55 protein-coding genes and 2 pseudogenes (1 of these 57 running past the window's edge) are annotated in these 54,935 nt (G+C 63.4%); 20 read left to right on the top strand and 37 right to left on the bottom strand.

The features are described from left to right. Together HU729_RS00280 and HU729_RS00275 are read left to right on the top strand one after the other, a co-directional pair. Positions 1-1,415, top strand: the 3' portion of a protein-coding gene (locus HU729_RS00280; RefSeq protein WP_186707760.1) for an OsmC domain/YcaO domain-containing protein. 775 nt of this gene lie to the left of the window's left edge; only the last 1,415 of its 2,190 coding nucleotides appear in the window; its start codon lies beyond the left edge, outside the window; the stop codon is at positions 1,413-1,415. Positions 1,416-1,579: 164 nt separating this feature from the next. Further along, on the top strand, positions 1,580-1,978 hold the full coding sequence (locus HU729_RS00275; protein WP_186664088.1) for an NUDIX domain-containing protein: 399 nt from the start codon (positions 1,580-1,582) through the stop codon (positions 1,976-1,978). Positions 1,979-2,020: 42 nt separating this feature from the next. Here the strand turns inward: HU729_RS00275 and HU729_RS00270 are convergent, their stop codons facing one another. Beyond that, the gene (locus HU729_RS00270; RefSeq protein WP_186707758.1) at positions 2,021-2,194 is read right to left on the bottom strand and encodes a DUF2986 domain-containing protein; all 174 of its coding nucleotides are present in this window, start codon (positions 2,192-2,194) and stop codon (positions 2,021-2,023) included. An 88-nt stretch (positions 2,195-2,282) separates the two neighbouring features. Continuing rightward, on the bottom strand, positions 2,283-3,644 hold the full coding sequence (locus tag HU729_RS00265; protein ID WP_346655278.1) for a D-amino acid dehydrogenase: 1,362 nt from the start codon (positions 3,642-3,644) through the stop codon (positions 2,283-2,285). On the opposite strand from HU729_RS00265, the gene HU729_RS00260 reads away from it, so the two are divergent. Next, positions 3,643-4,512 (top strand): LysR family transcriptional regulator, encoded by an 870-nt coding sequence (locus HU729_RS00260; RefSeq protein WP_186707756.1) that lies wholly within the window; start codon positions 3,643-3,645, stop codon positions 4,510-4,512. The genes HU729_RS00265 and HU729_RS00260 overlap by 2 nt on opposite strands. 2 nt (positions 4,513-4,514) lie before the next feature. Here the strand turns inward: HU729_RS00260 and HU729_RS00255 are convergent, their stop codons facing one another. From HU729_RS00255 to HU729_RS00235, 5 genes are all read right to left on the bottom strand, one after another. Then, on the bottom strand, positions 4,515-4,970 hold the full coding sequence (locus HU729_RS00255) for a GNAT family N-acetyltransferase (protein WP_186707754.1): 456 nt from the start codon (positions 4,968-4,970) through the stop codon (positions 4,515-4,517). Positions 4,971-5,039: 69 nt separating this feature from the next. Continuing rightward, positions 5,040-6,314 (bottom strand): PD-(D/E)XK nuclease family protein, encoded by a 1,275-nt coding sequence (locus tag HU729_RS00250; protein ID WP_186707752.1) that lies wholly within the window; start codon positions 6,312-6,314, stop codon positions 5,040-5,042. A gap of 42 nt (positions 6,315-6,356) precedes the next feature. Then, on the bottom strand, positions 6,357-6,959 hold the full coding sequence (locus HU729_RS00245) for a hypothetical protein (protein WP_186707750.1): 603 nt from the start codon (positions 6,957-6,959) through the stop codon (positions 6,357-6,359). A gap of 540 nt (positions 6,960-7,499) precedes the next feature. Then, positions 7,500-8,477: a D-2-hydroxyacid dehydrogenase family protein gene (locus tag HU729_RS00240; RefSeq protein ID WP_186707748.1), complete on the bottom strand. Its 978-nt coding sequence runs from the start codon at positions 8,475-8,477 to the stop codon at positions 7,500-7,502. Between the two features lie 71 nt (positions 8,478-8,548). Then, positions 8,549-8,956 (bottom strand): ACT domain-containing protein, encoded by a 408-nt coding sequence (locus HU729_RS00235; protein ID WP_186664112.1) that lies wholly within the window; start codon positions 8,954-8,956, stop codon positions 8,549-8,551. A gap of 181 nt (positions 8,957-9,137) precedes the next feature. Between HU729_RS00235 and HU729_RS00230 the strand changes: the two genes are divergently transcribed. Beyond that, the gene (locus HU729_RS00230) at positions 9,138-9,593 is read left to right on the top strand and encodes a VOC family protein (RefSeq protein ID WP_186707746.1); all 456 of its coding nucleotides are present in this window, start codon (positions 9,138-9,140) and stop codon (positions 9,591-9,593) included. 21 nt (positions 9,594-9,614) lie between these two features. On the opposite strand, the gene HU729_RS00225 is transcribed toward HU729_RS00230, so the two are convergent. Next, entirely contained in the window at positions 9,615-10,502 is an 888-nt protein-coding gene (locus tag HU729_RS00225) for an NAD(P)/FAD-dependent oxidoreductase (protein ID WP_186664116.1), read from the bottom strand. A gap of 121 nt (positions 10,503-10,623) precedes the next feature. On the opposite strand from HU729_RS00225, the gene HU729_RS00220 reads away from it, so the two are divergent. Next, positions 10,624-11,070, top strand: coding sequence for an Rrf2 family transcriptional regulator (locus HU729_RS00220; protein ID WP_186707744.1), 447 nt, complete (start codon positions 10,624-10,626; stop codon positions 11,068-11,070). A gap of 30 nt (positions 11,071-11,100) precedes the next feature. On the opposite strand, the gene HU729_RS00215 is transcribed toward HU729_RS00220, so the two are convergent. From HU729_RS00215 to HU729_RS00200, 4 genes are all read right to left on the bottom strand, one after another. After that, positions 11,101-12,354 carry an OprD family porin gene (locus tag HU729_RS00215; RefSeq protein WP_186707743.1) on the bottom strand — a complete coding sequence of 418 codons (1,254 nt, stop codon included), beginning with the start codon at positions 12,352-12,354 and terminating at the stop codon, positions 11,101-11,103. Between the two features lie 60 nt (positions 12,355-12,414). Beyond that, positions 12,415-13,719, bottom strand: coding sequence for a citrate:proton symporter (locus tag HU729_RS00210; protein WP_186664122.1), 1,305 nt, complete (start codon positions 13,717-13,719; stop codon positions 12,415-12,417). A 95-nt stretch (positions 13,720-13,814) separates the two neighbouring features. Next, positions 13,815-15,131, bottom strand: a complete 1,317-nt coding sequence (gene dctA, locus HU729_RS00205; protein WP_186707741.1) for a C4-dicarboxylate transporter DctA — start codon at positions 15,129-15,131, stop codon at positions 13,815-13,817. 56 nt (positions 15,132-15,187) lie between these two features. Beyond that, complete coding sequence (locus tag HU729_RS00200) at positions 15,188-16,267, bottom strand: 4-oxalomesaconate tautomerase (protein WP_186707739.1); 1,080 nt, start codon at positions 16,265-16,267, stop codon at positions 15,188-15,190. Positions 16,268-16,414: 147 nt separating this feature from the next. Here HU729_RS00200 and HU729_RS00195 point away from each other — a divergent pair, with 147 nt between their 5' ends. Next, entirely contained in the window at positions 16,415-17,308 is an 894-nt protein-coding gene (locus tag HU729_RS00195; protein WP_186664126.1) for a LysR family transcriptional regulator, read from the top strand. A gap of 36 nt (positions 17,309-17,344) precedes the next feature. Here the strand turns inward: HU729_RS00195 and HU729_RS00190 are convergent, their stop codons facing one another. Both HU729_RS00190 and HU729_RS00185 read right to left on the bottom strand, forming a co-directional pair. Further along, positions 17,345-18,280, bottom strand: a complete 936-nt coding sequence (locus tag HU729_RS00190) for a cyclase family protein (RefSeq protein WP_186664127.1) — start codon at positions 18,278-18,280, stop codon at positions 17,345-17,347. 217 nt (positions 18,281-18,497) lie between these two features. Beyond that, positions 18,498-19,409, bottom strand: a complete 912-nt coding sequence (locus HU729_RS00185) for a LysR family transcriptional regulator (RefSeq protein WP_054895604.1) — start codon at positions 19,407-19,409, stop codon at positions 18,498-18,500. Between the two features lie 213 nt (positions 19,410-19,622). Between HU729_RS00185 and HU729_RS00180 the strand changes: the two genes are divergently transcribed. The 3 genes from HU729_RS00180 to HU729_RS00170 are packed head-to-tail and all read left to right on the top strand — an operon-like array spanning position 19,623 to position 23,218. After that, positions 19,623-20,927, top strand: coding sequence for an MFS transporter (locus tag HU729_RS00180; RefSeq protein ID WP_186707737.1), 1,305 nt, complete (start codon positions 19,623-19,625; stop codon positions 20,925-20,927). Between the two features lie 27 nt (positions 20,928-20,954). Beyond that, positions 20,955-22,196, top strand: coding sequence for a Zn-dependent hydrolase (locus HU729_RS00175; RefSeq protein WP_186707881.1), 1,242 nt, complete (start codon positions 20,955-20,957; stop codon positions 22,194-22,196). Next, the gene (locus HU729_RS00170; RefSeq protein ID WP_186707735.1) at positions 22,196-23,218 is read left to right on the top strand and encodes a histone deacetylase family protein; all 1,023 of its coding nucleotides are present in this window, start codon (positions 22,196-22,198) and stop codon (positions 23,216-23,218) included. Before HU729_RS00175 ends, HU729_RS00170 begins: the two co-directional genes overlap by 1 nt. Positions 23,219-23,318: 100 nt before the next feature. Here HU729_RS00170 and HU729_RS00165 read toward each other — a convergent pair whose 3' ends face one another. From HU729_RS00165 to HU729_RS00140, 6 genes are all read right to left on the bottom strand, one after another. Then, on the bottom strand, positions 23,319-24,974 hold the full coding sequence (locus tag HU729_RS00165) for a GMC family oxidoreductase N-terminal domain-containing protein (protein ID WP_186707733.1): 1,656 nt from the start codon (positions 24,972-24,974) through the stop codon (positions 23,319-23,321). Positions 24,975-25,028: 54 nt separating this feature from the next. Next, positions 25,029-26,246, bottom strand: a complete 1,218-nt coding sequence (locus tag HU729_RS00160; RefSeq protein ID WP_186664132.1) for a mandelate racemase/muconate lactonizing enzyme family protein — start codon at positions 26,244-26,246, stop codon at positions 25,029-25,031. Continuing rightward, positions 26,243-27,535, bottom strand: coding sequence for an MFS transporter (locus HU729_RS00155; RefSeq protein ID WP_186707731.1), 1,293 nt, complete (start codon positions 27,533-27,535; stop codon positions 26,243-26,245). The genes HU729_RS00160 and HU729_RS00155 overlap by 4 nt, the downstream gene beginning before the upstream one ends. Before the next feature lie 82 nt (positions 27,536-27,617). Next, the gene (gene aldA, locus HU729_RS00150; protein WP_186707729.1) at positions 27,618-29,042 is read right to left on the bottom strand and encodes an aldehyde dehydrogenase; all 1,425 of its coding nucleotides are present in this window, start codon (positions 29,040-29,042) and stop codon (positions 27,618-27,620) included. Positions 29,043-29,433: 391 nt separating this feature from the next. Then, on the bottom strand, positions 29,434-30,372 hold the full coding sequence (locus HU729_RS00145) for a LysR substrate-binding domain-containing protein (RefSeq protein ID WP_186664137.1): 939 nt from the start codon (positions 30,370-30,372) through the stop codon (positions 29,434-29,436). A 48-nt stretch (positions 30,373-30,420) separates the two neighbouring features. Next, a complete protein-coding gene (locus tag HU729_RS00140; RefSeq protein ID WP_186707727.1) occupies positions 30,421-31,590 on the bottom strand; it encodes a porin in 1,170 nt (389 codons plus the stop codon). Between the two features lie 214 nt (positions 31,591-31,804). Here HU729_RS00140 and HU729_RS00135 point away from each other — a divergent pair, with 214 nt between their 5' ends. After that, positions 31,805-32,680 (top strand): LysR substrate-binding domain-containing protein, encoded by an 876-nt coding sequence (locus HU729_RS00135; protein ID WP_186664141.1) that lies wholly within the window; start codon positions 31,805-31,807, stop codon positions 32,678-32,680. A 138-nt stretch (positions 32,681-32,818) separates the two neighbouring features. On the opposite strand, the gene HU729_RS00130 is transcribed toward HU729_RS00135, so the two are convergent. The 7 genes from HU729_RS00130 to HU729_RS00100 all read right to left on the bottom strand — a co-directional run bounded on the left by HU729_RS00130 (position 32,819) and on the right by HU729_RS00100 (position 41,564). Further along, positions 32,819-33,778 carry a lysylphosphatidylglycerol synthase domain-containing protein gene (locus tag HU729_RS00130; RefSeq protein WP_186707725.1) on the bottom strand — a complete coding sequence of 320 codons (960 nt, stop codon included), beginning with the start codon at positions 33,776-33,778 and terminating at the stop codon, positions 32,819-32,821. Further along, positions 33,778-34,980 carry a cardiolipin synthase ClsB gene (clsB, locus tag HU729_RS00125; RefSeq protein WP_186707723.1) on the bottom strand — a complete coding sequence of 401 codons (1,203 nt, stop codon included), beginning with the start codon at positions 34,978-34,980 and terminating at the stop codon, positions 33,778-33,780. Before clsB ends, HU729_RS00130 begins: the two co-directional genes overlap by 1 nt. Next, a complete protein-coding gene (locus HU729_RS00120; protein WP_186707721.1) occupies positions 34,977-35,750 on the bottom strand; it encodes an endonuclease/exonuclease/phosphatase family protein in 774 nt (257 codons plus the stop codon). Before HU729_RS00120 ends, clsB begins: the two co-directional genes overlap by 4 nt. Then, the gene (locus tag HU729_RS00115; protein WP_189657653.1) at positions 35,747-36,691 is read right to left on the bottom strand and encodes a DUF72 domain-containing protein; all 945 of its coding nucleotides are present in this window, start codon (positions 36,689-36,691) and stop codon (positions 35,747-35,749) included. Before HU729_RS00115 ends, HU729_RS00120 begins: the two co-directional genes overlap by 4 nt. A 74-nt stretch (positions 36,692-36,765) precedes the next feature. Next, positions 36,766-36,909, bottom strand: a complete 144-nt coding sequence (locus HU729_RS00110) for a hypothetical protein (protein ID WP_186707720.1) — start codon at positions 36,907-36,909, stop codon at positions 36,766-36,768. A gap of 223 nt (positions 36,910-37,132) precedes the next feature. Next, positions 37,133-41,260, bottom strand: a complete 4,128-nt coding sequence (locus HU729_RS00105; RefSeq protein WP_186707718.1) for a CheR family methyltransferase — start codon at positions 41,258-41,260, stop codon at positions 37,133-37,135. A gap of 76 nt (positions 41,261-41,336) precedes the next feature. Further along, positions 41,337-41,564: a hypothetical protein gene (locus tag HU729_RS00100; RefSeq protein WP_186664153.1), complete on the bottom strand. Its 228-nt coding sequence runs from the start codon at positions 41,562-41,564 to the stop codon at positions 41,337-41,339. A gap of 226 nt (positions 41,565-41,790) precedes the next feature. On the opposite strand from HU729_RS00100, the gene HU729_RS00095 reads away from it, so the two are divergent. From HU729_RS00095 to HU729_RS00075, 5 genes are read left to right on the top strand one after another with little or no spacing between them, the layout of a single operon-like run. Then, positions 41,791-42,327, top strand: a complete 537-nt coding sequence (locus tag HU729_RS00095) for a chalcone isomerase family protein (protein WP_186664155.1) — start codon at positions 41,791-41,793, stop codon at positions 42,325-42,327. A 2-nt stretch (positions 42,328-42,329) separates the two neighbouring features. Continuing rightward, positions 42,330-42,866 carry a DUF3833 domain-containing protein gene (locus HU729_RS00090; protein ID WP_186707716.1) on the top strand — a complete coding sequence of 179 codons (537 nt, stop codon included), beginning with the start codon at positions 42,330-42,332 and terminating at the stop codon, positions 42,864-42,866. Then, positions 42,863-43,168, top strand: a complete 306-nt coding sequence (locus tag HU729_RS00085) for a DUF6482 family protein (protein ID WP_186707714.1) — start codon at positions 42,863-42,865, stop codon at positions 43,166-43,168. The genes HU729_RS00090 and HU729_RS00085 overlap by 4 nt, the downstream gene beginning before the upstream one ends. An 8-nt stretch (positions 43,169-43,176) precedes the next feature. Continuing rightward, positions 43,177-44,703, top strand: a complete 1,527-nt coding sequence (locus tag HU729_RS00080; RefSeq protein WP_186664161.1) for a cryptochrome/photolyase family protein — start codon at positions 43,177-43,179, stop codon at positions 44,701-44,703. Beyond that, positions 44,700-44,882 (top strand): DUF2256 domain-containing protein, encoded by a 183-nt coding sequence (locus HU729_RS00075; protein WP_186664163.1) that lies wholly within the window; start codon positions 44,700-44,702, stop codon positions 44,880-44,882. The genes HU729_RS00080 and HU729_RS00075 overlap by 4 nt, the downstream gene beginning before the upstream one ends. Here the strand turns inward: HU729_RS00075 and HU729_RS00070 are convergent. From HU729_RS00070 to HU729_RS00040, 7 genes are all read right to left on the bottom strand, one after another. Continuing rightward, positions 44,820-45,308, bottom strand: a complete 489-nt coding sequence (locus tag HU729_RS00070; RefSeq protein ID WP_186707712.1) for a DUF2878 domain-containing protein — start codon at positions 45,306-45,308, stop codon at positions 44,820-44,822. The genes HU729_RS00075 and HU729_RS00070 overlap by 63 nt on opposite strands. Further along, positions 45,308-46,570 carry a cyclopropane-fatty-acyl-phospholipid synthase family protein gene (locus HU729_RS00065; protein WP_186664167.1) on the bottom strand — a complete coding sequence of 421 codons (1,263 nt, stop codon included), beginning with the start codon at positions 46,568-46,570 and terminating at the stop codon, positions 45,308-45,310. Before HU729_RS00065 ends, HU729_RS00070 begins: the two co-directional genes overlap by 1 nt. Continuing rightward, a complete protein-coding gene (locus tag HU729_RS00060) occupies positions 46,545-47,354 on the bottom strand; it encodes a DUF1365 family protein (RefSeq protein WP_186707710.1) in 810 nt (269 codons plus the stop codon). Before HU729_RS00060 ends, HU729_RS00065 begins: the two co-directional genes overlap by 26 nt. Continuing rightward, the gene (locus HU729_RS00055) at positions 47,351-48,598 is read right to left on the bottom strand and encodes an FAD-dependent oxidoreductase (protein WP_186707708.1); all 1,248 of its coding nucleotides are present in this window, start codon (positions 48,596-48,598) and stop codon (positions 47,351-47,353) included. Before HU729_RS00055 ends, HU729_RS00060 begins: the two co-directional genes overlap by 4 nt. Positions 48,599-48,601: 3 nt before the next feature. Continuing rightward, positions 48,602-49,357 carry an SDR family NAD(P)-dependent oxidoreductase gene (locus HU729_RS00050; RefSeq protein WP_186707706.1) on the bottom strand — a complete coding sequence of 252 codons (756 nt, stop codon included), beginning with the start codon at positions 49,355-49,357 and terminating at the stop codon, positions 48,602-48,604. Continuing rightward, entirely contained in the window at positions 49,354-49,776 is a 423-nt protein-coding gene (locus tag HU729_RS00045) for a nuclear transport factor 2 family protein (RefSeq protein WP_186707704.1), read from the bottom strand. The genes HU729_RS00050 and HU729_RS00045 overlap by 4 nt, the downstream gene beginning before the upstream one ends. Before the next feature lie 100 nt (positions 49,777-49,876). Further along, the gene (locus tag HU729_RS00040) at positions 49,877-50,323 is read right to left on the bottom strand and encodes a PAS domain-containing protein (RefSeq protein ID WP_186707702.1); all 447 of its coding nucleotides are present in this window, start codon (positions 50,321-50,323) and stop codon (positions 49,877-49,879) included. A gap of 153 nt (positions 50,324-50,476) precedes the next feature. On the opposite strand from HU729_RS00040, the gene HU729_RS00035 reads away from it, so the two are divergent. The 3 genes from HU729_RS00035 to HU729_RS00025 all read left to right on the top strand — a co-directional run bounded on the left by HU729_RS00035 (position 50,477) and on the right by HU729_RS00025 (position 52,340). Continuing rightward, positions 50,477-51,364, top strand: coding sequence for a MerR family transcriptional regulator (locus HU729_RS00035; RefSeq protein WP_186707700.1), 888 nt, complete (start codon positions 50,477-50,479; stop codon positions 51,362-51,364). Between the two features lie 118 nt (positions 51,365-51,482). Beyond that, a complete protein-coding gene (locus HU729_RS00030; RefSeq protein ID WP_186707698.1) occupies positions 51,483-51,644 on the top strand; it encodes a hypothetical protein in 162 nt (53 codons plus the stop codon). 171 nt (positions 51,645-51,815) lie between these two features. Continuing rightward, entirely contained in the window at positions 51,816-52,340 is a 525-nt protein-coding gene (locus tag HU729_RS00025; protein ID WP_186664180.1) for a hypothetical protein, read from the top strand. 134 nt (positions 52,341-52,474) lie between these two features. Here HU729_RS00025 and HU729_RS00020 read toward each other — a convergent pair. Beyond that, a pseudogene (locus tag HU729_RS00020) lies at positions 52,475-52,594 on the bottom strand (DJ-1/PfpI family protein); the annotation flags it as partial. A gap of 151 nt (positions 52,595-52,745) precedes the next feature. Here HU729_RS00020 and HU729_RS00015 point away from each other — a divergent pair. Next, a complete protein-coding gene (locus HU729_RS00015; protein ID WP_054894654.1) occupies positions 52,746-52,988 on the top strand; it encodes a hypothetical protein in 243 nt (80 codons plus the stop codon). Beyond that, on the top strand, positions 52,985-53,782 hold the full coding sequence (gene xth, locus HU729_RS00010) for an exodeoxyribonuclease III (RefSeq protein WP_186707696.1): 798 nt from the start codon (positions 52,985-52,987) through the stop codon (positions 53,780-53,782). The genes HU729_RS00015 and xth overlap by 4 nt, the downstream gene beginning before the upstream one ends. 28 nt (positions 53,783-53,810) lie before the next feature. Here the strand turns inward: xth and HU729_RS00005 are convergent, their stop codons facing one another. After that, entirely contained in the window at positions 53,811-54,302 is a 492-nt protein-coding gene (locus tag HU729_RS00005; RefSeq protein ID WP_186707694.1) for a DUF1543 domain-containing protein, read from the bottom strand. A gap of 255 nt (positions 54,303-54,557) precedes the next feature. Further along, positions 54,558-54,716 (bottom strand): annotated as a pseudogene (locus tag HU729_RS25680) (integrase); the annotation flags it as partial. Positions 54,717-54,935: the final 219 nt, after the last annotated feature.

The following is a 54,935-nucleotide window of genomic DNA, read 5'->3' as shown; positions in this document are numbered from 1 at the left end:
ACGCGCTGCCGCAGGAGATCCTCGACGAGTACTGCCTGGAGATCTTCAACCCCGATGGCGAACTGCGCGGCTCGCACCTGTACGACACCAACTCGGGCAACAAGGCCCGGGGCATCTGCTCGCTGCCGTTCGTGCGCCAGTCCGACGGGCAGACGGTGTATTTCCCGTCCAACCTGATCGAAAACCTCTACCTGAGCAACGGCATGAGCGCCGGCAACACCCTGGCCGAAGCCCAGGTGCAGTGCCTGTCGGAAATCTTCGAGCGGGCGGTCAAGCGCGAAATCCTCGAAGGCGAACTGTGCCTGCCGGACGTGCCGCAAGAGGTGCTGGCCAAGTACCCGGGCATCGTCGCCGGTATCCAGGGGCTGGAGCAGCAGGGCTTCCCGGTGCTGGTCAAGGATGCCTCGCTGGGCGGTGAATTCCCGGTGATGTGCGTGACCCTCATGAACCCGCGCACCGGCGGGGTGTTCGCCTCGTTCGGCGCGCATCCAAGCTTTGAAGTGGCGCTGGAGCGCAGCCTCACCGAATTGCTCCAGGGGCGCAGCTTCGAGGGTTTGAACGATCTGCCTCAACCGACTTTCGAAAGCCACGCGTTGACCGAGCCGAACAACTTCGTCGAGCATTTCATCGACTCCAGCGGCGTAGTGTCGTGGCGCTTCTTCAGTGCCAAGGCCGACTTCGAGTTCGTCGAGTGGGACTTCTCGGGCCAGGGTGAGGACTCCAACGAGCAGGAGGCGCAGACGCTGTTCGGCATCCTGGAAGGGCTGGGCAAGGAAGCGTACATGGCTGTGTACGACGACCTCGGTGCCACCGCCTGCCGCATCCTGGTGCCGGGTTACTCGGAAATCTACCCGGTCGAGGACCTGATCTGGGACAACACCAACCGTGCGCTGGGTTTCCGTGCCGACATCCTCAACCTGCACAGCCTCGACAGCCGCTCGCTGAAGTTGCTGTACAAGCGCCTGGAGCAGGTCGAGGTGGACGAATACACCACCATCACCACGCTGATCGGCGTCGAGTTCGACGACAACACGGTGTGGGGCCAGTTGACCATCCTCGAGCTCAAGCTGCTGATCCAACTGGCGCTGCAGCGTTTCGAGGAGGCCAAGGAACTAGTGGAGATGTTCCTGCAGTTCAACGACAACACCGTCGAGCGCGGGCTGTTCTACCAGGCGCTGAACGTGGTGCTGGAAGTGGTGCTGGACGACGAGCTGGAGATGGACGACTACGTTTCCAACTTCCGGCGCATGTTCGGCAATGAGCGCATGGATGCGGCACTCGGCTCGGTGGACGGTAGCGTGCGCTTCTACGGGCTGACCCCAACCAGCCTGAAGCTCGAAGGCCTGGACCGCCACCTGCGTCTAATCGAGAGCTACAAGAAACTGCATGCGGCGCGTGCCCGGGCAGCCGGCTGACGCGTTAGCTCTGCCCCGGGAGGTCTGTTCAGCGGGCCTCCCACCCTTCCTGACATCCCTCACCGCAGCCATGTGTCTCCTGGGCTGAACTTGGCGTCATACTTGCCTGTCAATGATGTAACAAAACTGTCATATATGGCTGACACAGGTTCCCACCCGATCCGATGCCTCACGCAAACCTACCCGCCAAGCACAGAGCGACGATCATCTGCTTCCATGAGCGGCGGGTTTTGCTCGTGCGCAAGAAAGGCGGTAAATGGAATTTCCCGGGTGGCCTGATAGAGCAGGGCGAGCAGCCGCATGAAGCGGCCGCGCGCGAGTTGCATGAGGAAACCGGCCTGAGCGGCCATGGCCTGCTGCACTTGTGCACCCTGGAAGTGGCAGGGATTCTCCATCACATCTTCACCACCCACCTGCACCCCGGCGATCGGCCGTGTGCGCGCAGAGAAATTGCGGCATGCACATGGATAGAGCGCCGTGGGCTGGGGCGTGCGCCGCTGACCCCCGCGGCCGAGGCGTTGCTGGCCTGCCAGATTCCGGCGCTGTCGACCTGGGCGGCCTGAAAATACAAGCCTTGCCGATCGCGGTGGGCAAGGTTTGACGGCTCAGCCCTGCGCAGGCTGAGCCTGGGTTGGGGCATCCAGCACCGCCTCGACCTCCAACTTCAACCGGTCGGCCTTGCTGATGTACTTGGGCTTGTTGCTCCTGGGCGCCAGCTTGGCGTTGGCTTTCTTGGCGTGGGCCTTCAACAGCTGCTTGATCTTTTTCTGACGATTCATGTTCTCCACGCCCCTTGAGCGCATCCGCTAGCGAAACGCCGCGAGCTTAGCCTTGTGGGCATCGATGGACAAGGCTGGCCATCGATGCCTACCGGTGCGCTGCCAGTGTGAACGCCGTGGTGCTGTCGTCGGCGGTTGGCCGGGTGATCCGCTGGGCGATCATCTCACCGCTGGCGCAGGCCAGGGTGAAACCCAGTGCACCGTGGCCAACATTCAGCCACAGGTTCTCCTGCCCCGGGGCCTTGTCAATGATCGGTTTGCCCAGTGCAGTGGCCGGGCGCAGACCGGCCCAGGGTTGTGCCTGGTGCAGGCTCAGCATGGGAAAGACTTCTGCTGCCTGTGCTTTCAACAGGTCGATACGACGCTTTGGTGCTTCTGGCGAACAGACACCCATGTCCACCATGGCGGCGATGCGCAGTGTGTTGCCCAGCGGCGCGTACAATATCTTGCGGCTGGCGTCGGTGATGCTGAGGCGAGGCACCAGGGTGTCGCTGCTCGGTTGCACGCTCAGGCTGTAACCGCGCAACGGATAGAGTGGCAGGTCGATCCCCAGCGGTTTGACCAGGCCAACGCTGGCGATGCCCGAGGCAATGACGAAGGCATCAGCCTCGAGCCTCTCGTGACCGAGCCTTACCGCCACAAGCCGTTTGCCGACTTTGTCGAAGCCGCTTACCACCTGACCCAGCTCGAAGCGCACGTTCGTCATACCGTCCAGATGCCGTTTCAGGCCCTCGCAGAACAGCCTGCAGTCCCCAGTGGCCTCACCGGGGGTGTAGACGCCACCGGCAAGTCGCCCGGTCACGCCTGCCAGCGTGGGCTCCAGATCGCTGCATTCCATTGAGCTCAGGATGTGCTGCTGTGAACCGGCCCGTTGCTGAAGCTCCACAAGCCTGGTCGCGGCCTTCAGGGACTCAGGACTGCGGTGGATGACCAGTTTGCCGGTCTGGCGCAGATTGAAATCGATTGGCGCCTCTTGCAGCAATTGCTTCATCAATGCCTGGCTGCGATGGGACAACCTGAGCATCTCGACCACGGTGCGTTCGACCCGGCTTGCCCGGCAGGCTCGCAAGAATGCCAGGCACCAACGCCATTGCCGCAGGTCCAGACGTGGCTGCAGGGAAAGGGGCGCGTTGCGGGCGAGCAGCCACCTGGGCAGGTTCGCCAGCACCGACGGGTCCGCCAGCGGCGCCACATAGTCGTAGCTCAACTGCCCGCCGTTGGCGAAGCTGGTTTCCAGGGCAACGTCCTGATTGCGTTCGACCACTGTGACTTGAAGGCCTTCACGTGCCAGGTACCACGCACTTGACAGGCCAATGACCCCGGCTCCCACGACAACCACATGCATGTGTCTTCTCCCGTTGCGACGCTGTTGGCATGCAGTATCGGGATTTGCCTGTTGTCGCCGCCAAGGCCTATAACTGCAGCTTCCATAACCTTGGGCTATGACCATGCGCATCCGACACATCGAGTTGTTCCAGGCCATCCTGCGCACTGGCTCTCTGACACGTGCGGCGCAAGCACTGAACATCACTCAGCCGGCGGCGAGCAAACTGCTGGCGCACGCGGAGGCGGGCCTGGGTTTCATCCTGTTCGAACGGGTCAAGGGGCGCTTGCAGCTCACCCGTGAGGCCGAGATCCTGATACCGGCGATCGACAAGGTATTTCGTGACCTTGATGACGTGCGCCGACTGTCACGTAGCCTCAGGCACCAATCCAGAGGGGTGCTACGTATTGGCTGCATCCCGTCGCTTGGCCTGAAAGTGCTGCCCCGAACCCTGGCCTTGAGTCAGCGAGACAACCCCGGACTTTCACTGGATCTGATCACCGCCCACAGCGAGCAACTGGCCCAGGCGCTGTTGGCGCGGGAGATTTCAATCGCCTTCATGTTCAATGCTCAGGCGCGCCCCGGCCTGAAGACCCTTGCACTGCATGAAGTCGAGTTGGTATGCCACGATGGCAGCCATGACGAGAACCCTGTTGCCCTCGAATCCATCGATCCCGAGCGGATTGTCGGCTTGCCAGCCTCCGACCCGCTGGGCGAATTGATCCGGCCGTGGTTTACAGGAAGCGAAGGCCGTATTCAGGTGCAGACGTATTATGTGGCCTGCGCCCTGGCGCAAGCCGGAGCGGGGGTTGCCTTGATCGATGAATTCACTGCCGACGCCTTGCTCAGGCCAGGTCAGAGCGTGCGCAGGATTCGGCCTCGGTTGCCGGTGATGTTGACGGCTGTAGTGCATGAGGCTGCTGCGTTGTCGAAACTGGAGAAGGACTTCATCGATCTACTGCGCGGCGTGGCAGCGAACAGAGGCGTGGCCTGAGTTCAGGCGTTGTGCATCAGCAGCTTTTCGAAGTACACCCGGTTGAAGCCGTCCTCGCTACGCCGTGCGATCTCGACATAGCCGAGCCTGGGGTAGAGGCCGAGGTTCTCGGTCATTCGCTGGTTGGTATAGAGCTGCACTGCATTCAGCCCGAGCTGGCGTGCGTGGCTTTCGCACAGGGTGATCAGCGCCTTGCCGACACCCCGTCCGCTGGCACTGGGCAGCACGGCCACGTTTTCCAGCAGCATGTGGTTGTCGTGGGGGTAGAAAACGATGAAACCCTGCAGGCTGGCCTGCTCGTCCAGGGCCACGTGGACCCAGCCCGCCGCGATCTGGCTGGCGTAGTCGGCCTGCATGGGGGCGGGCTTGCGGCCCATCAAAGAGACGTAGCGGGCATAAGCCTGTTCGGCGCAGGCCTGGATGGCGGGTTGGTCGGCGGGGGTGGCGGGCCGAATCATCGTGCGCTCTCCTGGGGGCGGATGCGGGCTGAACCCGCGGGCGTGATCAGACGCCCGCAGGCTTGCAACCTAGTGAAGATCCTTGAGCAAGGCAACCAGGCTGCGCATGTGCTCGACAGCTTCGGTTGCTGCCTTGGCCGGCGGCAGGCTTTCGCTGCGACGGATAGTGAAATAGCCGTCGTCCTGTGACGTTTTGCGAATGCCGCGCCGTGCCCGTTCGGCGTTGGCGATTTCGATCAGTGGCTCACGGTACTGCGCGTGCACGGAGTTGAGGTAGATGTAGGAGTTGATACGGAAGTGGTCGCCTTCCTGGCGGATCAGGAGCGCCGCCGCAAACAGTGTGCCCAGATCCGGGTCAAGGAAGCGTTCGAACTCTTCCAGGCTGAAGTAGGTGATGACCCGACGAGGATCGGTGGTGAGGCCGTCGAAAGCTTCGTTCAGCGCTCTGTGGAACCGAGCGAACTTGCGTTCTTTCAGGCACCTGTCCCACACCTGCGGTCTACGCGCATAGAGCTGGAACAAGCGCACATTGGCCTTTGCATCATTGCCCGTCGGCCCGTTGACCAGTGCTGCCAGATCCTTGGCGCGCGAACTCGGCGCATTGGGGGTGAGGATCTTGTGCAGGGCGTCGAGTGCCTCCTGATGCTTGCTTGCCACCGTGGTGACCAGCTTGCCCAGGCCGTCGCCTTCGGCGATCTCCTCTTCTTCCTGGATGGCCTTGCGAAACTGCGCCAGGGTGGATTTCACGTGAGGCGCGGTCCACTGCAGTTGTTCGATCTGGGTGAGGAACTCGGTCAGCCAGGTGTACCCAACCGGAATCCACTGGTCGTGCTCCGGGTCGTTCTCGTGGCCGTCGAGGAAGATATGGATGCCGCGATAGTTCGGGTAGAGACTGGTCAGGGCTTCGTAGTAGGTCTTGGTCTGGTCTTCCCCCTCGTGATGACCAAACTTGTTTTCGATGGCGATGTAAATCTTGGCCGCGGGGTCCAGCGCGAGTACGTCGATATAGCGCTTCTGGTTACGCAGGCCCAGTTCGGCCTCGGTCATCACCATGAGCGAGGAGAAGGCCAGGGTCTGTACGTTCGAGGCGGCCAGGAAGCGGCGGTCATTGAGGCTCAGGTTTTCGATATGGCCGGATTGTCCTGCCCGGGTCAGCAGCGACTTGATCGCCTGGTCACCCAGCCCGTGCCCCTGGGTCGGATCGATCAGCCAGGCGAGGAAGCGGGATACGTTCACTTCCTTGGGGAAGCAGATCTGAAGAGCGTCGCTGTGGGTCGACAGCGCGAGCATCCGTTGCACATCCGGGTCGCCGTACAGGGCGTCCACCAGAGATTCCAAAGTCATACGAGTCCTGCAATGAAGGTGGGAGGTTGGGAGGGTTTACGATCAGCAGGCCTCGATCGGGCTGCGCTGTTGCTTGAGGAAGTCCAGGCAGTTCTTGCCTGCCTGCACGTCGATGTCACCGCGTTCGATATCAACGCACACGTGGTAGACGAACGGCTCATGTTTGGCGGCATAGCGGGCAGGGCGGGCGTCGGCATTGAACATCAGGATGCGATAGCGTGCGGGTGTCGACGCCTTGCGCAGTTTCTGCAGCGCAGTGGCTTTCTTGCCCTGGAAGAAGGATGGCGCCACATTGAAGGCCTCACCGATCAACGTCTCGGTCGGAGAACTGGCACGAATGTCATAGCCGTTCTTGTCCTCATTGCCAAATTCAACGGTGTATTCGGTGAACGGGAAAGTGGCTTCGCGCAGAAGGCCGGCGACGCCATTGAGAATGACCAGATCGGACATGATCCTGTTGGCCGCTTCGAACAGCGTGACGTCGGGGTAGGGGCCTGTACCGACCTTTACCCGCTTTATCGAAGTCAGCAACTGCACGCCGCTTTGGCCCTGTATCGAGGCGCCGATGCAAGCGAGGCTGTTTTCGAACTCCTGCTTGATCGCTTGGATGTTGGCGGCGTTGAGTGTTCTGACCGGTTGTTGCATCGGCGGGTCCTGTATCCGATTGTGGAGAGCTGAATCAGGCGATAGAGGCATTGTGCCGCTAATTCTGTGTGGCGTGCCATTTGGGCGGTTGCGCTGCCAGGACCTGCGGCTGCATCGATGATTGCGTGATACGTATCGCGGTACGTTATCTGGTCGTGGGAGCGCTGGTTTGCGGCTGCGACTTGTCCGCGAAGCAGACACCGCGGTGTACTTTTCGCGGGCGAGCCCGCTCCCACAAGGTGGCAGCTGTTCACGGGGTGGAAAGCCGGGTACACGGAAAACCCCGGTAGGTCCGAAGACCTCCCGCGCACAGCTGCCATAAAGGGCTGCCGCTTTCCATGTATCCGGGTTTCCACACCCGGTCGCTGAACACCAGCGACCGGGGAAGCCTATTGGCCAGGCTTCCCCAGGACAATCAGACGGGAGTCGACAGGTTGCGTAGGGTATTTCTCTGTGGTCATGGCTCTCTGTCGGACGTGGAGTAGTCCGCTGTAGGAATTAGCTCTTTATCGCGGCGCTTGCGGCAAGTCCAGGCTGTGCTCAGCGACCACGCCCCAGCGCATCCGGATTGGCCACATTCATCGGCGCACCCTCGAAAAACGCCCGCACATTGTCGAAAGCATCACCGAAGTACAGCTCGTAGCCCGCCTTCTCCACATACCCCAGGTGCGGCGTGCACAGCACGCGCGGGTGCTGGAGCAAGGGGTGGGCAGGGTCGAGCAGCGGTTCGCTCTCGTACACATCCAGTGCAGCGAAGCCCGGGCGTCCATTGTCCAGCGCCGCGAGCAGGGCACCCGGGGCGATCAGCTCGGCGCGGCTGACGTTCACCAGCAAGGCGTCGGGCTTCATGCGTGTCAGGTCATCGCCGGTCACGAGGTGGCGAGTGCTGTCGGACAGGCGCAGGTTGAGGCTGACAATGTCGGCGTCGGCAAAGAACGCCTCGCGCGAGGCTGCAGCCCGGTGGCCATCGGCCTGGGCAGCCGCGCGGCTGCCCTCGCTGCCCCAAACCAGCACCGGCATGTCGAAGGCCTGGGCGTAGCGCGCCAGGCGTTGGCCGATCTTGCCGTATCCCCAGATCCCCAAGGTCTGCCCCGCCAGGGCCTGGCCCAGGTTGACCTGCCAGCGCCCTTGCCTGAAGGCATCGATCGCCGGCACCAATTGACGGCGAGCGTTGAGGATCAGCGTCCATGCCAGCTCCGCCGGCGCCACCGGCGAGCCGCGGCCTTCGGTCACGACAACGCCACGTGCGGTGCAGGCTGCCAGGTCCAGATGGCTGGATACCTTGCCGGTCTGGCTGATCAGCTTGAGCTTGGGCAACCGATCGAGCAGCGCGGCGTCGATGCGCGTGCGCTCGCGGGTGAGCACCAGCGCGTCGGCATCGGCAAAGCGCTCGACGAGCTGGTCCTCGGTGGCCGGTTGCAGTTGATGGAGGACAGTGACCTGGTGGTTGCCCAGGCGGGCGAAGCAGTCGAGCGTGCGGATCACATTCTGGTAGTCGTCGGGGATGACAATGTGCATGTGCGGCGGTCCGAGCGGGTCTGGGGGAGGTCAGACGATAGCCGAATTCGCCAACGCTGCACGAGCCCTCTTCAGTGTGTATCGCCACCGCGCGACAGCGCCTGGAGAACTGCCATCGCCTGGGCGGCGTCGCTGCTGGCGACAAAGATATGGTCGTGATAATAGGCGGCGATCACGTTGCAACTGATGCCCGCTTCTCCAAGTGCGCTGGCGAAGGCCGCAGTGAGGCCTACGGCATCGAGCGCGGAGTGGATGGTCAGGGTGATCCAGGCCGCGACGAAGCTGTACTCCAGGCCCAGCGCATCGGCGCGTGAACGGTCGAGGATCGCGGTCAAGCCTTCCTGCTCGCGGAAGCTGCCTAGCACTTCGCTGCCCTGCAAAGCTGCGCTGTCGGCCACGGTGCAGAACACGTATTCGCCGGGGTTGAGTTTGGGGCTCATGCCGCGCAGCAGCGCGGTGAGGGATTTTTCGCCTGACATGGGGGAGCTCTGCGTCTGAAAAGTTCGCCAGTGTGCCTTGCCGGTACCGATCAGTAGAGCGAATGTTGCTGATGGCCGATTAGCCTGGCTTATGTAAACAACGATGGACGCGGGGTTGAGGCCCATGGAAGATTGATTCCCCTTTCCCGCCAGACTGTTCCCCCGCAAAGCGAGTGAAGCAATGGATCTGAAATTCAGTCATGTCGATGTACTGGTCAGCGACCTCGAGGGCGCGTGTGCGTATTACGCACGGGTACTCGGTGCGCGGATCTCGAAAACCCAGGTCTGGGAGCGCGGCGGTCTGCATGTGCGCTACGCCGTGGTGCTGATGGGGGCGGAGCGTTTCATGCTTGTCCAGCCGCTGGCAGGCAATCTCAAGACGCTGCTCGAGACCCAGGGGGAGGGCACCATCTACCGCCATTGCTACTCGACCCCGGACATCGAGGTGGTGTACGACCAGCTGATGGCGCAAGGTGTTCAGCCCGAGGACGAAAATGGCAACCCGCTGGCCCGGAATGACCTGCAAGCGCCGGGAGGCGGGCGGATCATCTGGTTGCCCAAGCAGTTCGGGCACTTTTCGATCGAGATCCTCGAGGCCGAGGGGCTGGAGCGCTTTATCGAAGAGGTGTTTGCCTGACCCGGCATCGACCTCGATCGGTCAACGGAAGATCAGCGACTGATGCGCTGCACCGCCAGTGCGGGCACCATCACCCACCGCAATTGCCACGTTCCCTGCGGCCACTGCCGCATCGCCGCAGGCGAACACACCTGACACGTTGGTTTCGCGCAAGGCATCGACCTTGATGAAGTCGCCGGTCGGCCCAGCCTCCAGGGCACAACCCAACTGCTGCGCCAGCGGGCTGGCGATACGCGTGCGTGGCTGGGTGAACAGGCCCGCCAGGGCTATCACCCGGCCGCTGGCCAAGGTCACCTCGGCGTGCTCGCCGCCCACCGATATCACCGCTTCGCGCTCGACCACCACACCGCGCTTGTCGAGCATCGCCTGCTGCTCGGCATCGGGCTCGAAGATCTGATTGAGGAACAAGGTGGTCGGCCCCCAGTCGGGGACCAGCAATGCGTGGTGCATGGCCAAGGGTGAGGCGGCCAGAACGCCGATCGCCGCACCTCCCATTTCATACCCATGACAGTACGGGCAATGCACCACGCTGCGGCCCCAGCGCTCCTGCAGACCGGGGACATCCGGCAGTTCATCGACCACACCGGTGGCCAGTATCAACCGTGCGCCGGTGAAGGTCTGGCCATCGGCGCAGGTGACCGCGAAGCCTTGGTCAGCCTTGCTGGCCTCGACGGCTGCCTGTGCAAGCCACTCGACACTCGGGTAGGCAAGCAACTGCTCGCGTGCCTGACGAGCGATAAGGGCGGGGTCGGTGCCATCTTGAGCGAGGAAGCCGTGGGCGTTGCGGGCGAAGCGGTTGCGCCGCTGCCCGGCATCGATCACCAGCACCTTGCGCCGTGCCCGCGCCAGTTGCAGGCCGGCCGAGATACCGGCGTAGCTGCCGCCAACGATGATCACATCGAATTGCATGGGAGGTTCTCCGGGAAAGTCTCGACACAACGTAAGTTACGTAAATGGGCGCGTCAAGTGTCTCGTAACCTTTGTTGTGTCGGGCGATACTGCGCGCACCTTCCTCGACGATTGCCCTCCCATGAGAAACGACACCCGCCTGTCCCGCATGCTCCACGTGCTGATTCACATGGCGCGGCACGAACAGCCTGCAACGTCCGAAACCCTTGCGCAGATGCTTGGCACCAACCCGGTGGTGGTGCGGCGCACCATGGGGCTTTTGAAAAAGCAGGGCTATGTGCAGTCCGAAAAGGGCCACCGCGGCGGTTGGACATTGGCCCGCCCGCTGGAACAGATCACCCTGCTGGACATCCATCAAGCACTGGGGGCTTCGACGTTGTTCGCCATTGGCCTTGCGACCGATCACCCGCAATGCCTGGTCGAGCAGGCAGTGAACGCCGCGCTGACCGACGCCTTCAATGCAGCCCAGGCGCTGCTGCTCGAGCGCCTGGGGAGCGTGACCCTGGCGCAGTTGGCAGAAGATTTCGAACGACGTTACCAGGGCTGTGTGCCCTCGGCCGAGGCGTGATTTGCCGGTATCGATCGATACCGGCATCGGTCACCAAAGCACGATATCGTAGGTCAGGTAGAGCCGATTGCTATCGCGGCCACGGGCGAAATCCGAGCGGTACACGTAGTTGCGCAGCTTGGCGCCCAAGCCCTTGAGCGGTCCGGATTGCACAACGTAGGCCAGTTCCGCGTCGCGTTCCCATTCGCGCAACCCGTCTTCGCCTGAGCGGTGGTTGTCGCCACTGAGGTAGCGGGTCATGAAGGTCAGTCCGGGAACCCCTGCGGCAGCGAAGTTGTAGGCATAGCTGGCCATCCAGGTCTTTTCGTCTTCCTCGATGAATTTTCCGATACCGACGTTGCTGAACGAATACACGGTCGCGCCGCTGATGTAGGGCAGGCCGGCGTCGCCGCGCAGCACCTGGTAGCCGGTGCCGAAGGCATGGCCGCTGTGGCTGTAGGTCAGTTGCCCGCTGAGCATGTGGTTGTCGATGCGTCCGGCCTGGGCCGCGCCGTCGTCGCGGCTCCTGAAATAGCGCAGGTCGCTGGCAAGCGTGCCCCCGCCCAGCGGCAGGTCATGTTGAATGCCGGCGAAGTCCTGGCGGTAGAAGTCGCTCAACTCGCCGTGGAAGTAACTCAGGCGCAATTGCTTGCTGACGGCGTAGTCGGCGCCGCCGTAGCTGAAATCGCCAGATTCGCGACCGCTGTAGCCGTCCAGAAACAGCCCGGTGCTGTTCGATGAGTCGCGTAGCTTGAAGCGATCCAGATGTCCGAATGTGAGGGTGAGGTTGTCGAGGTCGTTGCTGACCAGTTGGCTGCCCTGGTAGGTCTGCGGCAGCAGGCGGGCGTCGTTGTAGACCAGCACGGGGGTCTTGGGCAGCAGTGTTCCGTGCTTGACGACTGTCTTGCCCAGGCGTGCCTTGGCAGTGACGCCGGCGCTGGCGAATTCTTCGGCGGCGTGGCCGTCGTCGTGCACCGGCAGCAGGCCTGTGCCACTGCGTCCACGACCAGAGTCCAGGCGTACGCCAAGCAGGCCCGACGCATCGATGCCAAGCCCCAGGACACCCGGGGTATAGCCGGATTGATAATCGAGCAGAAAGCCTTGGGCCCATTCCACTCGTTCGCTCTTGGCGTTGGCGGCAGCACGGCTGCTCATGCCGTGTTCGTCACGGAAATTCTCGTTGAAATAGACGTTGCGCAGTTGCAGCTTCAGTGTGCTGTCATCGATGAAACCGGCAGCGCCAGCAACTGGCATGCAGCCGCAGAGCAGGGCACAGCCGGCCCCTCGCAGAACGATTCGAGACATGATCGGTACTCTAATGTGGGTCGCACAGAGGGCGGGCGCCAGTTGGCGCCGCGCAGTGGTTCAGACGAAGAAGGACAGGGCGCCGGTGAGCAGCGCCAACGCGGTGATCACCAGCGAGGTCAGCACCGCCCATTTCACCGTGGCCTTCTGGAAGTCACCGATGTCGCGGTCGACCATGCCCACAAGCAGCAGGGTCGAGGCCACCAGCGGGCTCATCAGGTGCACCGGTTGGCCGAGCACCGAAGCCCGGGCAATCTCCACAGGATCGATGCCGTAGGCTGCCGCAGCGTTGGCCAGGATCGGCACCACGCCGAAGTAGTAGGCATCGTTGGAGAGCACGAAGGTCAGCGGCATGCTGGTCAGCGCCACCACCAGCGGGAACCAGTGGCTCCAGGCCTCTGGGATCCAGTCCACCAGCGTCTGGGCCAGCGCATCGACCATCTTGGTGCCGGAGAAGATGCCGGCGAAGATGCCCGCTGCGAACACCAGCAGCACCACGGTCATGGCGTTGCCGGAATGGGCGAGGATGCGTTCTTTCTGCACCTCGAGCTGCGGGTAGTTGATCATCAGTGCCGCGACGAAGCCGATCATGAACAGGATCGCAGCGTGCATCAGGCCCATGACCAGGGCACTCATCACGATGATCACCAGCACCAGGTTGACGTAGGCCAGGCGTGGGCGTTTGTGCGGGTTATCGCCGAGGATCTCCTTGATGTAGCAGTTGCCGCCCCCGGACTCCAGCGCCACGTTGCCGATGCGTCGGCGTTCGGCACGACCGAGCAGGAACGCGGTGAACACCACCCATGCGGCACCTCCGATCACCGTCGGCAGCATCGGGATGAAGTACTCGGTCGCATCCAGGCCTAGCGCGGCGATAGCGCGGGTCGCCGGGCCACCCCAAGGGCTCATGCCGCTCATGATGCTCAGCGACAGCATGGAAATCGTGGCCAGAATCATCGGGTTCATGCCGATGCGCTTGTACAGCGGCAGCATCGCCGCACAGGTGATCATGTAGGTGGTGGTACCGTCGCCGTCGAGGGCCACCAGCAGTGACAGCAGCGCGGTGCCGATGGCGATCTTGATCGGGTCGCCATTGACCCGCTTGAGGATCTTGCGAATCAGCGGGTCGAACAGGCCGGCATCGATCATCAGGCCGAAGAACAGGATGGCGAACAGCAGCAGGGCGGCTGAAGGCGCAACCATCTTCAGGCCGTCGAGCATCATTTTGCCCAGGTCCGGGGCGAAGCCGCCGATGAGGGCAAAGACGATCGGCACCACAGTGAGCGCGACGATCGGGGACAGGCGTTTGCTCATGATCAGGTAGGTGAAGGTCACCACCATGACCAGGCCTAGGAGTGCAAGCATGGGTCGTTTCTCTTGTTTTTATTGTCGTCATGGTCGCCTGGCGCGCAGGCGTCCGCCAGCCCCCGCCCGAGGCGGGGGATCAAGTGAGGTGAATGTCAGTGAGTACGATGGGGTGGGGTTGCAGCCTGGGTAGGCTGCCAGGCCTGCTCGGCCGGGGTGTCGGCTTTGCCGTTGGCCAGGGTGCGCATGAGCGTTTCACGGTCGCAGGCGTTCTCCGACAACGAAATGACCACGGTGGCTACCGCATTGCTCGCCAGACTGGTGAGGGCCCGCGCCTCGGACATGAAGCGGTCGATACCGATCAGCAATGCAAGGCCGGCCAGCGGGATGTCGTGGATGACCGTAAGGGTCGAAGCCAAGGCGACGAAGCCGCTGCCGGTCACACCTGCAGCCCCTTTGGACGACAGCAGCATGATCGCCAGCATGGTCAGGATCTGGCCGAGGCTCAGGTCGATGTTGCAGGCCTGGGCGATGAACACCGCGGCCAGCGACAGGTAGATCGCGGTGCCGTCGAGGTTGAACGAGTAGCCGGTCGGTAGCACCAGGCCCACCACGCCTTTCTTGCAGCCAAGAGCCTGGAGCTTTTCCAGCATGCGTGGCAGCACCGGCTCTGTGGACGATGTCCCCAACACCACCAGGAACTCTTCGCGCAGGTAGCGCAGCAGCTTCCACAGGCTGAAGCCATGTGCCCGGCAGATGCCGCCCAGCACCACTATCACGAAGAAGGCGCAGGCAATGTACAAGGTGCCGATCAGCTTGGCCAAGGCGCCGAGTGAGGTGATCCCGTACTGGCCCACGGTGAAGGCCAGCGCGCCAAAGGCACCGATCGGGGCGAAGCGCATCAGGTAACCGAAGATGCGGAACACCATCTGCGAGGCTGACTCCAGCACCTCCAGCACCGGCCTTGCGGATTCGCCCATGGCTGAGAGGGCAAAACCGCAGAGCACGGCGATGAACAGCACCGGCAGCACTTCGCCTTTGTCGAAGGCACCGATGAAGGTCTCGGGGATGATATGCATGAAGAAGTCCACCACGCCCAGTTTGGCGGCGGAGGTGGTGTATTGGCTCAGGCCCGCAGTGCTGAGGGTCGCTGGGTCGATGTTCATGCCCACGCCTGGACGGAACAGGTACACCGCGACCAGGCCGATGATCAGGCTGACCACGGTCAACACCAGGAACAGCAACAAGGTCTTGCTCATCAGCCGACCCAGCGAACGGCGGTCGGTCATGCCGGCGATGCCGGTGACGATGGTGCAGAACACCACGGGTGCGATCATCATCTTGATCAGCTTGATGAAGGCATCGCCCAGCGGCTTGAGCGCAACGGCCTGTTGCCCCCAGAAGTGTCCGACCACTACGCCTAGCAGGACGGCGCAGAGGATCTGGAAGTACAGCGATTTCATGACTTTCATAAGGCATCACCCATTATTGAAGTTGTGCGGATGCGCTGGATGGAGCTAAATCGGGCTTAGCCTGCGAGTCGCCGCGTGGACGGTGCGTAGACGAACCCCGAGAACAATCGGCGTGCGGTCCGTACCACCGAGGCTTGCAAGGTCTGGCCATCGGCACCGGAGCGCGACAGGGCGATGTCGATGACCCCGCTTGGATGCTCCAGACGTACCTCACGCAGGGCCTGGGCCTGTTCGCCGAGTAGGTCGCCGATCACTGTGCCCGGGCTGACACAGGCAGTGGCCAGGCCGATCGCGCCGGTGATCGCCAGCGCCCGGTGGCAGTTGTGCGGCATGAAGTAACGAACCTGCAGCGTGCCGTCGAAGCGTGGGGCAGACACGACCACCGGCTTTGGGATCACCATGTTGCTCACATCTCCCAGGCCCATGGCCCGGCCGGCTTTCAGCCGCAGGGCTTCGAGGCGTTTGAGCAGCTTTGCATCGGCGTCCAGTTGAGCCGGGCTCTCGCTGCCCTCAAGCCCCAGGTGCCGAGCGTCGACGATCATCATCGGCATGGCCATGTCGATGCAGGTGACTGGTACGCCATCGATCACCTGCTGGGACTGGCCAGTGGGGAACAGGCTGCCGGTCTTGCTGCCGACGGCATCGAGGAATGTCAGGTGCACGGGGGCGGCTGTACCTGGAACGCCGTCGATGGCGGTACGACCCTCGTAGCGCACGATGCCGCCAGGCGTCTGTACCAGCGAGTTGACGAATGTACCGGTATTGAGGTTGCGGATGCGCACCAGCGTCTGGCCGTCGTCACCTTTGACCAGCCCTTGTTCGATGGCGAAGGGCCCGACCGCGCACAGCATATTGCCGCAGTTGGGCGCAGTATCGACACGGCGCTCGGCGACCATCACCTGCACGAACAGATAATCGACATCGGCATCGGGGTGCAGTGAAGGGCTGATGATCGCAACTTTGCTCGTCTGTGGGCTGCCACCGCCAATGCCGTCGATTTCCAGTTCATGGCCAGAGCCCATCAGGGATATCAGCATCTCGTCGCGCTCGACGATATTGGACGGCAAGTCCCAGGCATGGAAGAAGGGGCCTTTGGAGGTCCCGCCGCGCATGAGCACACAAGGAATTCGTTGCATGAAATCTAACTCTTGTTGATCAATGGGCATCATTGATGTGTCTGAGACAAGAGTGACAGGGGTGGATAAATCAATCCAATGCAAATATCGTCGCTATTATTGCGTTTTATAAATAAATTGACGGCCAGTGTCTGAAAGAGAATCAGCATGGAATATGAACTTCAGGACATACGATCTTTCGTGAAAATCGCCGAACTGGGTAGTTTTCACGAGGCAGCGGAGTTTTTGCATTTATCGCAGCCCGCCTTGAGCCGACGCATCAAGAAGCTCGAGGATGGCCTTGGGACACCCTTGCTCGAACGCACCACGCGGCGGGTCGGGCTGACCAGTGTCGGGCGTGACTTTCTACCCAAGGCCCGGCGCCTGCTGGACGATTTCGAGGATTCGATCCTGAGCATTCGCGAGTTGGCCGAGCGCCAGACCGGGCAGGTGACTCTGGCCTGCATCCCCACGGCAGCGTTTTATTTCCTGCCCTCGGTGATTCGCCTCTACAACGAGCAGTACCCCAAGATTCGCATCCGCCTGCTCGACCTCAGTGCCAACGATGGGCTTGAGGCGGTGCTGCGTGGCGAGGCCGATTTCGGGATCAACATGATGAGCGGGCAGCATCCGGACATCGAGTTCGTCCCACTGGTGCAGGAGCAGTTCGTGCTGGCCTGTCGGCGTGACCATGTGCTGGCCGGGCGCGTGTCTGTGAGCTGGACGGAGCTGGCAGAGCACCGGCTGATCGGGGTAGGGCGGCTGAGCGGCAACCGCATGCTGCTCGACCACGCGCTGTCGGGATTGGGGCTGCGGCCCAAATGGTTCTACGAGGTGCAGCACCTGTCGACCTCGCTAGGTATGGTCGAGGCTGGGCTGGGGGTGTCGGCGATGCCGAGCCTGGCGATGCCGGCGGCCGATCACCCGACCCTGGTCAGCGTGCCGCTGATCGAGCCTGAGGTGACTCGCACGCTGGGCCTTGTGTATCGCCGCGGCGCCTCATTGTCGCCAGCGGCGGAGAAGTTCGTCTCGATCCTGCTGGAACAGTGGCCGAACGTGTGATCCACCCTGTAGACAGGGCGGGCCGCAGCGCCTCGATCAGCGAATCGCCACCGGGTTGATGTTCACCTGGGTCGAGCCTTTGTAGAGCGGCTGGCCAAGCACGAACATGAACTCGAAGGCCTTGTCCTTGACCAGCGCCCGGGTATCGATCAGCTCGAGGTTGTAGATGCCGCGCTTGGCCAGCATGAACTGGTTGACCGGGAACTCTTCGCCCGTGGGGTTCGGATACACCTCCGAGGCCCAGGTGTCACCGCCGAAGGCGACGATGCCCTGGTCGGCCAGCCATTGCGCAGCCGGCAGGTCGATGCCGGGCTCGGTGGCGAGGAACTGCGCGTTATCCTTGCCGATCAACTCCAGCCAGCCGGTGTTGAACAGCACCACATCGCCTTTGCGCAGGGTGATGTGCTGCTTTTTCAGCACGGCCTGGATGTCGGCGACGGTAAACGCGGTGCCGCCGGGAACGATGGCCTTGCCGTAGTGTGCGGTCATGTCCAGCACCACGCCGCGCGTCACCATCGGCGGCACCTTTTCGATGCCCAGCCTGGTCACGCCTTCGACCGTGACGAAATCGGCAGCCTTGTTGCCGTTGTAGTAGACGTTGTCGATGCCGATATGGCCGATGCCGTTGAGCTGGGTACCGACGCCGGTCCAGCCGTTGACCAGTTCATCGTTGAAGGTGAACTTGTTGCGACCGAGGGTCTGGCCGGCCTGTTCGCCGGGCTGGATGTTGTAGAGGTGGAAGCTGCGGTGGCGGAAGGCCGGCAGGTCCTTGCTCACCGGCACGGCGAGGGGGTAGGTCTTGCCGGTCTTGATCAACTCGGCGGCCTGCTTGACCACCTCGGGGGTGAGCAGGTTGGCGGCGCCGATTTCATCCTGTGCGCCATAGGGCGAGGCTTGCCAGTCGGCGGCCAGTGCACTGTGCGCGGTTGCGGCCAGTGCGGTGGCCAGAAGCAGGGGTTTGAACGCTTTCATGGAATCTCCGAGGTGTGAAATGAAGCCGGGAGATTCTCGGCAGCAGGTGGCTTGGGAAAAAGTAGCGGTCGGGACAATCACTTTTGCCTGTGGGTCAACAGGGCTGCCCATCGCGGGACAAGCCCGCTCCCACAGGAATTGAGCTGGCTTTTAGATTGTTGGATGAGGCCGTTGCTCCTGCCATCACGGTGTCCAGCCACCTGAGAACACTCGACAATCACACCTCCAGGCACCGCTGCAACGCCTCGATAAACACCCCCTCTGCCCGACTCAAGCGTTGCTCGCGGTTCCACAGCAGGTGGATATCCACATCGGCAATGCCTTCATGCGGCGCCAGCTTCCAGAGCAACCCGGCCTGCACATCCGCTGCCACCACATGCTCGGGCAGGCAGCCTATACCGAACCCTGCGATCACCAGCCGACGCACCTCTTCAAGGCTCGGGGAGGACGCGACGATCCTCCCGGAGAATCCTTGCTGGTCGCGGAAGATGGTCAATGGCGAGAGCATGCCGCCAATCTGGTCGCTGGTGAAACTGACGAAATTCTCCCGTTGCAGGTCGCCTTCCTGGGCGCCGAACAGTGCGTGGTGCTTGCCGCAGAAGAAGGCATAGCGCTGGCGCAGGAACAGGCGCTGCTCCAGGCGCGGTTGCGCACGGCGGTTGAGGCTCAGGCCTGCGGTGGCGGTCTTTTCCTGCAGGGCCGCGACGATGTCGGAACTGCGCATCACGTCGATTTCCAACTCCACCCGAGGGTGCTGGCGATGAAAGTCGGCGAGAAAGTCGTCGAAGCGCTCGCTGACGATACGGCTGATCATCAGCAACCGCACCTTGCCCACCACTTCGTCAGCAGGTTGCTCCAGCAGCCCACCGATCTGCGACATCTGTCCATACACCTCGCCGGCGAGCTGGAACAGTTGCTCGCCCGTTTCGGTGAGCACGAAGCGTGGGCCGCGGCGGGCGATGAGCTGGCGGCCGAGTTGTTCTTCCAGGCGTTTGAGCGCCTGGCTCACGGCCGGTTGCGTAAGGTGCAGGCGAGCGGCGGCGCGGCTGATGGAGAGTTCCTGGCCGATCACCCGAAAGGTGCGCAGCAGGTTCCAGTCGAGGCGGTCGTTGAGCAGGCGGTCGGACATGATGGGCTCGAATGATAAGCATGGCTAATAGTTCGAATAATAAATAGAAAATTGACTAATCATAGCCCCGGGTAGATAAATCAAGGGCATGCAGAGGGCCAGTGGGAGCGGGCTTGCCCGCGAAAAGGCCACCCCTGCAGCAAGACCAAGCGCCAGAGAGCGCCACCGTGACCCTCAACTCCTGCCAGAACAACAAGCAAAGGAGCCAGCCCCATGCAGCCTTCCGCTTCGCCCCAGCCGCGCCGGGCCGCGGCCGCCGCGTTCATCGGCACCATGATCGAATGGTACGACTTCTACATCTACGCCACCGCCGCCGCCCTGGTGTTCGGTGCCTTGTTCTTTCCTTCCGACAACAGCCTGTTCAGCACCATGGCGGCCTTCGGCACCTTCGCCGTCGGCTTTTTCGCCCGGCCATTGGGCGGCATCGTGTTCGGTCATGTGGGTGACCGCATCGGGCGCAAGAAATCCCTGGTCATCACCCTGCTGATGATGGGGGTGGTCACCATCGGGATCGGCCTGCTGCCGACCTACGCACAGATCGGCGCCACCGCACCGGTGCTGTTGATCCTGCTGCGTATCGTCCAGGGCATCGCCGTGGGTGGCGAGTGGGGTGGGGCGGTGTTGATGGCGGGCGAGCATGCGCCCAAGGGCCGGCGTACCTTCTTCGCATCGTTCGCCCAACTGGGCAGCCCGGCGGGGCTGATCCTCTCGCTGCTGGCCTTTGGCGCCGTCACCCGCCTGCCGGAAGAAGACCTGATGAGCTGGGGCTGGCGCCTGCCGTTCCTGGCCAGTGCGCTGTTGCTGCTGGTCGGCCTGGCGATTCGCCTGGGGGTCAACGAGTCGCCGGAGTTCATCGCCAGCCGCGAACAGGCGCTCAAGGCCCAGCGCAAGGAGCAGGCGCCGGTGCTGGAGGTGCTGCGTACCGCCTGGCGTCCGCTGTTGCTGTGCATCGGTGCCAATACGCTGGGCATCGCCGGCGTCTACTTCACCAACACCTTCATGATCAGCTACACCACCCAGCAGCTGCACCTGGAGCGCTCGCTGATCCTCGAATGCCTGTTCTTCGTGGCGATCATCCAGTTCTGTGTGCAGCCCATCGCGGCCTGGCTGTCGGAGAAGCTCGGCGCCACCCGCTTCCTTGCCCTGATGGCGCTGTTGGCGATGGCCTCGCCTTACCCGATGTTCGTGCTGGTCAGCTCCGGGCAGGGGCCGCTGATCGTGCTCGGTATCGCCCTGGCGGCTGCGTGCATGGCGTCGTTCTACGCGGTGATTGCTGGCTTCGTCAGCGGCATGTTCCAGACGCGCGTGCGCTACACCGCGATTTCCCTGGCCTACCAGGTGTGCGGCGCCATCGCCGGTGGCCTGACGCCGTTGATCGGCACCTGGCTTGCCCATCAGTTCAGCGGCCACTGGTGGCCGATGGCGCTGTTCTACACCTTGATCGCCAGCATCTCGCTGGTCTGTGTACTGGCCCTGGCGCGCCAGTATGCCCACAGCCAGCGCCTCGAGCTGGCCTGAAATCCCGATTCGACTGGAGTACCCATGATGTTGAAAAGCAATGGCGAACGCCTGTGGGCGAGCCTGATGGCCATGGCCGAGGTGGGCGCTACCGCCCGTGGCGGCAGTTGCCGCCTGGCCTTGAGCGAGGACGACAAGGCCGGCCGCGAGCTGTTCGTCGGTTGGTGCCGCGAGGCTGGCCTGAGCCTGTCGGTGGATGCCATCGGTAACCTGTTCGCCCGACGCCCCGGCCTCGAGCCACAGGCTGCGCCCGTGATGATGGGCAGCCACCTGGACACCCAGCCTGAAGGTGGACGCTTCGACGGCGTGTATGGAGTGCTGGCCGGCCTGGAAGTGGTGCGCTGCTTGAACGACCTCGGCATCCACACCCGCAAGCCGCTGGAAATCGCCGTGTGGACCAATGAAGAGGGCGCACGCTTCACCCCAGCGATGTTCGGCTCGGCGGTGTTCACTGGCGTGCTCGATCTGCAGCAGGCCCTGGCGATCCAGGATGCCGATGGTATCAGCGTCGCCGAGGCGCTGGCCTCCACTGGCTATGCCGGTGAGCGGCCATTGGGCGGGCCGGTGGACGCCTATTTCGAGGCGCATATCGAGCAGGGGCCGATCCTGGAAGACAACGCCAAGAGCATTGGCGTGGTGACGGGCGGTCAGGCGATTCGCTGGCTCGACGTCACGGTCCAGGGCATGGCCGCCCACGCTGGCACCACGCCGATGGGGCTGCGCAAGGATGCGTTGTATGGCGCCGCGCGGATGATCCAGGCGGTGGAGCAACTGGCGGCCGACTTCGCCCCCGAAGGCCTGACCACGGTGGGCGAGCTGTCCATCGGCAAAGCGTCGCGCAATACCATCCCGGGCGTGGTGCGTTTTACCGTCGACCTGCGCCATCACCGCGACGAAGCCATCGAGGCCATGGAACGTCAACTGGGTGAGTTGCTGCAGGTTGTCGCCGCCCAGCGCGGCTTGCGTGTGAGCGTCGCGCGGCATTGGGTCAGCCCGGCCACCCCGTTCGATGCCGAGTGCGTGGCGGCGGTGCAGCACGCGGTCGATGCCCTCGGCCATACCCAGCAGCGGATCGTCAGTGGCGCCGGGCACGATGCGATTCTGCTGGCGCGCTACTGCCCGACAGCCATGATCTTCATCCCTTGCGTGGGCGGCCTGAGCCACAACGAAGCCGAAGACGTGCTGCCCGACGACGCCCGTAACGGCGCCGATGTATTGCTCAACGCCGTGCTGGCCCGTGCCGGCCGTGTCGAACCAGGAGAGGCCTGATGCGCTGCTATTTTCACCCCGAACAACTGCTGCACCATCCGCGCAGCTACTACTCCCGTGGTGCCATGCGCACCCCTCAGGAAGTCCCTGAGCGCGCTCAGCGCCTACTGCAAGCGGCCCGCGACCTGGACATGGACATCCGCCAACCGCAGGATGCCGGCCTGACGCCGCTCGCCGCGGTGCACGGCGAGCCCTACCTGGCCTTCCTCCAGGAGGCGCACGCGCGCTGGAAAGAAGTGCCCGAGGATTGGGGCGACGAAGTGATGTCGAACATCTTCGTGCGCGAGCCCAACGCCTTGCGCGGCATCCTGGCCCAGGCGGCGCGCTACCTGGCCGATGGCAGTTGCCCGGTGGGCGAGCAGACCTGGCGCTCGGCCTACTGGTCGGCGCAGAGTGCGGTCGCCGGGGCCCGGGCGATTCTTGACGGCGAACGTGCGGCCTACGCCCTGTGCCGTCCGCCGGGGCACCACGCGCGCTTCGATGCCGCAGGCGGTTTCTGCTACCTCAACAATGCGGCCGTCGCTGCTCAAGTATTGCGCGAGCGCTACCACAAGGTCGCCGTGCTGGACACCGACATGCACCACGGCCAGGGCATCCAGGAGATCTTCTACACGCGCAGCGATGTGCTGTATGTCTCGGTGCACGGTGATCCCACCAACTTCTACCCGGGCGTGGCCGGCTTTGCCGATGAGCGTGGCGCAGGCGAGGGCGAGGGTTACAACCTGAACTTGCCGATGGCCCATGGCGCGAGCGAGGGGGACTTCCTGGCGCAACTGGACATTGCCCTGGATGCGCTGAAGGATTTCGATGCCGAGGTGCTGGTGCTGTCGCTCGGTTTCGATATCTACGAACTCGATCCGCAGAGCAAGGTGGCGGTCACGACCCAGGGCTTCGCCACGCTTGGCGAGCGGATTCGCGAGCTGGGGCTGCCATGCCTGATCGTGCAGGAGGGCGGCTATCACCTGCAGAGCCTGGAGGCGAATGCTCAGGCGTTCTTCGCTCAAATGGATGATTGGCGCTGAATTTAGTATGCAAATGGATTGTTTTATGGCGTGGAGTCGCGTTTTTACTCACTAAAACCGGGCAAGCTGCCGTGCAGCTCGCCCGATTCGCCTGTGCCGCTCAGGCCGAGCGTCGTTGAGTCTCTGCCAGGATCGGGGCACTCTGCTCGACCGATTCGAGAATCAGGTCTGCCCCTTTTTCTGCCACCATCATCACTGCTGCGTTGGTATTGCCTGAGGTCACATTGGGGAATACCGAGGCATCGACGATGCGCAGCCCGTCCAGCCCATGCACCGCCAACCGCGCGTCCACCACGCTGGTCGACGGGTCGTTGCCCATCGCGCAACTGCCGCACAGGTGATAGATCGACCCGCAGTTCTCGCGAAAGTACTGCAGCATGCTCGCGTCATCGTCCACTGCCGGGCCCGGCAGCACTTCCTCGACCGTGATCGCCCGCAACGCCGGGGCCTGCATGATCGAGCGCATCAGACGGCTGCCCTGGATGGCCTCGTCGATGTCTTTCTGCGTGCTCAGGTAGTTCGGATCGATCAGCGCAGGCTCACGCGGATCGCGTGAGGCGATGCGGACTTCGCCGCGGCTGGTCGGTCGGCACGGATTGAAGCACAGCAGGAAACCCGAGTAAGGCTCCGGCTGCAGACTGGCCTTGTTGTTCTTGGGAATCTGGTACGACAGCGGGTTGAAGTATAACTGCAGGTTCGGGTGCGCCTGTTGGGCATCGCTGCGGAAGAACCCACCGGACTGGTTGACGCTCAGCGCCAGCGGCCCCTTGCGGGTCAGCAGGTATTGCAGGCCGAGCCGCAGCTTGCCCAGCAGCGAGCCGAACACATCGTTCAAGGTCGGGATATTGGCCTTGTAGTAGTAGCTCACGCACAGGTGGTCTTGCAGGTTCTTGCCCACTGCCGGTAAGTGGTGACGGGTGTCGATGCCGTGCCGGTCGAGCAGGGCGCGGTCGCCGATGCCGGAAAGTTGCAGGATCTTTGGCGTGTCCACCGCACCGGCCGCCAGGATCACCTCGCGCCGGGCACGGAACTCGCGCGCCATGCCGTTCTGCGAAATGCGTACGCCGACCGCGCGCTTGCCCTCGAGCAGCACCTGTTCGACCAAGGCGTGATGCTCGATGTGCAGGTTCGGACGACCCAGCGCCGGGTGCAGGTAGGCGAAGCTGCTGGAGCTGCGTCGTCCATCACGCACGTTGACGTCATAGATGCCGGCCCCTTCGAAGTGCTTGCCGTTGAAGTCTTCGCTGCGCGGATAGCCCAGTTGCTTGCAACCCTCGAGAAACACATCGCAGATCGGATGGGCCTGGCCTTTCATCGGGGTGATGCCGATCGGCCCGTTGGCGCCGTGGTATTCACTGGCCCCGGCCGGGTGCGATTCGAGCTTGCGAAAATACGGCAGCACGTCCTTGAACGACCAGCCCTCGGCGCCATTGGCGGCCCAGTCATCGAAATCATGGGCCTGGCCGCGCACGTAGATCATCGCGTTGATCGAACCCGAGCCGCCTTGCACCTTGCCGCGCGGTGCATACAGGTTGCGCCCGGCCAGATGGGCCTGGGGCTGGGTGTAGTACATCCAGTTGAAGGTGGGGTTGTAGTAGAGCTTGGCGAAGCCCACCGGCAGCTTGAACCATGGCGAGCTGTCCTTGCCGCCGGCTTCGAGCAGCAGCACGCTGTGGCGCCCCGACTCGCTCAGGCGCGCGGCGAGGATGCAGCCGGCCGAGCCTGCGCCGGCGATGATGTAGTCAAAATCGTTCATGTATCGCTAACCCTGTGAATAGAGGGCCGCCCCGAGGCCGGGGCGGCTTGACGCTCAACCTTTGGCCGGCGAGGCGTCCTTGACGTCGACCGGATGCGGCGCCATCTGCAGGTGCAGGCGCTCGCCTTCGTAGCCTGAGTGACGGCGTACCACGTCCATGTCCAGCTCGACCCCGAGGCCCGGCTCGCGGGACGGGATGATGTAGCCGTCCTCCCATTGCAGAGGCTTGTTGAGGATTTCGGCGTGGAAGCCATCCCAGGTGCCGATGCTTTCCTGGATCAGGAAGTTCGGCGTGCAGGCCGCCAGCTGGAAACTCGCCGCCGCGCCGATCGGGCCGTTGTAGAGGTGCGGGGCGATCTGCGCGTAGTAGGCCTCGGCCATGCTGGCGATCTTCTTGCCCTCGAGCAGGCCGCCGCAGCGCCCGACGTTCATCTGCAGGATCGACGCACCGCCCGCCTGCAGCAGCTTGAAGAACTCGTACTTGGTGGTCAGGCGCTCGCCGGTGGCAATCGGAATGCTGGTCTTGGCCGCGACCTGGGCCATGGCCTCTTCCTGGCCCGGTGGGATCGGCTCTTCGAACCACAGCGGATCGTATTTTTCCAGGCGCTTGGCCAGGCGGATCGCCGACGACGGGACCATTTGCCCGTGGGTGCCGAACAGCAGGTCGCAACGGTTACCCACCGCTTCGCGGATGCGTTTGCAGAAGGTTTCGCAGCGCTCCAGCACCTCCAGCGACAGCTGATGGCCGGAGAACGCGGTGTAGGGGCCGGCCGGGTCGAACTTCAGCGCGGTGAAGCCCAGTTGCATATTCTGCACGGCGCACTCGGCGGCCAGGTCCGGGTCGCTGTAGTCGTACTCGCCCTGGGCGTTGACCGGGTAGAGGTAGGTATAGGAGCGCAGGCGCTCGTGCACCTGGCCGCCGAGCAGCTCGTAGACCGGCTTGTTCGCGGCCTTGCCGATGATGTCCCAGCAGGCCATTTCCAGGCCGCTGACCACGCCCATCATGGTCAGGTCCGGGCGCTGGGTGAAACCGCTGGAGTAGGCGCGGCGGAAGAAGCGCTCGATATGGTGCGGGTCCTGGTCGAGCAGGTAGCGCGCGAACACGTCCTCGATGACCGGCACCATGGCGCGCGGGTGGAAAGTCGCGGCGTAGATCTCGCCGACGCCCTCGATGCCGCAGTCGGTCTTGAGGGTGACGAACAGCCAGTACATGCCGCCGACATGCGGCGGTGGCACGGCCACCACGTGGGTTTGCAGGGATACGATCTTCATGCTTTGCCCGCCTTGGACTTGATGCGTTTGTTCAGGATGAGGGTGGCGACGACGCCGAGCAGGCCCATCACCACGACGTAGGAGAAGTAGATCTGGTAGCCGAGGAAGCCTGGGAAGTGATCGATGATCCAGCCGTTGAGCAGGGGCAGGAACACGTCCGGCGAGTAGCCGACCAGGGAGATGATGCCGATCGCCAGGCCCGTGACCCGCAGCGGCACCTGGCAGTCGTCGAGGATGGCCCAGTACAGGCCGCGGATGGCGTAGGTCATCAGGCCGATGAAGATCACCAGGAACACCAGCACGCCCAGCACCCGCAGGCTCGGCAGCACGATCAGGCCGATCATGCCGACGGCGGCGAGGACCATGGCCCAGGCCAGCACGCCGGTCTTGGAGAAACGGTCACCCAGCCAGCCGCCGCCGATGCCGCCCAGCGGGCGCATCCACAGCTTGATGGTGGTGATCAGGCCGGCGGCGGTGGCGCTGAGGCCGAAGCCGCCCTCTTGCAGGTAGGCCGAGAAGCTGTAGGTGGCCCAGAAGAAGTGGTAGCCGCAGAACACGATGGCGGTGACCAGCCACAGTTCCGGGATCGCCATCAGGGTGCGCAGGTCGTGCAGCAGGTTGGCCTTTTCGCGGGCCTTGATGGTGTCGGCCTTGACCTGCGGGTCGCGAACCAGCATCAGCGCCAGGCCCAGGATCACGCAGCAGGCGGCGTAGAAGTGGATGACCCGGGTCAGGCCCACGGCACTGCCGCCGGCACTGTCGGCGACCTGGGCGAACAGGGCGATGGCGATGGTCGCCAGCAGCGCCTCGACCAGGCCTCGGCCGCCATCGAGCACACCGAAGAAGCGGCCTTGTTCGCTTTCGCCCGCGATCATCTTGACCCGCTTGATCAGCGAGGCCCAGAAGGTCAGGCCGGTGGTGATGCCAAAGCCGCAGAAGATCGCCAGCAGCGCTTCGAAGCCTGGCAACTGTGCGTACCAGACGCCGAGCAGGCCGGTGCCGACCAGCGAGAAGCTGATCAGGAAGCGCGGTGAAATGCGGTCGGCGAGCCAGCCGCTGGGCAGGTAGCTGACCAGGAAGGCGGTGCCGAGGATCGAGTACAGGTAGCCCAGCTCGCTGTTGCTGATCGACAGCGCCTCGAGCATGGTGCTCTGATACACCTGGCGCAGGTACAGCATCGGGTAGATGGCGCCAGCGGCCAGCACCAGCAGGGCCAGTTGCAGGTAGCGCGAGAAGTTGGCAGAAGTGCTGGGCACGCTGAGCGCCTCGGTATTTATTGTTTTTTTCATTGTTGTTCTCGTGGGCGGATCTGTCGTCGGGGTTGTCGCAGGGCAGTGGAGCAGGGCACGCAGGCAGCGTGCCCTGCGCGGGTCAGTACTTGAGGACCACCAGGCGGGTCTGGGTGAATTCGAGCATGCCGTGCTTGCCGTCATCGCCGCCCAACCCCGAGCGTTTCCAGCCGGCGTGGTAGCCCTGGTAGGGGTCGGCAGGGGTGCGGTTGACGTACAGCTCGCCGGCTTCGATGGCGTTGGCCAGCTTCATGGCGCTGCGGTAGTTCTCGCTGTAGAGCACCGACGACAGCCCGAACTGGTGGTCGTTGGCCATGGCCAGGGCTTGGTCGAGGGTGTCGTAGGCCACTACCGGCAGCACCGGGCCGAAGGTCTCTTCCTGGACGATCTCCATGTCCTGGCGGCAGCCGCTGAGCAGCGTGGCCGGGTAGAAGTTGCCCGGGCCCTCGGGCAGGTAGCCGCCGGCTTCGATACGGGCCCCGGCCGCCACGGCGCGCTGCACCTTGGCGTGGATCTCCTCGCGCGAGCCTGCACTGATCAGCGGGCCCATGCAGGCGGCATCCTCGGCGCGGTTGCCGATGCGCACGGCGGCGAACTTGTCGCGCAGCAGGGCGAGGAAGCGCTGGTGCACGCTGGCCTGCACATAGACGCGCTCGATGGCGGTGCACAGTTGGCCGCAGTGGGTGGTCTTGGAGGCGACGATGGCGGCGGCAGCGGCCTCCAGGTCGGCATCGGGCTCGATGATGGCCGGGGTCTTGCCGCCCAGTTCCAGCGACGGCTTGGCGATGTTGGCCTTGCAGTATTCGAGCACCGTGCGCCCGGCGCGTACGCTGCCGGTGAGGGTGATCATGCCGACCGCCGTCTGGGTGCAGAGGGTGGCGGCGACATCGTGCTGCATGGCCAGGATGTTGATCACCCCATCGGGCAATTGCGCCTGCTGCACGGCGCGGGCGATGGCGAAGGCCGACAGTGGGGTGTTGTTGCTTGGGCGCACGACCACGGTGTTACCGGCGATCAGCGCCGGGGCAACCTTGCGCAGCAAGGTGTAGACCGGGTAGTTAAACGGAATCAGGCAGGCGACCACGCCGATGGCTTCGCGCTTGAGCAGGATGGTTTCGTCGCGGGTGTCGCTGGGGATCACTTCGCCTTCGATGCGGCGTGCCCATTCGGCGTGGTAACGGGTGATCTCGGCGGCGTACAGCGCCTCGTTGCGGGCTTCGCCGGGGGCCTTGCCGGATTCGCAGGCCAGCGCTGCACCGATGTCGTCGGCGCAGGCTTCGAGGGCGTCGGCCAGGCGGCGCAGGTGCTGGGCACGCTCGATCGAGGGCAGGGCAGCCCAGCTGCGCTGGGCGCGGCTGGCGGCTTCGACGGCCAAGATGGCCTGGGCAGGGCTGGCGGCGCTGACGCTGCCGACCTGCACGTCGGTGGCCGGGTCGAACACGCTCAGGGCGGGTTGCTCGGGGGCGACGACGAAGCGACCGTCGATGAAGTTGTGTTCTGTACGCATGAAGGTGTCCGCTTGCGGGTTGAACGGGCCCACAAGGGCTGGCGAGCGGGCACGGGGCGGCGCTGGCGCAACGGTTTTCTTGTGGGTTATGGCGAACAATTTGTCGCAGGGAGGGACGGGGAACAAACGATTAATGCGTGGGGGTAATGTGCTTAAAACGCATGTTACTTGGGGGCGCTGCGCGGCCCTTTCGCGACACAAGCAACTGTCTTGCTCAAAATCAAGGCCAGCCCAAAATCCCTGTGGGAGCGGGCTTGTCCCGCGAAATGAGGGCGAAGCCCTCACCTGGGGATCTACAGCCATCCACCATTCCAATGCGTGAATGGGAGGGCAAGACAGTTGCTCCTACAAGAAAATGAGCTGCCCCCGACTTACCCCGCGATGGCGCCGGCTATTCGCAGGCCGCCACCTCCGATGGCCCACCCAGGTTGCGCTCGGCCAGCCACACCTCCTGCATCAGCCACTCGCGAAACTGCTCCACATGCGCGGGCAATTGCTGGTCCGGTCGGGTCACGAACCAGTACGACTGGTGGCCGTCGACCTGCACATCCAGCACCTGCACCAGTTGCCCGGCAGCCAGCTCCCTGGCGACCATCTGCCGGTCGGCGATGGTGATGCCGAGCCCGTCGATGGCGGCGCGGATGGCCATGTCCAGCAGGTCGAATTCATAGCCGCCACGCAGGTCCACACCCTGGATCCTGGCAGCGTCCAGCCAGTGGCGCCAGGTCAGGAAGCGCTGGTCCTCGCGGGCCAGCACGTGCAGCAGGGGCATGTGATGCAGGTCGACCCGGCGCTCCTCCTGCTGGGCCAGCAGCGACGGCGAACACACCGCGATGTGCCGTTCGTGCATCAGCAGCGAACTGTCCAGGCCGTCCCATTCGCCATTGCCGAAACGGATCGCGCAGTCGAGCGTGGCGATTTCCGCGAGGTTGTCCTGCAGTTGGGTGGTGAGTGTCACTTCGAGCCCCGGACACGCCTCGCGCAGGCGCCCAAGACGCGGCAGCAGCCAGCGGCTGGCGAAGGTTGGCGGGGCGTTGAGACGGATGCGCGTGGGGTGCTGGCGTTGCTGGATGCCGCGTACGGTCAGCTCGATACGGTCGAACGATTGCTGCAGGGCATTGAGTAGCGTACGCCCGGCATCGGTGAGCTGCAGGTGATGGTGGCGGCGCTGCAACAGCGATTCGCCAAGCTGTTCCTCGAGCTGGCGCACCTGGCGGCTGACGGCGCTTTGGGTGACGTTGAGCAGTTCGGCGGCGCGGGTGAAGCTGCCGGTGCTGCCGGCCACCTCGAAGGCTTTGAGGGCGTTGAGTGCCGGGATCTTGCGTTTCACTCGCCGTGTCTCCTGGTGGGAGTGGGGCCGCACAGCGGCCCGGGGTTTTCAGAAGTAATAGCCGATGTTCATGTACAGCTGGTTCTCCCAATGGTCGGTGCCGCCCTGGGCGAGGCTTTCGGTGTAGCTGCTGCCGCCGATGTACGGATCGTTGCGCCCGTTCAGCCACTCCACCGCGATGTAGAAGCTGCGCACCGAGAACGAGGTGCCGAGGATGAAGCGTTCGGAACTGTCGAAGCCGGATGCAGACTTGTCGAAGCGGCTGTAGTTGCCATACAGCGTGACTCCGCTGATCCAGTCGCCGAGAAAGGTGCCGGGCACGCTGTAGCTGAGGTCGCCGACGTACAGGTTACCGCGACTGGCGACGTTGTAGGTGCCGTCGTAGCCACCGAAGGTCACTCGCTCGCTGTTGTCCGGGTTGCGTGGCGACATCTGCTGGCGCGCGGCAAGCATCTGCACGCCCCAGGGGCCGTTCTTGCCCAGGTAGTGCACGCCGATCACGTTGCGTCGGCCGTCGTCGTGGGTGTCGCGGTTTTCCAGGCGCGAGGTCAGGCCCGAGATGCCGGCCTCCGATTGCCAGTCGCCGAGCTTGAACGAGCGCGCCAGGCGAGCGACGGCGATCTGCCGCTCCTGGTTGCGGCTGCCGTTGGCGACATAGTCGTCGGCCGAGGTCACCACGCTGGAGTAGGTGGTGCCGTTGCTGGTGCCGCGGCCAGGCCAGGCGGGGCGTCCGTAGAGACCCAGTTGCAGGTTCCAGTCGCCTTGCTGGTGGATGTACTTGGCGCCTACCGCCTCGACGTCCTCAAGCCCGATCACGTTGCCCAGGGTCTCGTAGAAGGTGCTGCCGAAATACGGCTGCAGGCCGAAGGGGATCTTGTTCAGGCCGACCTGGACCTGGCGGTTCTCGTCGAACTTGTAGCCGACCCAGGCGTACTCGGCGAACTGGATATCGCCGACCTTGTCGGTGTACTGGTAGGGGTAGGCCTTGCCATAGAAGCGATAGCGCACCGCGCCGATCCAGCTGTCCGAGTCGTAGTTGGCGCGCAGCATGATGGTGTCCAGGCCGGCCTTGTCGATCTTGCGGTCCGGGTCGTGGTCGAAGCGTGCGCGGATCGCGCCGCCGACGTCGAGGTTCTCGGTGATCGGCACAGCCTGGGCTGCGGCGCTGAGGGTCAGCAGGACGGGAAGCAGGGTGTGACGCAACGGAAGTGCGGGCATGGGTGGGGGCACCTTTGGTGGTTTCTTGTCGTTATCGGGGCCGCTGTGCGGCCCAATCGCGGGACAAGCCCGCGATTGGGGCGACCCTATCCAACGCCCGTGCCCCGGCACAAACGAGCATTACGCAGCGGTAACCCGAGAAAAACGCATGTTTGCAGGCAGTCGCGCCCCTGTAGAATCGCCCTACAAAAACAACGATCAGCAGAGCCCCACCATGCGCACCCTGCCGCCTTTGAACATGCTCAAGGTCTTCGAGGAAGTTGCTCGCCACCGCAGCTTCAATCGCGCCGCCGATGCGCTGAACGTCACCCAGGGCGCCATCAGCCGACAGATCAAGCAGTTGGAGGATTACCTGGGCGTCGTGCTGTTCGTCCGCGGCCCGCGTGGCCTGACCCTGACCGAGGCAGGCAACGCACTGGCCCCGCACCTGGGCGAGGCGTTCGATCGCATCGAGCGGGCGCTGGAGGCGGTGCGCGTGCCCAATCTGCGCCAGCGCCTGCGTATCCTTGCGCCACCGACCTGGGCCACCCGCTGGCTATCGCCACGCCTGCGCGGCTTCATGCAGCGCTACCCGGACATCAGCCTCAGCGTCACCAGCCAGCGTGATGACGAGCACCCCGGCGAACTCGACTGCCGCATCCTGTTCAGCCGTGAAGGCGAGGGCACGGGTAATCGCCGTTTGCTGGTGATGGAACGGCACATCGCCGTGGCCAGCCCCGAGCTGTTCCAGGATGGCCGTGAGCCTTGTCTGCGCGATCACCCGCTGCTGCACATCCTCCACGAAGGCCGCCGCCTGCGGGTGTGGGAGAACTGGCTGGCGGCCACAGGGCGCAGCGATGTCGATGCCGACTGCGGCATCGAGTTCGGCACCCTCGACCAGGTGATCCACACCGCCCTGGCCGGCGGCGGCCTGGCGGTGATCGACCGACAGATGATCGAGCGTGAGCTGGCCAGCGGCAGCCTGCTGCCGATCACCCCGGTGGAGGTGATCGGGCCTTATGGCTACTGGATGGAGGTGCCGGGTGACAAGCGCGGGTTGTCGAAGGTGGAGCGCTTTGCCGATTGGCTGGCAGTGGTGAGCAATCCTTGAGATTGCGGCGTCTTTCTTCGCGGGCAGGCCTGCTCCCACAGGGATGGACTGCCCCCGAAAAGTTGGACAGTTCTCCTGTGCGTCAATGGGGCGGCCAGGCACCGTGGCTGCGTTCGCAATCGCTCCGCGCCTTGCCCATCAGCGCTTGTCGAGGGCTGGCCCGGCCTGTCGGCGCAAGGCCTTGGCGCGTTTTTCGAGGATCAGGTAGGTGACCACCGCCAACAGCAGCGGGATCAGGTAGTACAACGTTCGATAGCCCAGCAGTGCGGCCACCAGCGTGCCCTGGCCGAGCTGGCCGTGAAGCAGGGCGAGGAACACGGCCTCCAGCACGCCGAGCCCGGCGGGTATATGGGCGACCACGCCCGCCACGCAACTGATCAGCAACACACCCAGCACCGAGGGATAGAACAGCTCCGGTGGCAGCAGCAGATGGATCAACGCCGCCATCAGCGCCCAGTTGCTTGCGCCCAGGGCCACTTGGCACAACGCCAGGCGCAGGCTCGGCAGGGTGACTTCATGCCCGCGCAGGTCCCACGTGCGCCGCTTGGCGAAGGCGCAGGCGAACAGATAGGCCAACGCGACCACGATCATCAGGACGCCGATCAGGCGCAGGCCGCCAGCGCCTACCGTCCAGCTCTGCGGCAGCTTGACCAAGCCCAAGGCGAATACGATGCCGGCCAACAGCAGGTAGCCCATCCAGTTGGTCAGCAGCCCCAGGGTGAGGATGCGGGTGATGGTCGGGGTGTCCAGGCCCAGCCTGCCGTACAGGCGGTAACGCAGGGCTACGCCACCGACCCAGGTGGTGAAATTGAGGTTGAATGCATAGCAGACGAATGCTACCGGCAGTACCTGCCGGGCCGGCAGGCGGTGTCCGGTATAGGCGCGGGCGAGCAGGTCGTAGCTGGCGAACACCAGGTAGCTGCACAGAGCCAGCAGCAACCCCAGCACCAGGGTCGAGGGCCGGTAGGCCCGTAGCGACTGGCTGACTTCGTTCCAGTCCAGGTTGCGCGCCAGGGTGAACAGCAGTACCGGGATCAACACCAGGAACAGCACGGTCAGCAGGCGTTTGCCCCAGGTCTTCCAGCGTGCCGTGGCCATCAGGTCTTGCCCTCTTGGTAGTCGGCCGGAGCCTCGCTTTCGCTTTGCAGCGACTGCAGGCGTTGCCGGTGTGCCGGAAACCAGCCAGCGATGCGCGGGAAATAGCGGGTGATGTGGAAGCCCAGGAAGACCAACGGGGCGCGCCACCAGTAGCCACGCACCATGCGCTCCAGCGTCACGGCCTTGCACTGCTCGCGGGTCAGTGCGCTCAAGTGCTGGTAGAGCAGATCGTTGAACGCACGGTCGCGGATCAGCAGGTTGGCTTCGAGGTTGAACGACAGGCTCAGCGGGTCGAGGTTGCTCGACCCCACCGTGGACCAGTCGTCGTCCACCAACGCCACCTTGCCGTGCAGCGGGCGCTGGCAGTATTCGTGGATGCGCACATCGTCGCGCAACAGGTAGTTGTAGAGCAGCCGGGAGAGTGTGCGGACCCAGCGCATGTCTGGCTGCCCCTGGAGGATCAGGGTTACCTCGACCCCGCGCCGAGCGGCGTTGCGCAGCTCGCGCAGCAGGCGGTAGCCGGGGAAGAAGTAGGCGTTGGCCACGACGATACGCTGCCTGGCTTTACGGAAGGCCTGCAGGTAGCAGACTTCGATATCGTTGCGATGGCGCCGGTTGTCGCGTTCCACCAGCACGGCACTGGCCGGGCCTGCAGCGATACCGTTCGGTTGGATTCGACTGGCGGCGTCCAGCACGGGGGCGAGCAATCGGCAAGAGGACGCGTGAAGCTGGCCCACCACGGGGCCGACGACCTCCACGGCATAGTCCTGCTTGGCCTGCGGGCCGAAATCGCCAAGGTGATCGGCGCTGTAATTGAGACCGCCGATGAACGCGCGCTGTCCGTCGATCACCAGGATCTTGCGGTGCAGGCGACGGAACAGGTTGGTGCGCATGCCGGCCAGCCGTGGTTGCGGATCGAACGAATGGAAACGGACCCCGGCCGCAGTCATCGAGGCGATGAACTCGTCGGGCAGGTCGGCGGTGCCGTAACCGTCCACGGCCACCTCGACCCTTACCCCACGCCGTGCGGCGTCGATCAGGGCCTGGCGCAAGGGCTGCCCGACCTTGTCGTCGTAGATGATGAAGGTTTCCAGGAGAATCTCCTCGCGAGCCTGGGCCATGGCCTCGAACACGCGTGGATAGTACTGCTCGCCGTTGATCAGCAACTGGACGTGGTTGCCGTCGCTCCAGGACAGCTTCATAGCGTCACCTGCGCTACCAGCGGGGCGTGGTCGGAGAGGTGCGTCCACGGGTATCTGGACAGCACCCGGGCTTCGCCGGCCTGTGCGTTGCGAAGGTAGATGCGATCCAGGCGCAGCAGCGGCAGGCGGGCGGGAAAGCTGCGCGCCGGCTTGCCGAAGGCATCGACCAGATGCCTCGAGAGGCGCACATCTGCTTTCAGACGCCAGTCGTTGAAGTCGCCAGCGACGATGACCGGCTCGCCCGACGGCAGGCTGTCGAGCAACGCCAGCAGCAGGCCGACTTGCCGCTGGCGGTGCTCTTCGCGCAGACCCAGGTGCACGCAGATCGCGTGCACCTGCTCATGGCCGGGCACTTCGAGCTGGCAATGCAGCAGGCCGCGTTCTTCGTTGCCGTGGATCGTGACGTCAAGGTTGTCGTGGGCGCGGATCGGAAACTTGGACAGCAGGGCGTTGCCATGGTCGCCATGGGGATAGACCGCGTTGCGTCCGTAGGCGAACTGCGGCCACATGCTGTCGGCGAGGAATTCGTACTGAGGTGCCGTCGGCCAGGTCGGGTGGCGCTCGGCATGCTGCTGATGGCTGCCGTGTACCTCCTGCAGGAACACCAGGTCGGCCCCGGTAGCGCGTACCGCCTCACGCAGCTCCGGCAGGATGAAACGGCGGTTGAACAGGGTGAAACCCTTGTGCACGTTGAGGGTCAGCACCGTCAGGCGGTGCACGGCAGTCACCTTGTCGATGATGCAGCGGGGGGCGGGCAAAGTTCCGTTCATAGCGGCTCCTGCGGATCGACGCCGGGCTCTGTCACCAATTCGCCGTCAAGGCCGAGCTTGCCAAGCAGGCGACGGGCATCGTACGGGGCATGCACTTTCTGGTCATTGTCGAAGTAGCAGTACACGTCACGGGAAGCGCGCTTTGCCGGGGCGCGGCGCACGACGCGCTGGGCATCCTCCGGCTGGCCGCCCGCAGCCCAGGCCTGGATACGCATACGCCAGCGGCGCAGCGCGCTGGCGGTATAGCCGCTGCTGTAGAGCTCGACATCGCCATGCAGGCGCAGGTACATGAAATCGGCCGTGACTTCCTCGACATAGGGCCATTTGCCCGCGCTGTCGGCGACCACCAGGGCGACCTTGTGTTTGCGCAGCAGGTCGATGAAGGTATCGCAGAGGAAACTGGGGTGGCGGATTTCCACGGCGTGGCGCAGGCGTGAGTTGCCCTTGACGGTCGCCCCCCCGTTGCCTTGCAGGCGCTCGGCGGCCTGGCGGGCAAGGCGGCGGGCGGCAGAGCGGTCATGCGGGAGCTTGGCCAGAAAGTCGCTGAAGCGCTGCACGTCGAATTTCAGGTTAGGGGGAAACTGCCAGAGGAAAGGCCCAAGTTTGTCACCCAGCAGCAGCGGGCCCGACGCGAAGAAGTTGGCCAGCGCTTCGTCGATCTCGCGAAGCCTGCGCACATGGGTGATATAGCGTGGGGCCTTGACCGAGAACACGAAATCCTCTGGCGTCTCGTCACGCCAGCGGTCGTAGCGTTCCGGAGTCTGCAGCGCGTAGAACGAGCCATTGATCTCGATGCTGTTGACCGCCCGCGAGGCAAACGCCAGCTCGTCGTCCTGGCGCAGCCCCTTGGGGTAGAAGTCCTTGCGCCATGGGCCATAGCGCCAACCGGAAATGCCAATGCGGATCTCGCTCACCACAGCCCCCTGTATTGATGTACTCATCAGTAGCGACCCGTGGCGGATCGAGAGGGTTCAGCAGGATTGACGAGTGGCGCTACCTGGAAAGCGCCGGGCCTTCAGCCGGCGGATTGCTCTTCTGGGGCGACCTGGCCTTCCGGCCATTCGGGTGCCTCTTGTTGGGGATCGGGCGCAGGTATCTTCTCGCCGGGATCGTGTGGGACTTCATCGACATAAGGATCTGGATGATTGGGGTCGCTCATGGTCGGTCTCCTGGGCAGGTAGGTCAGTCGCTTTTATCAACCATGAGGGTGTACCTCTGGTCGAACACAGGAACGCCTGTGTTCAGTTGTGACCAGGGCGCGAGTCATCGCACTGCAAAGATTCTCGGATTTCCAGACCAGTTGCCTGAAGGACCGCCGGACAAACATTTAGCGGGTGAACAACAGCAGTGCAGGGAGTGGCCTTCAGCGGTGCTGAGCCCGTTCAATAGGGCACCGACCCGCACAGTGTCTCTATGGCCTCGACCAGGTCGTCATAGCCCACCGGTTTGTTCAGGTGGCGGTCGAAGCCCGACTGGCGTGAGCGGTACTGGTCGGCGCTGGCGCCGTAGCCGGTCAGGGCAATGGCCGGTGTGTAGCGCAGGTGTTCCAGGCCCCGTAGCGCCTTGATCAGGGCATGACCGTCCATTACCGGCATGCCGATATCGGACAGGATGATCTCGTAGCGTCCGTCGGCGGCGGCCTCGAGCGCTGCTTGCGGGTCGCTGTAGGCCTCGACGTTCGCACCTTCCATCTCCAGCAACTGCTGCATGACCTCGAGGATTTCCTTCGAGTCGTCTACCAGCAGCACCTTGATACCATCCAGGCGTCCGTCGCTGGCCTGCTCGGGAGCATCTGGCGTGGCCTGGCGCTCGGGCGCGCACAACGGTAGGGAGACGGTGAAGGTGGTGCCGCAACCAAGCCCCGCAGAATACGCCGCGACCGTCCCGCCATGGGCCTCGACCAACTGGCGCACCAGCGACAGGCCGATACCCAGCCCTTCGCGGCTGTTGCCGGACAACTGCGGTGCGGCCTGGGTGAACAGCTCGAAAACGCTCTCGAGGCTATCCTCGGTCAGCCCCACGCCCTGGTCGATCACCTCTAGCTGGGCCTGGCTGTCTCGCCTGGCGAGCACCACGCGAATCTCGGTGCCTGCGGGGCTGAACTTCAAGGCGTTGTTCAGGAGGTTCCAGATGATCTGCTCGAGCCGCGTGCCATCGGCCTCGACGTGAACGGGCGCGCCATCGGCCGGCAACACCAGGCGCACGGTGCAAGTATGCTGCTCGTTGAGCACCACCGCATGGATCCCCTGCAGCACTGCGCACAGGTCGATCACCTCGGTCTTGAGCTTGAGCTTGCCGGTGCGGATGCGGGCGACATCGAGCAGGTCGTCGATGATTCGTGCCTGACTGGATACCGCATCACAGATGATCCCGACCGCCTTGCTGGCGGCGCTGGCGGACTTCACCGAGGGCGAGCGCCGCAGGATCTCGGCGTTGAGCTGGATCAGGTTCAGCGGGTGCTTGAGTTCGTGGGACATGACGGCGAAGAACTCGTCCTTCATGTGGCTGCTGCTCTGCGACTCGGCCAGTTGCTTGCTCTGTTCGTCGTGCAGGCGCTTGTGGCCGGTGAGGTCGCGGGCGATCTTCACGTAGCCGCGCAGGCTGCTGCCCTTGAGGCGGGACACTTCGCCGCTGCAGTAGAAGCGGCTGCCATCCTTGCGCACGTGCCAGCGCTCGTCCTGGCCGCGGCCATGGAGGCGGGCGCTGCGCAGCTCGCGCTCTGGCACACCGCTGGCCTGGTCCTGCTCGGTGAAGATCAGTTGGTAGTGGTGGCCGAGGACTTCGTCCTTGCCATAGCCGAAAATCAGCGCGGCACCGGTATTCCAGTCAGTGATCAGGCCTTGTTCATCAAGCAGGATGATGGCGAAGTCATGGGTGCTTTCCGCTACCAGACGCATGCGTTCCTCGCCCTGGCGCAAGCGTTCCTCCGCGGCGCGGCTCTGGCTGATGTCGATGAAGGTCAGTACGGTGCCATCGACATTGCGCTCGCTGGCCCGGTAGGGCAGCAAGCGGGCCAGGTACCAGTGCTGGTTGTGGCCGACCACCTCGCGTTCGATAGTGGTCTCGCGCTCGACCACCGCACGGGCGTCGTCGGCCAGGCCAGGGTAGTCGAGACGATGGGTGATATCGAGTAGCGAGCGCCCGGTGTCCACCGGCAGCATGCTGAAGATGTCCGCGGCGCGGGGCGTGAACCAGCGGATGCACAGGTTGCGGTCGACGAAGACCGTGGCGATGTCGGTCGAGGCGATCAGGTTGCTGAGGTAGTCGTTGACCTTGTCGGTCTCCTCGACCTTGGTCTTGAGCTCGTAGTTGACCGTCAGCAATTCTTCGTTGATCGACTGCAGCTCTTCCTTGCTGGTTTCCAGTTCCTCGCTGGCCGAACGCAGCTCCTCGTTGATCGCTTGCATTTCCTCGTTGGAGGCAGTCAACTCCTGGCTGGAAAACTCCGATTGCTCAATGGTCTCCTGCAGTTGCAGCCGCGTGCGATGCAGTTCGCGCTCCAGGTTGCTCAACACCATGCCTTCGGTCTGCTCGACGGGGGCGCTGGTACTGGCGCTGCTGTCGACTTCGATCGCCTGGAACACCACCAGCAGGCAGTCGGTGCCACTGGGGTCGTCCTGGTGCGGCTGCACCAGGATTTGCACGGCCGTGGGATGTTCGTCGAGGCTGACCGAGACACTGCGCGAGGTCACCGCCTGGCCGCTGCCTTGCGCCTGCAGCAAGGTACTGCGCAAGGCCGGTCGCAACGGCGCGATGATCAGGCTGAGCAGGTTGTGGCTGAGCTCGCCACCGGCGTGGTGCAGGAAGCGCCCGACACCTTCACTCATGTGCAGGATATTGCCCTCGGTATCGATCACCAGGCTGGGCGGCGTGCAGCGGGCGAGGGCGCGGTGATGGATCTCGGCGTAGGACAAGCGGCGACTGCTGCGTGCGCGGGCCGGTGGTGCGAGCGCAGGCTCCGGGGCCTGCAGGCGCGGCGGATGGCTGGTGGTCTGCACTTCCCGGGCGCGGAAGATGCGGTTGCGTTTGTCCACGGCGACGAACAGGTCGGCCGCAAGGTCCGTCGACTCGGAGCTGCCAAGGAACAGATGGCCGCCTGGACGCAGGGCGAAATGGAACAGGCGCAGGATATCGCGCTGCACCTCGCGGTCCAGGTAGATCAGCAGGTTGCGGCAGACGATCAGGTCGAGCTGGGAGAATGGCGGATCGGACAGCAGGTTGTGACGGGCGAACAGGACCTTTTCCCTGATTTCCTTGCGCACCCGCAAGTGCTGGTCCTCCTTGATGAAGAACTGGCGCAGGCGTGCCGCCGACACGTCGGTGGCGATGGCGTCCGGATACCGGCCGGCGCGACCGATGTTGATGGCGCGTTCGTCGAGGTCGGTGGCGAATACCTGTACTTGGGCGCTGCGCTGTTCCACCGCCAACTGCTCGGTCACCAGCATCGCCAGGCTATAGGCCTCCTCGCCGGTGGAGCAGCCTGCTGACCAGAGGCGTACCTCGTGCGCGGACTCTTCACTGGCATCCTTGTTGACCAGGCCCGGCATCACATGGCGCTGCAACGCCTCGAACGCCTCGCGATCGCGGAAGAAGTTGGTCACTCCGATCAGCATGTCGGCCAGCAGTGCCCGCGACTCCTCAGGGTGGTGCTGCAGGAAGTCGAGATAGCCGGCCAGCTCTGTCTGGCCGGTGACATGCAGGCGGCGTTCCAGGCGGCGCAGTACGGTGGCGCGCTTGTAGTGGCTGAAGTCGTGTCCGGTCTCGCCTTGCAGCGTCAGCAGGATCTCATCCAGCAGCGGGTCGCTCGCCGCCGGATCACCCTCGCGCTCTCCCAATGGCGGCGGCAGGCTGTCGTCTTCGATTTCCGGCAGTTTCACCTGCCGCGCCGTGCGCCACAACTCGACCAGGCGCGCAGGCATTTCAGCTACTGGCAGCAGCAGGTCAACCATGCCGGTGGCCAGCGCCGCACGGGGCATGTCGGGGTACTCGGCATCATCGGGTGCCTGCACCAGGGTCACGCCACCTTGTTCCTTGATGCGCGACAGGCCTACGGCGCCGTCGCTGCCGGTTCCCGAGAGCACCACGCAGAATGCATGGTCCTTGTGCACGTCGGCCAGGTCGCGAAAGAACAGGTCGATGGCCACATGATCGCCGCGGCCGCGCTTGGCTGGGCTGACCCGCAGGTAGCCGTCGTTGGTCGAGAGGCGATTGGCTGGCGAGATCACGTAGACATGGTTGCGTTCGATCGGCACCGGCTCGCTGACCTGGCGTACCGGCATGCGGGTGACCGCCTGGATGATCCGGTCAGCCTGGCTCTGGTGATGGGGGGAGAGGTGCAGGACGACAACGAACGCCATGCCGGAGTCGTCCGGGGCGTGCCGGAAGAACCGGCGGATCGCTTCCAGGCCGCCGGCCGAGGCGCCGATGCCGACCACGGGGAAACCCAGATGGCTGGGGCTGAGCGCCGGATTGTGCGGCGAGGCGAGGGACGGTTTGCTGGACGACTTCATGGCATCAGCCTTGTTCGGACCTGGAAATGGCCTGGGGCGAATCGCCGGGCACTGGGCGCAGATTATAGGCTGGCGCTCACTTTGGCGATGAGCGGTTGCCCTCAAGGAGGGCCAGATGCTCGATGGCCTCCTGATAACGCTCGGCTGCCTTGCGCCGCAGCTCCTGGTAATGGCCGAAGTCGAAGGCGTCGAGCCCGACGCCTTCGAGTAGGGCAAAGGCTGCGCGGTCGAGTTCATAGGCGCTGGCGAACAGCCGGCGATTCTGCTCCAGAGCGAGCTGTTGGCAGGCGCGGGTCATGGGCATGGGAGCTCCGGTAGCCGAGGTGGTATTCAGACCTATGACCACCGCGCAGGCAAATAAGTGCGAACGTTTTGAGCGGATAGCTCGACCGGCAGCTCTTTTCGATTTCGGCTGCGACCAACGACTGTGCCCGTGGCTTGGAGGCGAATGGCAAAAAACTGTACATGTCAATAAAATATCTGTACATCATGCTATCTTTGTACAGTATTGGGCCGCGCTTGAGGTCAATATGGTTCACCGTGCTCGTTGGACGTGCCTTTGCCTGCTGATCGTTGCGTTTTCGGCGACGGCGGACTGGCGCTCGCAGTTGCCCGGTGCGCAGCGGTTGGGTGCGGGTGAGTTCACTTGGTTCGGCCTGCGTCTTTACACCGCCCAGCTATGGACGCTGGCGCCGGCGCTGGACTGGAACCAGCCGTTCGCCCTCGAGCTTCTCTATCACCGGTCGTTGTCCAAGGACACGCTGGTACAGGCCAGCCTCGAGGAAATGCATCGTCTCAACGCTGGCGGCATTGCGCCGCAGCAACGCCCGGCTTGGACCCAGGCGCTTGAAGCGGCATTCGTGGACGTGCGCCCCGGGATGCGAATTACAGGCTTGTACCTGCCGGGGCAGGGTTGCCGCTTTTACGTCGACGGTGAATTGAGCCGCGAAATCACTGACCCGGCCTTTGCCCGGGCGTTCTTTGCCATCTGGCTCGATCCACGTGCCAGGGATCCACAACTGCGTCAGCGCCTGCTCGGGCTGGCTGGCAGTGAACGAGGACGCTGAATATGTACAAAGCACTGTTGCTGGCGTTGTGTCTGCTTCTGGGCAGCTGTGGCAATGTCGGGGTCGAACGCTATGCCCAGGAGCAGCCCAAGCTCGACCTGGTGGCGTTCTTCTCGCGGCCGGTACAGGCCTGGGGGATTTTCCAGAAGCGCTCCGGTGAGGTAATCAAGCGCTTTCATGTGCGCATCGATAGCCGTCGTGAAGGTGAGCATCTGATCCTCGAAGAACATTTTCTGTACAGCGATGGCACCCGTCAGGAACGCACCTGGCGGTTGGTGCCCGACGGCCCTGGCCGCTGGCGCGGAACGGCGGGGGACGTCATTGGCGAGGCGAGGGGGGAAGTGGCGGGTAACGCGTTGCGCTGGCGTTATCAGCTTGACCTGCCTGTCGATGGGCGTAACTGGCAAGTGGACCTGGACGACTGGATGTACCTGATGGATGACGACACCCTGATCAATCGCTCGAGTATGAGCAAGCTGGGCGTGGAAATCGGCCAGATCACCCTGTTCTTCCGCCGCCTCCCGGAGAGTACGCCGTGAACCTGGTCACGCTGTTTCAATGGGTCTCGACCGGCGAAGCGAAGGCGCTGGAACTGCTGTCGCTGGAAGGCGGCTTCTACCTCCTGCGTGCCTTGACCGACGCTGGCCCCGTGACTCTCAACGATGCCCATGGGCAGCCCCTGCGCGTGCGCTCCACCACCGAGCTACGCCAGTTGCTGACGGGCCTGCCAGCCGTGCCCTGCACGCTGGTGCAGCACGTGGTACATGATGAGATGTGCGGCCAACGTGACGGCCCCATCGAACCACTGCGCGCCCCGATAACGCTCGCCAGCCAGTGGTAGGCGAAACGATGCGCCTGGGCCTGGTGCTGGGTGACCAGCTGTCGTTCGACCTGGCGAGCCTGAGCGCTCTCGATCCTGCCCGTGACGCTATCTTGATGGCGGAGGTGGAGGGTGAGGCCCGGTACGTGCCGCACCATCCACTGAAGATCGTTCTGATTTTCAGCGCCATGCGGCACTTCGCTCGGTGCCTGCGCGAGCGGGGTTGGCAAGTGCACTATGTCGAGCTCGATGCTGCAGGCAACAGCGGCAGCATCGTTGGCGAGTTGTGTCGCTGGCAACAGGCCTTGGGCGCCACGCAGATCCACCTGACCGAGTGCGGCGAGTGGCGTCTGGAGCAGGCATTGCGTGATGCCGGGTTGCCGCTGGTGTGGCACCGTGACCGGCGTTTTCTGTGCTCGCGCGAAGCCTTTGGGCGCTGGGCCGCTGAGCGGCGCCAACTGCGCATGGAGCACTTCTACCGTGGCATGCGCAAGCGCACCGGCCTGCTGATGGAGCTCGATGGCAGCCCGGCAGGTGGAGCCTGGAATTTCGATGCCGACAATCGCAAGCCGTTGCCGCGTCAGCTACGTGGCCCATTCGCTGCGCATTTTGCGCAGGACGAGATCACAGCAGCGGTGCAGGCGCTGGTAGGTCAGCGCTTCAGCGACCACTACGGGGCCACCGACGGCTTCGACTATCCAGTAACCCATGCCCAGGCCCAGCAGCTCTGGCAACACTTTCTAGAGTTTGGCCTGGCGGCTTTCGGGGACTACCAGGATGCGATGGCCGAGGGCGAGCCGTATCTGTTTCATGCACGTATCAGTGCAGCGCTCAACATCGGGCTTCTGGATGTGCGTAGCCTGTGTGAAGACGTCGACAGGGCGTGGCGCGAGCGGCGAGTGCCGCTCAATGCAGCCGAAGGCTTCATCCGCCAACTGATAGGCTGGCGCGAGTATGTGCGCGGGATCTATTGGCTGCGCATGCCGGAGTACGCCGGGCTCAATCACCTGGGCAACGAGCGGGCGTTGCCGGAATTCTACTGGACCGGGCAAACCCGTATGCGCTGCATGGCGCAAGCCATCGGGCAGACCTTGCGGCTGGGCTACGCGCACCACATCCAGCGGCTGATGGTGACCGGAAACTTCGCCTTACTGGCCGGTATCGTGCCGACGGCGATTTGTGAGTGGTATCTGGCGGTCTACATGGACGCTTTCGACTGGGTCGAGCTGCCCAACACGCTTGGCATGGTGATGCATGCCGACGGTGGCTACCTTGGGTCCAAGCCCTACTGTGCGAGTGGTCGTTACATCCAGCGCATGTCCGACCATTGCGCGTCTTGCAGTTACCGGGTTGGCCAGGTAACCGAGGAGGATGCTTGCCCGTTCAATGCCCTGTACTGGCATTTTCTCATTCGCCATCGCACCGTGCTTTCGGCTAACCCGCGGCTGGCGCTGGCCTATCGTGGGCTCGATGGCATGTCGGCCAGCCGTCGCGATGCCGTATGGCAACGCGGCCAGTCATTGTTGGCGCGACTGGATGCCGGGCAGCCGATATGAAAAAGAGCCTGTTGCCCAGCAAGATCTGTGTGGTCTGTGGCCTGCCGTTCAACTGGCGCAAGCGCTGGGCGCGCTGCTGGGAACAGGTGCGCTATTGCTCTGAGCGATGCCGCAGGTCAGCGCCACGCCGCCAGGCGCAAGAGCAGGGGCAAGGTGAAGGCCCAGATGGGCGCCAGTAGCAGGCCGGTTTCCAGCGTGCCCAAGGGCAATCCCACCCCGGCCAGCCTGGCGCCCGCCAAGTAAGCCAGTGGGCCGCTGATTGCGCCCAGCAGTGCACCGAGCCGCCAGTCCCTGGCGATCCATGCCAGGCTGTGGCGCATGCCGCTGGCCAGCACCAGCCACAGCAGCGCGAGCCACAGTGGCAGCGGCCAGGCATCGAACGCGAATACCCCCAGCGCTCCCAGCACCGTATCGAGCAGGCAGCCGGCCAAGGTAACGCGCCACAGCGCCTTGAACTCGCCGCTGACGTCTCGGCTCAGGCGCAGGTGCACGCCCAGGCCGAGGATCACCAGCAGCAAGAGCCAGGGCCGTTCTGCACCCAGTACGCAGGCCCACCAGCCGACCTGCAACCAAAGGGCATTGGCGACCAGCCTGCCTCCGTGCATCAGGCATGGCCTGGCAAGGGCGCACGACGTGCCTGGGGCGCGGCCAACAGCAGGTGGGCAACGCCGATGGCGCGCTCCTCGAAGCCGCCTTGGCAGTAGCACAAGTAGAATTCCCACAGGCGCTGGAACATGTCGTCGTAGCCCAGGTCGGCCAGCGCCGTGCGTGCCTGACGCAGGTTTTCCCGCCAATGCTGCAGGGTGAGGGCGTAGTCCTGGCCGAAATCTTCCATATGTACAAGGTTCAGCGCAGTGTGCCGGCTGGCAGTGTCGAGCATCACGCTCAGCGAAGGCAGGGCGCCTCCGGGGAAAATGTAGCGCTGGATGAAGTCCACCGAGCGCCGTGCCTGGTCGTAGCGTTGGTCGCGAATGGTGATGGCCTGCAGCAGCATCAGGCCATCGGGCTTGAGCAGCGCGGCACACTGGCGGAAGTACACCGGCAGATAACGATGGCCGACCGCTTCGATCATCTCGATCGATACCAGTTTGTCGAAACGGCCTTCCAGGTCGCGGTAGTCCTCGCGAAGTACCGTTATGCGCTGCTCCAGGCCCAGCGCCCGAACGCGGTCCAGGGTATGGCTGTACTGCGCTTCGGAGAGGGTGGTGGTGGTAACCCTGCAGCCGTATCGGGTGGCGGCGTGAATCGCCAGGGAGCCCCAACCGCAGCCAATTTCCAGCAGGTGATCGTCAGGGCATAGCTCAAGTTTCTGGCAGATGCGCTCCAGCTTGTTCACCTGAGCGTGTTCCAGTGTCTGCCCGGGATGCTCGAACTGGGCTGCCGAATACATCATGGTGGGGTCCAGCAGCCGCTCGAACAGGGCGTTGCCGAGGTCGTAGTGCGCCAGAATGTTGCGTCGGGCACCGCGCCTGCTATTGCGGTTGAGCCGGTGCAGCAGCCGCAGGGCAGGGCGGCCGAGGCGCGCCAGGCCGCCCTCGAGCGCGTCGAGCACTTCAAGGTTGGCGACGAACAGGCGCGTCACCCGCGCAAGGTCCGGGCTGCGCCAATAGCCGTGGATGTAGGCTTCGCCAGCACCGATCGAGCCATTGCCGGCGATCAGGCTCCAGGTGGCGTCATCGAGCACCTCCACCTCGGCCTGCAACGGGCTCTCGGTATCGCCAAAACTCCACTGCTGGCCGTGGCACAGCAGGCGCAAGTGACCGTGGCGCAGCTTGCCCATTTGGGCGAGCACGGCGCTTCGTGCCAGACCGCCGAGCAACGGCGCAAGGCCGGCGAACTTGCTAACGCTCAGGGTGTGATTCGACATCATTCGTGTCCTCGCAGGAGTGGCCGAGCGCCAAGTGATTCTGGCGGGCAGTGTGGTCATGGATGGGGGTGCGTTTGAACAGCAGGCGCAGTGCTTGCCAGTAGATAGCCGAGAGGGTGCGCAGGCTCATCCACGGGAAGGCCAGGATGTATCGATGCAGACCGGCGCGGTCCAAAGGCTGGCGCTGCAAGGCGAGGTCTGCCTTGAACACCGTGCGCTCGTGTTGCCGGTTCTCCATATGGATACGTATATGTTGCGCATCCAGGGAGAAGCGAAAGCGATAGTCCATGTCCAGTGGCATGAACGGCGACACGTGGAAGGCCTTCGCCACCGTGAAGGGTGTGCCGAGGTTGTCGTGCACCGGCAGCACGTAGTGGAAGCGTTCACGCCAGGGGGTGTTTCGTACTTCCAGCAGGATCGCCACCAGGTTCGCGTCGCGGTCATGGCAGAAATAGAAACTCACCGGGTTGAACGACAGCCCCCAGCAGCGCAGTTGCGTGAGCAGGTGGACCGGGCCTTCGGGCATATGCCCCGTGGCCTGGCGGACGATCAAGCGCGCGGCCTGTGCCAGCGTCTGTCCCTGCTGGGTCAGCGCTGGCAGGTAGTCGGTCTGGCGAAAGCTGAGCGGTGCCAGGCGCCAGCGCCCTAGCCAGCGTGACAGGCTCATCAGCCAGGTTTGCTCGTCCAGATCCAGGTAGAACATGCCTGTTCGATAGCGGAACGCGTGGGCGCGCGGCGTCAAGCGACGGTGGCTGATCCAGCCCAGGCAGAGGCTGCTGTTCACAGTTGCACCCCGAAATGCGCGGCCACCTTCAGCGCACTGACCACACCGTCCTCGTGAAAACCATTTCCCCAGTAGGCACCACAGAAGTAGCTGTGCTGCTGGCCTTGCAGCTCTGACTGCCGAGCCTGCGCCGCGGACGCGGCGAGGCTGTACTGCGGATGGGCGTACTGAAAGCGGGCAATCACCTGCGCAGGGTCTATCAATGCGGTCTGGTTGAGGCTCACGCAGAAGGTGGTCGGTGCCTGGATACCTTGCAGGATGTTCATGTTGTAGGTCAGCGCGGCGGGAGCCTGCTGTGGGCCACCCAGGCGGTAGTTCCAGCTCGCCCAGGCGCGCTTGCGGCGCGGCAGCAGGCGGGTGTCGGTGTGCAGTACGACATCGTTGCTGGCGTAGCCGATGGCCCCGAGCACGGCACGTTCCTGTGTGCTGGGGCTTTCCAGCATGGCCAGGGCCTGGTCGCTATGGCAGGCGAACACCACGGTGTCGAAGCGTTCGGTGCCGGCTGCGCTCACGACGGTCACGCCACCTTCGTCGCGGCTGACCCGGTGAACCTTGCAGTCCAGGCGGATGCTGTCAGCGAATGGGCGGCACAGTGGTGCGATGTAGCTGCTCGAACCACCTTTGATGACCCGCCACTGTGGACGGTGGTTGACCGACAGCAAGCCGTGGTTGCGACAGAAGCGGACGAAGAACTCGAGGGGGAAGTGGAGCATGTCGGCGCGGGACATCGACCAGATGGCCGATCCCATCGGCACGATATAGTGGTCGATGAAGCGCTGCCCATAGCTCTGCGCCTGAAGGTAGCTACCCAGCGTGGTGTTGGCATCGATCCGCTGGCTGTCCAGGTCGCTCAGTGCCTGGCGGTTGAAGCGCAGAATATCCCGCAGCATTCCCCAGAAGCCTGGGGAGATCAGGTTGCGGCGTTGTGCGAACAGTGTGTTCAGGTCGTGGCCGTTGTACTCAAGGCCTGTGGCCGGGTCATGCACGGAAAAACTCATTTCGGTGGGCTGTGAGGTGACCTTGAGCTGGTCGAGCAGCCGAATGAAGTTGGGGTAGGTCCAGTCGTTGAACACGATGAAGCCGGTGTCTATTGCATGGCGCTGGCCCTTCCAGACCACATCGAGGGTGTGTGTGTGGCCACCGATCCAGCGCTCGGCTTCGAAAACCGTGACCTGGTGGTTGCGCGACAGCAGATGGGCGCAGGTCAGCCCGGCGATGCCGCTGCCGATGATTGCTATACGCATGAATCAACCTTCCTGTTCATGACGGGCGAGGCGTTGCCCCAGGGCCAGACGCAGACGCGCCGGTAGCGCACCGAGCAGGCGCAATACACAGGTGAAAAGACCGGGGAAGTTGATTTCCACGGGGCGGTGGGGCAAGCGTCTGGCGATGTGTCGGGCGGCGCGCTGCGCACTCCACAGCTGCGGCATGGGGAAGTCGTTGCGGCGTGTCAAAGGTGTGTCGACAAAGCCAGGGCTGACCAAGGTGACTGCGATACCCTCGCGGGCCAGGTCGATCCGCTGTGATTCCATCAAATAGCGCACCGCAGCCTTGGAGGCGCCATAGGCACCGGCGCGGGGCAAGGCCAGCCAGGTCACCGAGCTGCCCATCACCACCAGGTGAGGGCGCTGGCCCTTGCGAAGCAGGGGCAGTGCCGATGCCAGGCAATAGGCGACACTGAGCAGGTTGGTGCGCATCACGCGCTCGACCAGCGCCGGATCGAACTGCCCCGGCTCCAGGTATTCGCAGGTGCCGGCATTGAGAATGACCATGTCCAGGCCTCCCCAGGCCTGTTCGATCTGCGCGGTGATCGCGGCGATATCCTCTGGGTCGTCAAGATCGCCGATGGCCAGCAGTACCTGCCCAGGAAACTGTTCGGCCAGGGGTGCAAGGCGATTGGCCTGGCGTGCGCCCAGGGCCACTTGATGGCCTTGCTCCAGCAGGATGCGAGCGAGCTCGGCACCGATACCGCTGCTAGCGCCGGTCAACCAGCAGCGGCTCATGCCAGCCTGCCTTTGAGCCAGCGGATTGCGCCGCCCATGATCGGAAGGTGTTCGTAGATGAGGGCGCCGGCGTCGAAATAGTCCTGGTGAAAATGCACACGGTCGCGCCAGTGCAGGCAACTGCACCCTTGCAGCGTGATCTGCCGACCCCCGGCCAGGCGTGGGTGGCGGAACTGCAGGGTCCAGCGCAAGTAGCCCTGACCGGGGCTTACCTCGTCGGCGCTGATGAAGGCATAGCGGATATCGCTGGCGTTGGCGTACAACTGCTCGAAGTAGGCTCGCAGCGCCTGCAGGCCCTGTATGTGGTGCAGAGGGTCGCGAAAAGTAATGTCCTCGCTGTACAGGTTTTCCAGCCTGTCGAGGTTAGCCCCATCGAGACTGGCGAAGCGCTCGGCGAATTGCTGTAGGTATGCAGACATGCAGGGCTCCAGGTAATCCTGTACAAAATATATTTGTTGTACAGGTATAGCTGAAGCCCAAGGATTAATCTATACAGATTGAGGGTTGTGTATTGATTTTTTAGCGCTCGTCCTGCCCGAGCTGACGGCGCAGCAGGGCCACTTCAGCCTCCAGCTCGCGCACCTTTTCCTCGGCGCAAACCTGTGCTGTCACATCGCGCTGGATGCCGATGTAGTACGTCAGCTGGTCTGCCTCGTTGTACACGGGGGTGATGGACAGCTCGTTCCAGAACAGGCTTCCGTCCTTGCGATAGTTGCGCAGTACCTGACGGCAGGGGCTGCCATCGCGGATCGCAGCGCGGATGCTAGCGAGGCCTTCCTGGTCATGATTCTCGCCCTGCAGGAAACGGCAATCCTGATAGAGGATGTCGTCGGCGGCATAGCCGGTCAGTCGCTCGAAGGCGGGGTTGACGTAGATGAGGATGCTGTCGTCGCCCTCCTGCTCGGCAACGACGATGCCATCGTTCGAATGCTCGACCATCAGTTGAAGGAGTTTCGCGGGGATCATAGGGCCCACCTACAGGCGTTTTATATGCGAGATGCGCAGATTGCTTCTATGTGGAAGACCTCGGCGCCGTTGGTTGCATGATGGACCATGGAGGCTCGCCGCAGAAAGTCCATATGAGTTTAGAATGCTCGATCTACCGGATATTCTCTGATTATGACTGACACCACCCCACCCGATTTGCTAGCCATGCGCGATGTGGTCAGCTTGACCGGCATCAATCCGGTCACGTTGCGCGCCTGGGAGCGGCGCCATGGGTTGATACGCCCGCAGCGCACCGAGGGCGGCCATCGCTTGTACACCGCCCGGGATGTGCAACGCATACGCGACATCCTGCGCTGGACTGCCAACGGCCTGCCTATCAGCAAGGTCGGCGACAGGCTCGCCGGCCGGCCTGAGGCACCAGTGCAGCAGCCCTCGGCCTTCGACGAATGGCGAGACGCTGTGGTGCGTGCATCCGAGGCATTCGATGCACAGGCGTTGGAGGGGATTCATGGCCAGTTGTTCACTCTGTTCCCCAAGACCTCCGTGCTGCGTGAAGTGCTGATGCCGGTTTGGTATGAGTTGGCGTCAGGAGCGGCTCCAGGCCAGCGTAGCCAATGGCTGTTTCTCGATACGTTCCTGCGTGCCCGCTTGCTTGCGCGCCTGCACTTGAATCAGATCCCCGCACCGCGGGTGCTGCTGGCAAGCACCGAGGGGCAGGCCGAATTCGAGGTACTGTGCGCTGGGCTGATGTTGAGCAGCGAGCAACAGCGCATCGACGTACTGGGCTGCGGGCAGTCGTTGGAAGACTTGCCGTTATTGTGTACGGCCATGCAGCCCGCGGCGCTGGTGATAAAAGTCCAGGCGCCGGTAAGCACCGCCTTGGCCAGGCGCTTGCGGACCTTGCAGATGGACATTGCCTGCCCGCTGGCCTTGGTTGGCGAGCGGTTGGCTGATTCGCTGCACGCGTTGAGTGGAATCCCGTTGTGCCTGCTGGACGAGGGAGGCGTTGATGCTGCGCGCAGGCTGAGCGCGTTGCACCGTGGCGCGCTTGACCTTTGACCCAAACGCCTGATCCTGATCTGGATGTTGGCGCGTTAAGCCGGCCTAGGCTCCAAACATGGAACTTTGCCCCACGGATTGGCTTCCCTTGTTCAAAGGCCAAGCTGAGGAGAGCAGCATGAAGAAAGAGACCCAGACTAAAAAGCCGGGGGCGCAGACCGGGACTCAGGGGGAGGAGGAGCGAGACAACGACGCCCATCGTCCGGACGGATCTACCGGTACATCACATGACTCGACGGCGCAAAAAACGGCCCGTGATCATGGTCAGCACAAACGCTGAAACTGCCACCCGAAAGGGTTGAGGCTCGCCACGTTTGCGAGCCTCTGGGGCGGAGCAGGGAAATCGCAGGTGAGTCGTCAATTGCATGGAATTCTCGGTCCCATCGCCTGTTCTACCGGACTCAGCTCCTGGCTCATCTCGTAGCTCGGACCCCACTTTCCGGAGCAGCGAATGCCTCGAATCATTACCCCAGCGACCCCTGAACACGAGATCAGCGAGCACAACGCCAGGATGTTCGGCTCTCCCAAGGAGCGTCTTGACTTCTACCGTCGCGAGATCCAGTACGAAACCAGCATCCTGGCCAATCGCACGGATGCCTACCTGGCGGCGCAATCGTTCCTGGTCATCGCGTTCGTCTCTTCCATGGGCAACCTCAATCAAGGGTGGGGCGAAATGTTCACCCTGATCGTGCCGGCGTTCCTCGCCTTGCTCGGGGTATTGAGCTCGCTCAACGCCTGGCCTGGCATACGGGCTGCGTACAACATCATCGATCACTGGCAGCTCAAGCAAAGCCACCTGCTGCGCAGCGAGCCGTTGATGGGGCTGGCGTACGACGAGTCGCCGCTGTTCTGCGAGGCAGAGACCTCGCGTGCAGGGCATCGAAAATCGCTGCTGTTTTCGCTTCGCACGCCGTGGATCTTTCTGGTTTTCTGGATGCTGCTGGGAAGCTACTCGGTCTACATCCAACTGGCCTGAACGCATCGATCCTGGAGGTTCGAGTATCCAGAGCCTGCCGCTGGCTGAACGGGCGAGATGCGCCGCAGCATCAAGCTCAGCACCTTCAGTCTTTGGATAGTCTGCATTCGGCCAGCGCCAGCGGTCAGGAGACGCTAGCCAGCAAGGGCCTTGATCAATAGTTCGTTGAATGCGGGTATATGGTCAGGCTTACGGCTGGTGATCAGGTTGCCGTCCACCACGACCTCTTCATCGACCCAACGGCCACCTGCATTTCACTGGTGAGAAGTTCCAATGCCATGCGTCAGCGGCCTGCTAGGCAGACCAATGGACAATAAATAGACGGGCTGTGCGGGTAGACAACTGCGGTTGAACATTGCGCGCAGGTCAGGCTCTCACAAGCAGAGGTATAACGAGGCCGCCACCATGAGCATCGAACGCAGCATTCCCGAACTTGAAGCCTGGTACGCACAGTACGACGACGTCAGTTACCGGCGCGAGTCGCCGGATGCCTACCACCATGAACTGGTTCGCACCGCCGAGGCGCTGCGTGACGATGGTGCCATCGACTGGGATGACTGGCTGGCGCTGAAGGCATTGGCCGATCAGGCCCATGTCCGGGCACTGGAAGACGCCGTCCAGGCCCACGTAAACGACCCTGACGCATGAAAGCGCTGAAGATTGCCACCTTCAATATCAATGGCATCCGCAGCCGCCTGCCCGCGTTGTTGGCCTGGCTGGCGCGGGAGCAACCGGACATCGTCTGTCTGCAGGAATTGAAGGCGGCCGATCAACAGTTTCCTCGCGAGGCGCTTGAAGCGGCGGGTTATGGCTGCCTTTACCAAGGGCAACCCTCTTGGAACGGCGTTGCAATCCTGGCGCGCGATAGCGAACCGCTGGAGGTCCGTCGTGGGCTGCCCGGCGTGGAGGACGACGAGCAGAGCCGCTATCTCGAAGCTGCGGTGCATGGCGTGCTGGTGGGCTGTCTGTATCTGCCCAATGGCAACCCGCAACCCGGCCCGAAGTTCGAGTACAAATTGCGCTGGTTCGAGTGCCTGATCAAGCATGCCCAGGCACTGCATGGCAGCAGCCATCCCACGGTGCTGGCGGGCGATTTCAATGTCGTGCCGACTGATCTGGATATCTACAACCCACGCTCGTGGCTCAAGGACGCGCTGCTGCAACCTGAGTCACGGGCGTGCTTCGAACAGTTGCTGGCGCAGGGCTGGGTCGATGCTGTTCGCCACCTGTACCCAGAGCAGCGCATCTACACGTTTTGGGATTATTTTCGCAATCACTGGGCGCGCAATGCCGGACTGCGGATCGACCACTTGCTGCTCAATCCCGACCTCGCCCCTTTTCTGAAGCGGGCGGGTGTGGATGCCTGGGTACGCAACGAGGCCAAGGCCAGCGATCATGCGCCGGTCTGGATCGAACTGGGCAGGCGCCGCCAGCAACGTTAGCGGTCAGCGTTTCGGTCGACACCGTCGCTCAGATGACGATGTAGTCGCTGCGCTGCAGCGTGCCTCGATGTTCGCCCTCGACCAGGTGCACGTAGCGGCCGTCGACCAGGTCCACCGGCAGGCAGTCGTCGACATCCACCACTGTGTCGGTATGCGGCTTCAGCCAACCAGCTGCCATGCGTTGCTTGCCAATCTGCTTGGCGGCAGCCTTGTCGGGAGCCGTTACCAGCAAGTAGCGATGATCCTCGCCAAACACGCCAGGTGCGTAGCCTCCCAGGTTCAACAAGAACAAGCGCATGGCGCCGGGCGGTGGTGCGGCGTGGCCGAGCTCGACGCGATAGCCATCCACACCGTGGACTTCCAGCCAGGAATCGATGTGCAAGCCTTTAAGGCTGCCGAACCAGGCGCTGCGCAGCTGCGGGTAGGTCTGGTCGAGCGAGTCTGCGTGGGCGAAGACTACGTCGTGGACTTCGATGCTGGCCCGAGGATGTCTTCCTCCGAGCATGACAACGTAGAGCATGGGTGAGCCTGTGATACGGGTCAGGGGGGCATATGTTGGCATAGCGCTTGATTGATTGCTCGGCGGGGTGTGGGCATTTGGCAAGTACCGATAGGAGATATGAGATTTTCGACGTCGCAGCGCACATTCACTAGGCTCTGTACGAAAAGCGTTGATACTCGGGATGGTGTCAGAAATTTTGTGTTCGGGCATAACATGGGTAAGAGGTGCATGTATGCCAACCAAAAAGAAACCCTTGCGTGACCTGCCCAAAATCCCGTTGCCGGTCTCATCCACCATTCGGTGTTTGTACAGTTCATGTAGAAGCAGGAGTGCCTGGTCGGGCAGCGGTACGATGTGTTTGCTCTTGTCTAGGTACCGCGTTTCGCTGATCATGTAATGCCAGTCGGCACTGATCAGGTCGACGTCTTCCCAGCCATCTTCACCATTTCACCGAAGAACCTTCTGAAATGCCTCTAGAGCGTTACTCCTGGTGCGTGAAAGCAAAAATGAACGCCTCAGAAATGTCCACGATACCCCGCGCAGGATGCAGGATCGATAAATGGCGATTCCTGAAAGCCATTGTGATGGGGCACTCCGGACTGCAAGTGAACGTAGCAGGCCTTAGGGAAACTCCGAACAAGTTGCTCATCA

This window comes from Pseudomonas sp. RW10S2, assembly GCF_014268985.1.
GTDB classification, from domain to species: Bacteria; Pseudomonadota; Gammaproteobacteria; order Pseudomonadales; family Pseudomonadaceae; genus Aquipseudomonas; species Aquipseudomonas wayambapalatensis.
Note: the sequence above shows the minus strand (reverse complement) of the source record. Positions and strands in the feature narration are given on the sequence as shown.

What these genes read in the sequence shown, in the direction of transcription:
- HU729_RS00165 (WP_186707733.1), bottom strand. Translation starts at nt 24,974, where the DNA reads ATGAACGATTTTGACTACATCATCGCCGGCGCAGGCTCGGCCGGCTGC.
- HU729_RS00200 (WP_186707739.1), bottom strand. Translation starts at nt 16,267, where the DNA reads ATGCAACGAATTCCTTGTGTGCTCATGCGCGGCGGGACCTCCAAAGGC.
- HU729_RS00190 (WP_186664127.1), bottom strand. Translation starts at nt 18,280, where the DNA reads ATGAAAGCGTTCAAACCCCTGCTTCTGGCCACCGCACTGGCCGCAACC.
- HU729_RS00270 (WP_186707758.1), bottom strand. Translation starts at nt 2,194, where the DNA reads ATGAATCGTCAGAAAAAGATCAAGCAGCTGTTGAAGGCCCACGCCAAG.
- HU729_RS00140 (WP_186707727.1), bottom strand. Translation starts at nt 31,590, where the DNA reads ATGCCCGCACTTCCGTTGCGTCACACCCTGCTTCCCGTCCTGCTGACC.
- HU729_RS00245 (WP_186707750.1), bottom strand. Translation starts at nt 6,959, where the DNA reads ATGCAACAACCGGTCAGAACACTCAACGCCGCCAACATCCAAGCGATC.
- HU729_RS00255 (WP_186707754.1), bottom strand. Translation starts at nt 4,970, where the DNA reads ATGATTCGGCCCGCCACCCCCGCCGACCAACCCGCCATCCAGGCCTGC.
- HU729_RS00235 (WP_186664112.1), bottom strand. Translation starts at nt 8,956, where the DNA reads ATGTCAGGCGAAAAATCCCTCACCGCGCTGCTGCGCGGCATGAGCCCC.
- aldA (WP_186707729.1), bottom strand. Translation starts at nt 29,042, where the DNA reads ATGCGTACAGAACACAACTTCATCGACGGTCGCTTCGTCGTCGCCCCC.
- HU729_RS00130 (WP_186707725.1), bottom strand. Translation starts at nt 33,778, where the DNA reads ATGGCCACGGCACGCTGGAAGACCTGGGGCAAACGCCTGCTGACCGTG.
- HU729_RS00135 (WP_186664141.1), top strand. Translation starts at nt 31,805, where the DNA reads ATGCGCACCCTGCCGCCTTTGAACATGCTCAAGGTCTTCGAGGAAGTT.
- HU729_RS00045 (WP_186707704.1), bottom strand. Translation starts at nt 49,776, where the DNA reads ATGTCTGCATACCTACAGCAATTCGCCGAGCGCTTCGCCAGTCTCGAT.
- HU729_RS00260 (WP_186707756.1), top strand. Translation starts at nt 3,643, where the DNA reads ATGCGCATCCGACACATCGAGTTGTTCCAGGCCATCCTGCGCACTGGC.
- HU729_RS00210 (WP_186664122.1), bottom strand. Translation starts at nt 13,719, where the DNA reads ATGCTTGCACTCCTAGGCCTGGTCATGGTGGTGACCTTCACCTACCTG.
- xth (WP_186707696.1), top strand. Translation starts at nt 52,985, where the DNA reads ATGAAAGCGCTGAAGATTGCCACCTTCAATATCAATGGCATCCGCAGC.
- HU729_RS00220 (WP_186707744.1), top strand. Translation starts at nt 10,624, where the DNA reads ATGAGAAACGACACCCGCCTGTCCCGCATGCTCCACGTGCTGATTCAC.
- HU729_RS00035 (WP_186707700.1), top strand. Translation starts at nt 50,477, where the DNA reads ATGACTGACACCACCCCACCCGATTTGCTAGCCATGCGCGATGTGGTC.
- HU729_RS00025 (WP_186664180.1), top strand. Translation starts at nt 51,816, where the DNA reads ATGCCTCGAATCATTACCCCAGCGACCCCTGAACACGAGATCAGCGAG.
- HU729_RS00075 (WP_186664163.1), top strand. Translation starts at nt 44,700, where the DNA reads ATGAAAAAGAGCCTGTTGCCCAGCAAGATCTGTGTGGTCTGTGGCCTG.
- HU729_RS00095 (WP_186664155.1), top strand. Translation starts at nt 41,791, where the DNA reads ATGGTTCACCGTGCTCGTTGGACGTGCCTTTGCCTGCTGATCGTTGCG.
- HU729_RS00005 (WP_186707694.1), bottom strand. Translation starts at nt 54,302, where the DNA reads ATGCTCTACGTTGTCATGCTCGGAGGAAGACATCCTCGGGCCAGCATC.
- clsB (WP_186707723.1), bottom strand. Translation starts at nt 34,980, where the DNA reads ATGAAGCTGTCCTGGAGCGACGGCAACCACGTCCAGTTGCTGATCAAC.
- HU729_RS00080 (WP_186664161.1), top strand. Translation starts at nt 43,177, where the DNA reads ATGCGCCTGGGCCTGGTGCTGGGTGACCAGCTGTCGTTCGACCTGGCG.
- dctA (WP_186707741.1), bottom strand. Translation starts at nt 15,131, where the DNA reads ATGAAAGTCATGAAATCGCTGTACTTCCAGATCCTCTGCGCCGTCCTG.
- HU729_RS00170 (WP_186707735.1), top strand. Translation starts at nt 22,196, where the DNA reads ATGCGCTGCTATTTTCACCCCGAACAACTGCTGCACCATCCGCGCAGC.
- HU729_RS00040 (WP_186707702.1), bottom strand. Translation starts at nt 50,323, where the DNA reads ATGATCCCCGCGAAACTCCTTCAACTGATGGTCGAGCATTCGAACGAT.
- HU729_RS00030 (WP_186707698.1), top strand. Translation starts at nt 51,483, where the DNA reads ATGAAGAAAGAGACCCAGACTAAAAAGCCGGGGGCGCAGACCGGGACT.
- HU729_RS00105 (WP_186707718.1), bottom strand. Translation starts at nt 41,260, where the DNA reads ATGAAGTCGTCCAGCAAACCGTCCCTCGCCTCGCCGCACAATCCGGCG.
- HU729_RS00050 (WP_186707706.1), bottom strand. Translation starts at nt 49,357, where the DNA reads ATGAGCCGCTGCTGGTTGACCGGCGCTAGCAGCGGTATCGGTGCCGAG.
- HU729_RS00180 (WP_186707737.1), top strand. Translation starts at nt 19,623, where the DNA reads ATGCAGCCTTCCGCTTCGCCCCAGCCGCGCCGGGCCGCGGCCGCCGCG.
- HU729_RS00230 (WP_186707746.1), top strand. Translation starts at nt 9,138, where the DNA reads ATGGATCTGAAATTCAGTCATGTCGATGTACTGGTCAGCGACCTCGAG.
- HU729_RS00275 (WP_186664088.1), top strand. Translation starts at nt 1,580, where the DNA reads ATGCCTCACGCAAACCTACCCGCCAAGCACAGAGCGACGATCATCTGC.
- HU729_RS00100 (WP_186664153.1), bottom strand. Translation starts at nt 41,564, where the DNA reads ATGCCCATGACCCGCGCCTGCCAACAGCTCGCTCTGGAGCAGAATCGC.
- HU729_RS00155 (WP_186707731.1), bottom strand. Translation starts at nt 27,535, where the DNA reads ATGAAAAAAACAATAAATACCGAGGCGCTCAGCGTGCCCAGCACTTCT.
- HU729_RS00215 (WP_186707743.1), bottom strand. Translation starts at nt 12,354, where the DNA reads ATGTCTCGAATCGTTCTGCGAGGGGCCGGCTGTGCCCTGCTCTGCGGC.
- HU729_RS00175 (WP_186707881.1), top strand. Translation starts at nt 20,955, where the DNA reads ATGTTGAAAAGCAATGGCGAACGCCTGTGGGCGAGCCTGATGGCCATG.
- HU729_RS00015 (WP_054894654.1), top strand. Translation starts at nt 52,746, where the DNA reads ATGAGCATCGAACGCAGCATTCCCGAACTTGAAGCCTGGTACGCACAG.
- HU729_RS00055 (WP_186707708.1), bottom strand. Translation starts at nt 48,598, where the DNA reads ATGCGTATAGCAATCATCGGCAGCGGCATCGCCGGGCTGACCTGCGCC.
- HU729_RS00065 (WP_186664167.1), bottom strand. Translation starts at nt 46,570, where the DNA reads ATGTCGAATCACACCCTGAGCGTTAGCAAGTTCGCCGGCCTTGCGCCG.
- HU729_RS00120 (WP_186707721.1), bottom strand. Translation starts at nt 35,750, where the DNA reads ATGAACGGAACTTTGCCCGCCCCCCGCTGCATCATCGACAAGGTGACT.
- HU729_RS00110 (WP_186707720.1), bottom strand. Translation starts at nt 36,909, where the DNA reads ATGAGCGACCCCAATCATCCAGATCCTTATGTCGATGAAGTCCCACAC.
- HU729_RS00250 (WP_186707752.1), bottom strand. Translation starts at nt 6,314, where the DNA reads ATGACTTTGGAATCTCTGGTGGACGCCCTGTACGGCGACCCGGATGTG.
- HU729_RS00195 (WP_186664126.1), top strand. Translation starts at nt 16,415, where the DNA reads ATGGAATATGAACTTCAGGACATACGATCTTTCGTGAAAATCGCCGAA.
- HU729_RS00185 (WP_054895604.1), bottom strand. Translation starts at nt 19,409, where the DNA reads ATGTCCGACCGCCTGCTCAACGACCGCCTCGACTGGAACCTGCTGCGC.
- HU729_RS00225 (WP_186664116.1), bottom strand. Translation starts at nt 10,502, where the DNA reads ATGCAATTCGATGTGATCATCGTTGGCGGCAGCTACGCCGGTATCTCG.
- HU729_RS00115 (WP_189657653.1), bottom strand. Translation starts at nt 36,691, where the DNA reads ATGAGTACATCAATACAGGGGGCTGTGGTGAGCGAGATCCGCATTGGC.
- HU729_RS00160 (WP_186664132.1), bottom strand. Translation starts at nt 26,246, where the DNA reads ATGAAGATCGTATCCCTGCAAACCCACGTGGTGGCCGTGCCACCGCCG.
- HU729_RS00240 (WP_186707748.1), bottom strand. Translation starts at nt 8,477, where the DNA reads ATGCACATTGTCATCCCCGACGACTACCAGAATGTGATCCGCACGCTC.
- HU729_RS00070 (WP_186707712.1), bottom strand. Translation starts at nt 45,308, where the DNA reads ATGCACGGAGGCAGGCTGGTCGCCAATGCCCTTTGGTTGCAGGTCGGC.
- HU729_RS00090 (WP_186707716.1), top strand. Translation starts at nt 42,330, where the DNA reads ATGTACAAAGCACTGTTGCTGGCGTTGTGTCTGCTTCTGGGCAGCTGT.
- HU729_RS00265 (WP_346655278.1), bottom strand. Translation starts at nt 3,644, where the DNA reads ATGGTCATAGCCCAAGGTTATGGAAGCTGCAGTTATAGGCCTTGGCGG.